The sequence below is a fragment of the Psychrobacter sp. UBA6766 genome, from assembly GCF_002453355.1.
Lineage (GTDB): Bacteria > Pseudomonadota > Gammaproteobacteria > Pseudomonadales > Moraxellaceae > Psychrobacter.
In genome coordinates, this window is record NZ_DKGQ01000025.1 from 91,810 (window position 1) to 135,879 (window position 44,070).

Annotated in this window: 34 protein-coding genes (1 of these 34 only partly in view); 19 read left to right on the forward strand and 15 right to left on the reverse strand. The window is 42.9% G+C overall.

Going from position 1 to position 44,070, the window contains the following annotated elements; all coding sequences use genetic code 11:
- The 5 genes from B4K26_RS05815 to B4K26_RS05835 form a co-directional block, all read left to right on the forward strand.
- A protein-coding gene (locus B4K26_RS05815) for a PilC/PilY family type IV pilus protein (protein WP_296244101.1) crosses the window boundary here: on the forward strand, positions 1-1,058 show its final stretch. Its footprint begins 2,929 nt before the window's first position; only the last 1,058 of its 3,987 coding nucleotides appear in the window; its start codon lies beyond the left edge, outside the window; it ends in the stop codon at positions 1,056-1,058.
- A complete protein-coding gene (locus B4K26_RS05820) occupies positions 1,051-1,656 on the forward strand; it encodes a type IV pilin protein (protein ID WP_296244102.1) in 606 nt (201 codons plus the stop codon). The genes B4K26_RS05815 and B4K26_RS05820 overlap by 8 nt, the downstream gene beginning before the upstream one ends.
- Positions 1,656-2,084, forward strand: coding sequence for a type IV pilin protein (locus tag B4K26_RS05825; protein WP_296244104.1), 429 nt, complete (start codon positions 1,656-1,658; stop codon positions 2,082-2,084). The genes B4K26_RS05820 and B4K26_RS05825 overlap by 1 nt, the downstream gene beginning before the upstream one ends.
- Before the next feature lie 297 nt (positions 2,085-2,381).
- Complete coding sequence (locus B4K26_RS12820; protein ID WP_313630985.1) at positions 2,382-2,774, forward strand: prepilin-type N-terminal cleavage/methylation domain-containing protein; 393 nt, start codon at positions 2,382-2,384, stop codon at positions 2,772-2,774.
- Positions 2,775-3,064: 290 nt separating this feature from the next.
- Positions 3,065-3,466 carry a pilin gene (locus B4K26_RS05835; protein ID WP_296244106.1) on the forward strand — a complete coding sequence of 134 codons (402 nt, stop codon included), beginning with the start codon at positions 3,065-3,067 and terminating at the stop codon, positions 3,464-3,466.
- 110 nt (positions 3,467-3,576) lie between these two features.
- On the opposite strand, the gene fdxA is transcribed toward B4K26_RS05835, so the two are convergent.
- Positions 3,577-3,900, reverse strand: coding sequence for a ferredoxin FdxA (fdxA, locus tag B4K26_RS05840; RefSeq protein ID WP_045452504.1), 324 nt, complete (start codon positions 3,898-3,900; stop codon positions 3,577-3,579).
- Positions 3,901-4,007: 107 nt separating this feature from the next.
- The gene (gene mutS, locus B4K26_RS05845) at positions 4,008-7,145 is read right to left on the reverse strand and encodes a DNA mismatch repair protein MutS (protein WP_296244108.1); all 3,138 of its coding nucleotides are present in this window, start codon (positions 7,143-7,145) and stop codon (positions 4,008-4,010) included.
- A 445-nt stretch (positions 7,146-7,590) separates the two neighbouring features.
- Between mutS and secA the strand changes: the two genes are divergently transcribed.
- Together secA and B4K26_RS05855 are read left to right on the forward strand one after the other, a co-directional pair.
- Entirely contained in the window at positions 7,591-10,368 is a 2,778-nt protein-coding gene (gene secA / locus B4K26_RS05850; protein WP_296244109.1) for a preprotein translocase subunit SecA, read from the forward strand.
- A 275-nt stretch (positions 10,369-10,643) separates the two neighbouring features.
- Positions 10,644-11,204 (forward strand): hypothetical protein, encoded by a 561-nt coding sequence (locus B4K26_RS05855; protein ID WP_296244110.1) that lies wholly within the window; start codon positions 10,644-10,646, stop codon positions 11,202-11,204.
- Positions 11,205-11,315: 111 nt separating this feature from the next.
- Here the strand turns inward: B4K26_RS05855 and B4K26_RS05860 are convergent, their stop codons facing one another.
- The 5 genes from B4K26_RS05860 to B4K26_RS05880 form a co-directional block, all read right to left on the reverse strand.
- A complete protein-coding gene (locus B4K26_RS05860) occupies positions 11,316-12,083 on the reverse strand; it encodes a YsnF/AvaK domain-containing protein (protein ID WP_296244112.1) in 768 nt (255 codons plus the stop codon).
- Between the two features lie 203 nt (positions 12,084-12,286).
- A complete protein-coding gene (locus B4K26_RS05865) occupies positions 12,287-13,135 on the reverse strand; it encodes a PRC and DUF2382 domain-containing protein (protein WP_296244114.1) in 849 nt (282 codons plus the stop codon).
- A gap of 500 nt (positions 13,136-13,635) precedes the next feature.
- Positions 13,636-14,817 carry a thiolase family protein gene (locus tag B4K26_RS05870; RefSeq protein ID WP_296244115.1) on the reverse strand — a complete coding sequence of 394 codons (1,182 nt, stop codon included), beginning with the start codon at positions 14,815-14,817 and terminating at the stop codon, positions 13,636-13,638.
- A 102-nt stretch (positions 14,818-14,919) separates the two neighbouring features.
- Positions 14,920-16,275 carry a homoserine dehydrogenase gene (locus B4K26_RS05875; RefSeq protein ID WP_296244116.1) on the reverse strand — a complete coding sequence of 452 codons (1,356 nt, stop codon included), beginning with the start codon at positions 16,273-16,275 and terminating at the stop codon, positions 14,920-14,922.
- 222 nt (positions 16,276-16,497) lie between these two features.
- A complete protein-coding gene (locus B4K26_RS05880) occupies positions 16,498-17,355 on the reverse strand; it encodes a DsbC family protein (RefSeq protein WP_296244117.1) in 858 nt (285 codons plus the stop codon).
- A 407-nt stretch (positions 17,356-17,762) separates the two neighbouring features.
- Between B4K26_RS05880 and B4K26_RS05885 the strand changes: the two genes are divergently transcribed.
- Positions 17,763-18,686, forward strand: a complete 924-nt coding sequence (locus B4K26_RS05885) for a DUF808 domain-containing protein (protein WP_296244118.1) — start codon at positions 17,763-17,765, stop codon at positions 18,684-18,686.
- A 125-nt stretch (positions 18,687-18,811) separates the two neighbouring features.
- Here the strand turns inward: B4K26_RS05885 and B4K26_RS05890 are convergent, their stop codons facing one another.
- The gene (locus tag B4K26_RS05890) at positions 18,812-23,080 is read right to left on the reverse strand and encodes an Rne/Rng family ribonuclease (protein ID WP_296244119.1); all 4,269 of its coding nucleotides are present in this window, start codon (positions 23,078-23,080) and stop codon (positions 18,812-18,814) included.
- A gap of 1,269 nt (positions 23,081-24,349) precedes the next feature.
- Between B4K26_RS05890 and B4K26_RS05895 the strand changes: the two genes are divergently transcribed.
- A complete protein-coding gene (locus B4K26_RS05895; protein ID WP_296244120.1) occupies positions 24,350-25,360 on the forward strand; it encodes an RluA family pseudouridine synthase in 1,011 nt (336 codons plus the stop codon).
- 167 nt (positions 25,361-25,527) lie between these two features.
- Positions 25,528-26,238, forward strand: a complete 711-nt coding sequence (locus tag B4K26_RS05900; RefSeq protein WP_296244122.1) for an HAD-IA family hydrolase — start codon at positions 25,528-25,530, stop codon at positions 26,236-26,238.
- A gap of 146 nt (positions 26,239-26,384) precedes the next feature.
- On the opposite strand, the gene yihA is transcribed toward B4K26_RS05900, so the two are convergent.
- On the reverse strand, positions 26,385-27,125 hold the full coding sequence (gene yihA / locus B4K26_RS05905) for a ribosome biogenesis GTP-binding protein YihA/YsxC (protein WP_296244124.1): 741 nt from the start codon (positions 27,123-27,125) through the stop codon (positions 26,385-26,387).
- 397 nt (positions 27,126-27,522) lie between these two features.
- Here yihA and B4K26_RS05910 point away from each other — a divergent pair, with 397 nt between their 5' ends.
- From B4K26_RS05910 to B4K26_RS05925, 4 genes are all read left to right on the forward strand, one after another.
- A complete protein-coding gene (locus tag B4K26_RS05910) occupies positions 27,523-27,858 on the forward strand; it encodes a c-type cytochrome (RefSeq protein ID WP_296244125.1) in 336 nt (111 codons plus the stop codon).
- A 377-nt stretch (positions 27,859-28,235) separates the two neighbouring features.
- Positions 28,236-28,904, forward strand: coding sequence for a c-type cytochrome (locus B4K26_RS05915; protein WP_296244128.1), 669 nt, complete (start codon positions 28,236-28,238; stop codon positions 28,902-28,904).
- A gap of 270 nt (positions 28,905-29,174) precedes the next feature.
- Entirely contained in the window at positions 29,175-30,317 is a 1,143-nt protein-coding gene (locus B4K26_RS05920; protein ID WP_296244130.1) for a hypothetical protein, read from the forward strand.
- On the forward strand, positions 30,305-30,709 hold the full coding sequence (locus B4K26_RS05925; protein ID WP_296244132.1) for an RnfH family protein: 405 nt from the start codon (positions 30,305-30,307) through the stop codon (positions 30,707-30,709). The genes B4K26_RS05920 and B4K26_RS05925 overlap by 13 nt, the downstream gene beginning before the upstream one ends.
- Positions 30,710-30,731: 22 nt before the next feature.
- On the opposite strand, the gene B4K26_RS05930 is transcribed toward B4K26_RS05925, so the two are convergent.
- Positions 30,732-31,151 (reverse strand): outer membrane protein assembly factor BamE, encoded by a 420-nt coding sequence (locus B4K26_RS05930; protein ID WP_296244197.1) that lies wholly within the window; start codon positions 31,149-31,151, stop codon positions 30,732-30,734.
- A gap of 325 nt (positions 31,152-31,476) precedes the next feature.
- Between B4K26_RS05930 and fur the strand changes: the two genes are divergently transcribed.
- Positions 31,477-31,911, forward strand: coding sequence for a ferric iron uptake transcriptional regulator (fur, locus tag B4K26_RS05935; RefSeq protein WP_296244133.1), 435 nt, complete (start codon positions 31,477-31,479; stop codon positions 31,909-31,911).
- A 123-nt stretch (positions 31,912-32,034) separates the two neighbouring features.
- Here fur and B4K26_RS05940 read toward each other — a convergent pair whose 3' ends face one another.
- Both B4K26_RS05940 and B4K26_RS05945 read right to left on the reverse strand, forming a co-directional pair.
- Positions 32,035-33,156: a PilT/PilU family type 4a pilus ATPase gene (locus B4K26_RS05940; RefSeq protein WP_296244134.1), complete on the reverse strand. Its 1,122-nt coding sequence runs from the start codon at positions 33,154-33,156 to the stop codon at positions 32,035-32,037.
- 183 nt (positions 33,157-33,339) lie between these two features.
- The gene (locus B4K26_RS05945; protein WP_296237910.1) at positions 33,340-34,395 is read right to left on the reverse strand and encodes a type IV pilus twitching motility protein PilT; all 1,056 of its coding nucleotides are present in this window, start codon (positions 34,393-34,395) and stop codon (positions 33,340-33,342) included.
- Between the two features lie 374 nt (positions 34,396-34,769).
- Here B4K26_RS05945 and B4K26_RS05950 point away from each other — a divergent pair, with 374 nt between their 5' ends.
- A complete protein-coding gene (locus tag B4K26_RS05950; protein ID WP_296244136.1) occupies positions 34,770-35,504 on the forward strand; it encodes a YggS family pyridoxal phosphate-dependent enzyme in 735 nt (244 codons plus the stop codon).
- A gap of 70 nt (positions 35,505-35,574) precedes the next feature.
- Here the strand turns inward: B4K26_RS05950 and B4K26_RS05955 are convergent, their stop codons facing one another.
- Positions 35,575-36,852 carry a hemolysin family protein gene (locus tag B4K26_RS05955; protein ID WP_296244137.1) on the reverse strand — a complete coding sequence of 426 codons (1,278 nt, stop codon included), beginning with the start codon at positions 36,850-36,852 and terminating at the stop codon, positions 35,575-35,577.
- Positions 36,853-37,166: 314 nt separating this feature from the next.
- Entirely contained in the window at positions 37,167-38,870 is a 1,704-nt protein-coding gene (locus B4K26_RS05960) for an NAD+ synthase (protein ID WP_296244139.1), read from the reverse strand.
- An 801-nt stretch (positions 38,871-39,671) separates the two neighbouring features.
- Between B4K26_RS05960 and B4K26_RS05965 the strand changes: the two genes are divergently transcribed.
- From B4K26_RS05965 to epmA, 3 genes are all read left to right on the forward strand, one after another.
- Positions 39,672-40,826, forward strand: coding sequence for an AI-2E family transporter (locus B4K26_RS05965; RefSeq protein WP_296244140.1), 1,155 nt, complete (start codon positions 39,672-39,674; stop codon positions 40,824-40,826).
- Positions 40,827-40,944: 118 nt separating this feature from the next.
- On the forward strand, positions 40,945-42,090 hold the full coding sequence (locus B4K26_RS05970) for a 4-phosphoerythronate dehydrogenase (protein ID WP_296244141.1): 1,146 nt from the start codon (positions 40,945-40,947) through the stop codon (positions 42,088-42,090).
- Positions 42,091-42,292: 202 nt separating this feature from the next.
- Positions 42,293-43,318 (forward strand): EF-P lysine aminoacylase EpmA, encoded by a 1,026-nt coding sequence (gene epmA, locus B4K26_RS05975; RefSeq protein WP_296244142.1) that lies wholly within the window; start codon positions 42,293-42,295, stop codon positions 43,316-43,318.
- Between the two features lie 147 nt (positions 43,319-43,465).
- Here epmA and B4K26_RS05980 read toward each other — a convergent pair whose 3' ends face one another.
- Entirely contained in the window at positions 43,466-44,014 is a 549-nt protein-coding gene (locus tag B4K26_RS05980; RefSeq protein WP_296244143.1) for an NAD(P)H-binding protein, read from the reverse strand.
- Positions 44,015-44,070: the final 56 nt, after the last annotated feature.

Here is a 44,070-nt window from a genome sequence, read left to right on the forward strand (position 1 = left end):
ATCTAGGGGGTCAAGTGTTTCGTGTAGATCTGAGAAATGGTCAAGCCGTCAGTAGTAGTACTGGTATCAATAACTTTACGCGCCGTATAATTAGAGTATTAAATACCAGTGGGGACAGCTTAAGCGATACAACTTCTAAAGCGCTTGCGGCAAAAGGATTGCAGTATCGCTTTTATGGTCAGCCTTCAGTCAGTTTTCATAAAGACTCAGGCGTTCTCTTTGCGGTAATGAACATCGCATCAGGCGATAGAAGCAATCCTTTATCTAAACTTCGGGATAATGCCGCAAAAGAGTCCAATCGGTTGTTTGGAATTATAGACCGTGATATAGCCAAACAAAGCTTATATGGTAAAGATGAAGCGGCAACCATAATTACTAAAGATCTCACCTTAACAGATTTAACTGAGCTGCCCTATAAATCGTCGATGGGATCCAAAGAAGTGGTAAGAGCGTCTATGCGTCCCAATGCTGCTACCCAGCAAGGCTGGAGCTATCCACTCAACTTATTTGATGGTTTTAGTAATATAAAAAACGTCAAGTCGATGGGCGATGGATTGGCCATTGGAGATGTATATTATATGACAGCCTATAGTCCTGAGATGAAATACGATGAAGTCAGTGGCTGTTCTGCTCAAGTGGTGGGAGGCTCTGAGCGTCAGATGTATTGCTTGCCTTACGGTATTTGCGAAACAAAAGCACCAGATAATGATACGGCGCTCAACGGTACAGGCGGATTTGTACGAGCAGGAAAGGGCATTCAAGAGTTGGCATTTGGCGCTTTTGATCCCAAAAACCCGACCACTCGCGTTTTATTGGGAACACAAACCTTTAGTGAGTTGGTAGATAAAGATAGTAGAATAGACTATGACACTGGCAGACCGCTGACCTCGACGGGCCCAGGATTAGATACCATATGCCCTGGGGGTAGCTGCTTTGGTGTCAGTGTTCCTAATAGAAAAGGCGGTAGTGGCTCAGGGGGCGGCGAGGTAAACAGCTTAAGCTATCGGTTGTTTAACACTCGCTGGTATGAGCAAACGGTGGATCCTTTAAATGATTAGGCAAAGTGAGCGACAGAGTTGTGTCCTTGGCTTTCCGTGTCCGCGTTCTGGTCACCCTAGCGTCAGGCAACAACAAGGCTTTACCTTGATTGAGCTCATGATCGTCGTTTTTATCATTGGTGTTTTAGCGGCAATCGCTATCCCAAGCTATCGCCATTATGTCATTATCAATGCGGAGCGTGAGGTACAAGCAAAGATGCTTAGCTTACAAGTTGAGCTTGAACAGTGGCGCGCTAAGGCTTTAACTTATAAAGGCTTTGTACCGAAAACAGTAGATAGCGGCGACGATACTGATTACGGTTATGCAGACGCGGATGACACTATTATTAATGTTCCTGCTGGTAGTGGTGACGATTATACCTATCGTATTACTTTGGTCGATGGAGATACGAGTGGCACGCCTAAGAGCTTAGTAACAGCGCCAGGTGTAGATAATGTCACAGGGAGGTCATGGAAAATGGTGGCAGTACCGAATACTGATCGGTATATTAAAAATGCTCATAAACTCATGCTGACTAGCACTGGGCGTAGATGTATGACAAAGGACGCTATAACAGTTAAGTCAGTAGACTGTGGTAATAATGCTCAGGTGTGGTAATGATGATAAATAATACGATAGATGTAAATGATGAACGGGGATTTACGCTTATAGAGCTGCTGATAGTTGTCGCTATTATTGGTATTATATCTGCGATCGCTTATCCAAGCTATCAAGATTATCTGGAAAAAGGTATTCGTGCAGACATGATGAGCGAGATGCAAAATATCGCGAGCCAAATTGAGGGCCGAAAGTTGGCGCAAGGCCGTTATAGCAATGATCTATTAACTGGCCTTGGCGGCGACTATCCAGCCGACAAGCCGCTATATGAGGTCACTTTTTCCCCAAATCCGCTAACATCCCAATGGGAAATCAGCGCTAAACCCAAATCAGGCTCACGAATGGCGAGTGACGGTACGCTCACGCTTAATCATCAGGGTCTTAAATGCCGAGATTCCGCATGCGGCACTGGCGATGAATGGAGATAAATCATTCTATCAAGTGACAAAAATTGTCAGTTAGAAGTTACGATTTGCTGTCAAATAAAATTAATGTGACAACTTCAGTAATTTGATAGTAGCAAAGCGAAAGGTTTAAAGTTTTTAACTTAAGAATAAAGCTAAAAAATCATAGATAATATTTCTAGATCAATGAATAATGCTATAAAGTAGCTATAATTATAAATTTGGCACGATATATGCAGCATTTAAAGTAAGAAGTAAATAAATTTATAACTGGCAGTGAGACAATAACTCTGCTGCCATATGATCCTAAAGGACAAGTCTATGAACGCTCAAAAAGGTTTTACCTTAATCGAACTAATGATCGTTGTTGCTATCATTGGTATTCTAGCAGCGATTGCCATCCCTGCTTATCAAAACTATACTCAAAAATCTTCAGCAGCTGCGTGTCAAGCTGAAGTAAAATCATATGCGGGTACAGTATTAGCCGCACTAACTGACCCAAGTAAAGATATAGATGTTGTAGCACCTAATGTAGGGGCTTGTGATAGCATAACAAATGCTGCTACAGAAGATAAGGTAGCTATGGACGGGACTTCTAAGCGTTTCATCACTGCCAAAACTAAAAATGCTAAGGCCGGTCAAGAATACGTTAACTGTGATCTCGAAGCTGGAGCTACTTGTACGTTTAAAGCTACTGGTGAAAATGCAGAGTAATATAATCGAGTATGGTCTACGGCTTTAGCTCAGCTTAAACTCTACAAAGTTACAATGCTGGGCAAAATGCCCGATCTACAAAAACTCTCGTTTAATATCCAAAAAAACCAAACGCCCTGTTTGGTTTTTTTGTGTTTAGAATAAGGTAAAACATCTTATCATTAAATTTCAAGCTATTATCAAAACGTAAAAGATGGGTTAAAACCCTATAACGCAGCACCCTATTAAATCAAAGCCACTTGGTACAATCTCTGCACCCTAGTTATTAAACCTGTAACTGATAAAATGCTATGAAATTTTGCTCGCTAACTGTCCGAAATTGTCACCTACATCGTAAATTATCTACTCAATCTGGCTTTACTTTAATAGAGACGATGATCGTTGTGGCTATCATAGGTATATTGGCAGCTATAACGATTCTCACGTATAATCAGTACATTGTCGAAGCCAAAAGTAACTCTTGTTTGGCTGAAGCAAAAAACTATGGTAATAATGTTTTTTATGAACTTAATGACCAGGATAATAGTAGTCTACCTATTGCTCCAGTCATAAGCGCCTGCGAAACTATTACTAACGCTACAGGGTGGACACCATCTACGCAGCAAAAAATTGTTGCTGTAGCAAAAGCGCCATCAAATGTTCGTATCGAATGTGATATTCCTAATGGCACACCTTGTGTAGTGTTGCCTTAATTCCATATCTCATTACTTAATAATTTGTAAAAAAAGCCACCTAACAGCAGCATATTGCTATTAGGTGGTCTTTTATTGTCTAAAGATATTGAGCAGTTCTAGAGAGCCAGCTACTTCTCCAAATACTGAATCTTACCTTCCACACCATCCCACTTTTCAGCCTCTGGCAATTGACCTTTCATCTCGGTGATGTTTGGCCATTTTTGCGCCAGCTCTTCATTTAGTTGAATAAACACTTCTTGGCCTTTTGGTACTTCATCTTCTGAAAATATCGCATTGGCGGGGCATTCAGGCTCGCATAGCGCGCAATCGATACACTCATCAGGGTCGATGGCGAGGAAGTTCGGGCCTTCATAAAAGCAGTCCACAGGGCAGACTTCCACACAGTCGGTGTATTTGCAAAGAATGCAGTTATCTGTAACGACAAAGGTCATAGTGGTCTACCTGTTATTGGTTTGGCAAAGTACAATTACGATTGTAAGTACATTAGCTGAAAAATAAGACGTATTTTAGCGCTTTTGCCACTATTTGACAAATCCCTTTAATGACTAATGATTTCCTTTAAATGATAAAGTAAATCGTGCGCTTGCTTTGGTGTTAGGTTGTCAGGATTAATCGCTGCAAGCTCTTCTTGTAAGCTAAATATTTGATTTTGCTGTGGAATGGTAGTAGTGCTTTGACTTGGGCGAACGCTGTCTTCCTTCATTTTCTTTGATTCACTAAGATACGCCTGTGCTCTTTTATCCTTTACTGACTTAGTTAATTCATTTTTATCATCAATGGTTTTTACACTTTCAGTTTTTAAATTATCTACTAAATACCGTTTAGCATCATTTAATACCTGCGTAGGAATCCCCGCCATTTTTGCCACATGCAATCCAAAGCTGGAGCTTGCCGCGCCGTCCTTGATTTGATGCAGTAGCAGCAGTTGACCATCGACTTCACTAGCGGCGACGTGGACGTTGCGGATAAAATTTTCATTGCTTCCGCTATTTTCTTTATAGTTTTGCGCCAATTTTGTCAGCTCAAAGTAGTGAGTGGCAAATAAGGTCAGGCAACCAATATCAATTAGCCTGTTGACGCAAGCATGGGCGATTGCTAGTCCATCCGTGGTTGCCGTTCCGCGACCGACTTCATCCATGAGTACCAGCGATTTATTAGTCGCTTGGTTAAGAATATTAGCCGTTTCAATCATCTCAACCATAAAAGTTGATTTACCGCCTGCCAAGTCATCAGCCGAGCCAATTCGGGTAAAAATTCGGTCTATGTCACCGATATGAGCGCTAGCTGCTGGGACAAAGCTGCCGCAATGGGCAAGTAGGACAATTAACGCGGTTTGACGCATATAGGTCGATTTACCGCCCATATTAGGGCCAGTAATCATAAGTAGGCGCTCAGGATAATCATCACTGCCGAGCGCACAGTCATTGGCGACAAAATGGTTCGTGGGTTGAATGCTGTTGCTCTGATTAATGCTATTAACAGTATTTTGAGTATTGGTAGGATTTAATGCCGCTTCAACGACGACATGGCGACCTTGCTTGATATCAATGCTGGTTTGGCTATCATTTTCCGAATATCGGCCATTTCTTGAAAAATTGCCATTTTTAGAATCATTGCTCATTATAGGGCGTTGCCAGTTATAAGACGTTGCTAGATGTGCCCAATTACTGAGCACATCTATTTGCGCGATAGCCGCGCTCAGTTGTTGCAGTTCAGCCAAGTGGCTACCTAATATGGTTAACAGCTCATGATACAGCTGTTTTTCACGAGTTAGAGCTAATGACTGCGCGCTTAGATATTCGGTCTCAACGTTTTTTAGTTCATCGGTGATAAAGCGCTCGCTACTTTTTAACGTTTGCCGACGGATAAAATGCGCAGGGGTATTTTTCGCTTGCATTTTAGGTAATTCAAAATAAAAACCGCTGACCTTATTAAAGCCGACTTTTAGACTTGGTAATTGGTTATCGATACGCGCGCGCTCTAGCATCTCATCTAACGTTACTTGGATATTGTCATGCAAGTGGGTGAGGCGGTCAAACTCTTCGTCATAGCCCGTGGCTAGCATGCCACCATCTCGGATATGAGCAGGTGGCTCTATGACAATAGCGCGCTCAATCAGCTCGGCGACAGATTGTACCGCAGGTAACTGCTCCGGCAATTGCTGCATCAGCATGGGCAACAGTCCTGCTTGCTCATGGCTGATACTGGCAGTGCTCAGTAAGTCGCTCAGCTGAACGCTACTTCTAATACCGTCAGCCAATTTACGCAGGTCACGCGGCTTGGCGCTCATTAAACCAATTCGGCTAGTGATACGCTCGATATCGCCAATCGAATTTAACGTTTCGCGTAGGCGGCTGACCAATAAATCATTTTCTAAGTTTTCATTAACCCGCTTATTTTCGTCAGCTTGATTTGTTTTCTGCAAAAGACTAGTGATTGCATCTAAACGCAAATTAATACGCGCATGCTGCCGCAGCGGGCGCTTCATTTGTTGCACAAGCAAGCGACGTCCCATCGGGGTTTGGCAGTGATTAAGCACAGATATCAGCGATGTACCATTACTGCTAACGGGGGTAAAGAGCTCAAGATTTTGCTGACTATTGGCATCAATGATTAGATAATCGTCACTATACTCGACTATGAGTTGATTGACTTGTGGGATATGACGTTGCTGGGTTTGCCGTGCATAATGAATAAGAGCTGCACAGCTAGATTGAGCTAACGGTACATCGCTAATCCCTAAGCCATCGAGACGTTGCACCTGAAACTGTTGACAAAGGGTTTCATTGGCATGCTGACGATGAAAGTCATTGGCAGCAACTTCTATAATAGGGCAGTCAAGATTTTGCCGTAGCCACAACGACCAGTTTTCACCAGCTTTTTCACTGAGTGCTTCGCTAATGATACATTCACTTGGCGCAAAGCGTGCCAGTACCGTCAGAATTTGGGATTGTAACCCTTCGATATCGTTATGGCTGTTATTATAGCTGGCGTTTAGTGTTTGCGTTGTTAACGTCCCAGCAGCCAAGTCCATTTGGCTAATCGCAGCTTGTAGCGGCTGATTGCTATTAGCTTTTGGCAGTGCAATATCAATAGCAACGACGGTTGGCGTATGATTGGGCGCAATTAAAGCGTCATCAGTGATGGTTCCAGCGGTCAAGGTTTTAACCACTTCACGGCGCATGATACTACCTGCCGCCGATTTACTTTTATCCTTCTTTTGCTTCTCGCCCATGGTCGGATTATTGGATGTAGCGTTTGTCGATTCGTCAATTTGCTCACAGACGACGACCGTTTGCCCAGCGGCAATTAGCCGCGCCATATAGCTATCAGCGGCATGAAACGGCACGCCTGCCATCGCAATGGTGTTACCCGCTTTATCCGTACCGCGGCGAGTTAGGGTGATATCGAGTATTTGCGCCGCGCGTTTGGCATCCTCAAAAAATAACTCATAAAAATCACCCATCCGGTACAGCAATAATGCTTGTGGATAGTTGGCTTTCATGGCCAGATATTGCACCATCATTGGCGTATGGTCGGCTAAATTATAAATAGCATCGCCGACTAGTAACTGATCGCCGTTTACTTGCTGTGATTTTACGTGCTTAGCGTTTAAAGGGCCAGATGTATCGAATGTTAAGGCGTTAGGGTTTTGCGCGGATGGTTTTACGGTCATGCAGAATCTCTTATGATGCTTAAATGGGTTTGCTTAGACACAATGGGTATTTTTTAGAATAAATTAGCGATGAGAGCTATCAGATAGTTGCGTTTATTAATGGCGCGAAAAAGCTGTTGAATTAAGGGTATAGGCGCTATTTTAACACGTTCAGCGACCTTTTTACGTCGGCAAATATCTACTCGCTACTCTTGTATCCATCGGCGTCATAACCATATATAATGACGGCACACTTAATTGGGCGATACTTCATTAAGCGACGCATCATTAGTCAGTGCCTTATTAGTCCGTACTTTGTTCAGAGGTGCTTTGTTAAGAGCAACTTTGTTCAAAGGTGATTTGTTGAGAGGTACTTGGTCGGTGATGACTGTTATGTTAAGGCGGCGGTATGTGAGCCTTGGCGAATGCGCACTAATTATCGAATATTTCCATAGGTCAAAAAATTATGTTATCAAAGATTATAGGCAGTGTCGTTGGCACCAAAAATGACCGCGAACTCAAGCGTATGCGCCGCGTGGTCAGCAAAATCAACGCACATGAGGCTGAAATACAAGCCCTGTCTGATGAGCAATTACAACAAAAAACCGCAGAATTTAAAGAAAGACACCAACAAGGTGAAAGCTTAGACGCCTTATTACCAGAAGCGTTTGCCGTCTGCCGCGAAGCCTCCTTACGCGTCAATGGCATGCGCCACTACGACGTGCAGCTCATCGGTGGTATCACCTTGCACGAAGGCAAAATCGCTGAGATGAAAACCGGTGAGGGTAAAACCTTGATGGGAACCTTAGCGATGTACCTCAATGCTATTAGCGGCAAAGGCGTGCATTTGGTGACGGTCAACGATTATTTGGCGGCGCGTGATGCGGAGTTAAACCGTCCATTATTTGGCTTTTTGGGCATGACGGTTGGCGTCATTTATTCGCAGCAGCCGCCGCAAGAAAAAATCGACGCTTATCAGGCGGATATCACATATGGTACCAATAACGAATACGGCTTTGATTATCTGCGCGATAACATGGTCTTTAGCCTTGCTGAGAAAAAACAGCGTCCGCTAAATTTTTGTATCATTGATGAAATTGACTCCATCTTAATCGATGAAGCGCGAACGCCGCTGATTATCTCGGGTCAAGCCGAAGATTCGTCACGAATGTACGCCCTGATCAATACCATTATTCCGCTATTAAAGCGTTCAAAAGACGAAGAAGCCAATAAGAATAATGAAGAAGAAGATTTTTGGATTGATGAAAAAAACCGTCAAATCGAGATTAGTGAAAAAGGCTATGAAAAAATTGAGCGCTTCTTAATCGAAGTTGGCGAGCTTGGCGAAAACGAAAGTTTATATAGCCCAAGCCGTTTGCCTCTGCTCGCTCACGTTCAAGCGGCGATTCGTGCTCATCATGTCTTTGTGAAAAACGTCCATTATATCGTTGATGACGGCGAAGTGATTATCGTTGATGAAAACACCGGTCGTACCATGCCCGGTCGCCGTTGGTCAGAAGGTTTGCATCAAGCGGTAGAAGCCAAAGAAAACGTCGAGATTCAAGCAGAAAACCAAACGCTTGCGACGACGACTTTCCAGAACTATTTCCGTCTGTATGACAAATTATCGGGTATGACGGGTACCGCTGATACCGAAGCGGCAGAATTTAAATCAACGTATGATTTAGATGTCATCGTGATTCCAACCCATGAGCCGATTGCCCGTATCGATATGGATGATCAAATTTTCTTAACCAAGTTAGGAAAGTATAAAGGTATTATCCGCGAGATTAAAGAGATTCAAGCCAAAGGCGCGCCCGTATTGGTGGGTACGGCAACGATTGAAGCCAGTGAAGAGTTGTCTTACTTGCTGGACCAAGAAGGTGTCAAACATAACGTCCTAAACGCTAAGCAGCATGAGCGCGAAGCAGAAATTATTGCCCAAGCAGGAAGTCCAAAGGCGGTAACGATTGCGACTAACATGGCAGGTCGTGGTACCGATATTATCCTTGGTGGTAATTGGCAGTCATTTATTGAAGATATTGATGCGGTCAGTCCGGAAGAGATGGCGCGTCTCAAAGCGGAATGGCAAGTCAAACATGACCAAGTCGTTGCCGCTGGTGGCCTGCATATCATTGGCTCTGAGCGTCATGAATCACGCCGTATTGATAACCAGCTGCGTGGTCGTGCCGGTCGTCAAGGTGACCCTGGAATGTCACGCTTTTTCTTATCGCTTGAAGACGACTTGATGCGTATCTTCGCCGGTGACCGCGTTGTGAATATGATGCGAGCCATGGGATTAAAAGAAGACGAAGCCATTGAGCATAAAATGGTCTCTAAATCGATTGAAAACGCTCAAGGCAAAGTAGAAAGCCGCGATTTTGATGCCCGTAAAAATCTGTTGAAATATGATGATGTTGCCAATGAGCAACGTAAAGTGATCTATGGTCAGCGTGATGATTTATTGGCAGAGATGGATTTAAAAGAGGCCATCGAAATCATGCATCATGAAGTCTATAACGCCATGATCAATCAGTTTATTCCGCCGGGCTCTATCGATGATCAGTGGAATATCGATGGCTTAGAAGACGAGCTTGAGGATGAGTTTAAAATCTCAATGCCGATTAACGATTGGCTTGATGAAGACCGCCGCCTAGATGAAGAAGGCTTACGTACCAAAATCATCCAAACAGCATTGGATCGTTATCATGCTCGCCGTGAACAAATGGGCGAAAAAGACGCTGCCCAGCTTGAACGTCACTTTATGCTACAAAGTTTGGATAAGCATTGGAAAGAGCATTTAACCCAAATGGATCAGCTGCGTAAAGGAATTCATCTGCGCGGTTATGCACAAAAGAATCCTGAGCAGGAATATAAGCGCGAATCTTTTGAGCTGTTCCAAATGATGCTCGGCGCGATTAAATCTGAAACCGTTCAAGATTTATCCCGTGTTCATATTCCGACCAAAGAAGAGTTAGAAGCGCTCGAAGCTCAGCAGCGGGAGAATGCGGCACAGATGCAAATGCAGTTTGAGCACAGTGATATCGATAATATGGATAGCGGCGTCGAGAGAGCAGCGGCGCAAAACCGCAGTGTTGCTGGCAGTGCGGCTTCAGCCGGTGCTATTGCCGGTAGTGGCAGTAAAAGTGAGCCTGACCCCTATGCTGATATGAATATCAGCCGTAACGCACCGTGTCCTTGTGGTTCAGGGCTTAAATACAAACAGTGTCATGGTAAAATCTAAATATTGATAATCAACCATTGTTAAGTTATGATAAAAAGTCCCTGTCTAGATTAGATAGGGACTTTTTTTATAAGTATAGACGGTTCGATAGAAGAAATTATTCCGGTAATACCTTACCTCTTGGCGTTTTTAAGATAACTTGACGATATTAAAAAATGATATAAAAATTAAGATTAATAAATAGCCTCGGCTTTATAGTGATTAATTACAAATTCAACATAGGCGTGAATTTATGGACACGCTATAGTGTTTAATATATTTCTTTGGAGAGTATAATGAATATAGAATTATTAAAACAGTTGCGTACCTCTGTTGTCCTTACAGGATTGCTCGCTGGCGCCATGACGATTAGCGCCTGTCAGCAAAAACAAGAGCCAGAGCAGAGCTTAGAAGACAATATAAGTGAAGAGCAGTCAGTGCCTATGTCCGCTGAGCCTGCCGAACCAAATGATGTCGTGGTAGATACTCCGGTGAGTGATGTAGAAGAGGATACCGTGGCGTCTGTCACTACTGGCGTCAACCAAATGAGCTATTCGTGTACGCCTGCGCTTGCCGTTGAAGCGACTTATAAAGACGCTGACAAGCAAGTTGTCCTTGAAACCCCTCAAGGTACAGTGACTTTGGCAAAAACCAATGGTGATGCTATTAATCCTGAAGTCTTCAACCTAAATACTTCATTTGACGGTGGCGAAGGCTTTATCCAATGGCGCGTGGCTCATGAAGATCGCGAAACAGGTGTGATGCGTACAGCGGGTGCCGATTCAGAAAACGTCAGCACTTATGAATGCAAAACATCACAGGCTTCTGAAAACAAAACTGCAGAAACAGCAGCCTAACAACAAACACCTCGCATAAAAAAAGCAACGTTGACGTTGCTTTTTTTTGGTTTGGTTATTGAGTTTTTAGCAAAAACGCCTGATACTTTAGAGATGGATTTTTTACAAACGCTATTTTTTATAAACAGTATTATTGTCTTGTTGGTGTGCCAAATAACCTTCTTCATTAACGTCTAACTCTTCATGTTGTAACGCTACTTGAATACTATCGGTATGGGTATGCGTGGTTTTATTAATCTCTATTTCCTGGATAACATGGGTATCTTTAGTAATCGTCGCTACTTGACGCGATAAAACTATCTCAATCGGCGCGTCACCAATCTCAACCTGCTTGCCATTGATGGTCACCACAGCTTTGCTATCTAACGCTGGTTCAACGTGACGCAGTATGTCCTTATCATCATAATTTCCTGATAGTAAATCCTGACTTTCTGCATCCCGATAATCGGTGCGAACGGTAATATATTCTTCTACCAATTCAATAGGGACTTCAATAGTTTTGGAACGTGTGTGCTTGGTCACTGTGACTTTACCAACATCCAAGCGTTCTTTATTTATCACCGGACGCTCTTCTAATAATTCTAAATAGCCACCGTTACCTGTGTTTGCTACGTTACTAGCTAGATTATCTTTGGCATGATTCGTTAAACTTTCCTGTTGGCGGTTTGATACCGCTTGCTGATGATTGGAAATAGAGTGAGATAAGTCAGGCGCAGATAAGTCAGGCGCAGGTAGTTTATTCTCATCACTATGATTGGCAATTTTATCCAAGTGAGAAGATGACGTTGCCGCTAAATGAGACTCTTGATTGATTGGTTGCTGATTAATGGGTTCTTGCTTTACTTGCTGTTGTTCGTTTTTATTGTCATCGGCCGTCATGATTGTATTCCTTAAGAGTAAGTGTAAAAAGAATAGACATAAAAAAGTAGGTATAAAAAAAGACCAGAGACGAGCTCTGATCTTATTTACTGAGCTCATGACTCAGCTGCTAATGACTGTCATACAGTGCCTATTTCGATACTTATTATTGAATTTTAAATACAATTCTCAAAAATCATGCAACTGTATGAAAGCATTGCGTGTTACATACCACGAGCGCGGCGGACGTCTTCGGCAGTGATATCGTCACGATCATAGCGATTGCCTTCACGGTCAACCACATTACCTTGGTCATCGATATCTAGCTCTTCACGTTGAATGGTTTCAACGATGGTTTCGGTACGATGCTCTGAGGTTTTACCGACATTAACTTCTTCCGCTACATACGTTTCTTTATTTACACGGGCACGTTCAGCTTCTAGCTCAACTTCGACCGTTTGGTCACCATCCGCATCGCCGATGCGGCGGTCGGTTGGACGATCTACATTGGTACGCTGGATGTTAGCGTGCTCCTCTTCAAGATCAACATCGACATTGCGCTCTTCAGTCACCACATGCTTACCAACTTTAACTAGCCCGGCAACAATTCGATCTTTATTAACCGTCAAACGCTCTTCCAGTAGCTCTAGCGTATTTGGTGCATTATAAGAATGATCGGCAATTTCCATACGCTCTGCCTCTGGTACAGTGTCAGCCGCGAATGATTGACGATCTTTTTCATATTGCTCTTTATAGCTATACTGATAATCGTGGTCGTATACTTCCATCGCTTCCACTTGTGCTTGTGTCAAGCTATCAAAGAAAACGTCGTCACCGACGATACGAGCGAGACCTGCTGGAACCAACACTTCTTTTGAGCTGAACCAACCGCCTGCGTCAACGATTAAATAACGGATACGACCAGTGGTATCTTCTACTAGCGCGCCTTCAATTTTACCGATTTTTTCTTCATTGACGCCATAAGCAGTTTTACCAGTTGGATCATAATAGTCATCACCAATTAGGTCACGGTGAGTTGCTTGGATATCTCTTAAACGAATTAGTTGGCTCATTATTGTCTTCCTTTTTATGAGTAAATTTATTTGATTGGATTAATAATTATTTTTTATAAAATGGCAATGCGATAAAGTTTGCATTGCCAAAAACTGTTGTATGCTTCTTTAAACTGAACGCTTATAAATTAACAAGATTAGATGAAGAAGATATTTCTGTTGTTATTAATATAATCAATAACTAGCTATCGTTAATAAATAGCCTCTCCATCAACTTGTTATTATCGTAGCAGCAGGTTTTTCGATACGATATATGAGCAAGGTAGCAAAGTGTGCGCTTGAGGTAATTGCGTGTAATAGGCTGTAAATGACGCCGTTACTATATAAAATTAAGTTAAGGCTTTCTTACAGTGATGCACCGCTTTGCGGTATTTGTCATTTTCAGGTATAAAAAAACCGCACAGCCATTAGCAGTGCGGTTTTGAAACTTTAAGAAAATCAGTCGAAATTTTAAATCAGAACTTCGATTTTAAAATCTTAAGCGTTGAATTGGCTTAAACTTAAGCCAGCTCAATGGCAACGGCAACAGCTTCACCGCCACCGATACATAAGGTTGCAACACCTTTTTTACCGCCAGTACGCTTAAGCGAGTTGATAAGGGTGATTAAGATACGTGCGCCAGAGCAGCCAACTGGATGTCCAAGAGCACAAGCGCCGCCTTCGACGTTGACTTTAGCGTGGTCGATTTTAAGCTCATCCATTGCCGCCATGGTCACCATCGCAAACGCTTCATTGATTTCCCATAGATCAACATCGGCCACTGACCAGCCAGCCTTGTCTAGTACTTTTTCAATCGCGCCAATCGGAGCAATGGTAAACTCGCTTGGATGACGAGAGTTAGAAGCGGTAGCAATAATACGTGCTTGATAATCCAAACCTTCGGCTTTGGCTTGAGATTCTTTCATCATCACAACCGCAGCAGCGCCGTCTGAGATTGAGCTGGCGTTTGCCGCTGTAATCGTGCCTTCTTTTGCAAACGCAGGACGCAGCGTAGGAATACGATCTGCATTAGCAAGGGCAGGCTGCTCATCAGTATCGACCGTTTGCTCGCCTTTACGCGATTTGAAAGTGACTGGCTCGATTTCATCTTTAAAATGGTCATCTTTAATCGCTGTCAAGGCGCGATTTAATGATTCAATCGCAAATTCGTCCATTTGCTCACGGGAATAGCCTTTTTCATCAGCCATTTCTTGGGCAAATTGGCCCATTAATTTGCCAGTTTCGGCATCTTCTAAACCGTCTAAGAACATGTGATCTTTGACTTCTTTATGGCCCATACGGTAACCGCCGCGCGACCCTGGCATGAGGTAAGGGGCATTGGTCATTGATTCCATACCACCAGCAACTGCGACATTAAAGCTGCCTGCTTTAATACCATCGTGCGCTTGCATAACCGCTTTTAGACCAGAACCACAAAGTTTATTAATGGTGACGGCACCAGTAGCGTCGTTGAGACCTGCTTTACGCATGGCTTGACGGGCAGGGCCTTGACCAAGACCAGCGGTCAAGATACAGCCCATGATTACTTCATCAATGTTATCAACGCTTACGCCCGAACGCTCAACGGCAGCCTTGATAGCGGTTGCACCCAATTCGGTTGCGCTGACGTCTTTTAGGGCGCCTTGAAAACCGCCCATCGGAGTACGGGCGCCATTTAAAATTACAATTGCATCATTTGACATCGTTATTTTTCCTTTTTCGGTATTTGAAACGAAAGTTTTTTAGTCATTAAAATAAAAATTTTAAGCCAAGTCCATAGGCTTATAAACTAATTGCTAGATAAATTATGCCAGCTCATCTAAGCGAATACGGACTACTTTATCAGTAATCGTCTCTAGCTTCTCAATTTTTTCGATCGCCAGATTCATCTGACTTTCAACCACGGGTAGGGTCAAAATAATCACTGGTACTTGACCAAGCTTATGGGCAGGTTTTTGTAAAATCGCATCGATATTGATACCAGCGTCACTCAAAATACGGGTGATATCGGCTAAAACACCAGGATTGTCATGAGCGTGTACACGCAGGTAATAGCCAGTAATCATTTGCTCAGCGCGCAAGATAGGCGTGTTTGATAATTGCTCAGGGATAAAGGCTAGATGCGGCACATGGTGACCGTTCGTGCTTTCATTGTTGCTATCTTTACTACCAAGAACGCGAACCAAATCCATCACATCAGCCATGACGGCAGAAGCCGTTGCTCCAGCACCAGCGCCATCACCGCAATACAGCGTTTGCCCAAGTGGGTGCGAGTTGACCAGTACCGCATTTTTTACGCCGTTAACGTTAGCAAGTAAGGCATTTTGTGGAATTAACGTTGGATGAACACGCAGCTCGATACCAGCCGCGTCATTATTACCTTGGCCATCGCCTTGGATGTCACGGCGAACGGCAAAACCTAGATGCTTAATACGGTAACCAAGCTCTTCTGCGTAGTTGACGTCCTGTAAAGTGATGCCCGTGATACCTTCGCAGTAAACTTTATCAAACTGTAGTGGAATACCAAAGGCGATAGAGGCGAGAAGGGCGAGCTTATGCGCGGCATCAATACCTTCAACGTCAAACGTTGGATCAGCTTCGGCGTAACCCAGCGCTTGCGCCTCACTTAAAACATCAGCAAATGGGCGACCTTTATCACGCATTTCGGTCATGATAAAGTTGCCCGTGCCATTAATGATACCGGCAAGCCACTCAATCTTATTAGCTGCAAGCGCTTCACGCATGACTTTAATAATCGGGATACCACCAGCCACCGCCGCCTCATAAGCAACGTGTACGTTATTGGCTTCCGCAAAGGCGAAAATCTCATTACCGTGTTCCGCGAGCAATGCTTTATTAGCCGTAACCACATGTTTGCCGTGTTTGATGGCATGCATAATCACATCTTTAGCCAGTGTCGTACCACCAATCACTTCGATGACAATATCGACGTTGTCACTGGCGGCAGTCGCCATCAAGTCACTGTTTTGCATGATATTAGGGTCAATATCGTCACGCTGACGGCGGGTACCGACTTCGGTAATCACAATGTCGCGTCCGCTACGGCGTTTTAATTCATCTAAATTATCACTGATTAGGTTGATCACGCCCGTTCCGACGGTGCCTAGACCAAGTATCGCTAGTTTGATGGATTTGCTCACAGTATCCTCAAGAGATTATAGAGTTGGATAAAAATGCTTCTATGGCAGCGCTTATATAAAAACACTTCTACAAAAGTACTTAAAAAGCGGCTTATAAAAAGAAGAAGGGTATAAAAATATACGGCTAATTTTACCTAGCGCTTCATCGTATCATACCGACAAGCGCTTGTGGCGTCTACCCAATCTCAATGTCGCTAAAGTCAGCAATATCAAGATAGACGACTAGCTGGCATCTATCGCTGTTTGTGCCAACTGGGCAGCTGGTAAATAACCGCCGATTTGTTGTCCAGATTCGGTAAAGATAGCTGGGGTGCCGCGAACACCAAGCGACATTCCAAGCTCGATTTGCTCTTTCACCGGGCTATTACAGCTAGGCGCTTGGACGTTGGCGCCCATTTTTGCTTGATCCATCGCAGCTTTGCGATCTTCGCTACACCAGATGGCTTCCATCTTTGGAATGCTGCCTTCGCTGCGCGGCCATGCCAAATAGCGCACTTCAATGCCGCGTGCATTGATATCGCCCATTTCTTCATGGAGCTTGGTGCAATAAGGGCAGTCGGCATCGGTAAACGCATAAACAACCGACTTGGTCGCGCCTTTTGCTGGATAAATAACCATGTCTTTTTTATCAACCGCTTTTAGAGCGTCTTGCGCGGTTTTGGCGACCAAGGCGCCACTGATATCAACGGGCGCATCTTGCCCAACGGCGATGATTTGCCCTTGGATAATGTGTTTGCCAGATTTATCGGTAAAAAACGATGGTAAGCCCGATGCCGTTACCCAGTAAATATCGTCCATATCTGTTGGTACGGCTGAAATGATTTCTTCTTCAATCCCTGAGGCTTTTAGATTTGCTTGTAAGGCTTTGACCACTGTTGCGTCGTTATCGGCGACTTGCGCAGTGCTGACTTTGGCTTCGGCGTTATTGACGATGCTTGTATTGCTGGTCGCATCAGCCGCATTATTTGAGCAGCCTGCTGCAACCACAATCAGCAATGCGCCCATCATCATCCGCGATAAAGGCTTGCGTGAAAACATAGCGTGAGAAGCGGTGGCTTTAGAGAAAGAAGGTAAAAACATAGGGTGTTTCCTTTAGGCGGTGATGCCTAAGCAAGATATAGATATAAAAACAGGGACATAAATAGTGTATGAACGCTTAGCCCATATACGCTAGATTTTGTTGTCAGCGCGATATATTTCAAGGATGAGGTGCAATTTATTGATAATAAAAGATAAGTAGCAATACTTGTTATATTAACATATTTTTAGAAATAACCACTAAAGGCTATTTGTTGACATTGCCAACTTTATTAACGGTAAATATTATCGGCAAATGTATTATTTACAGATAGCCATTAAAAAGTCGATATAAAATACATTTGCACTATTTCATCTAGGTTTATGTCTAGGTAGGCTACGGTCATAAACATTAACTTAATCATTAAAACAATTTTTTTATTTTCTTTTTAACTTTCTAAGGAGACTGTATGGCAGGTGCCAGCTTGTTAGCCCTACTCGATGATATCAGTGTGATACTCGATGACGTTTCAGTCATGACTAAAATCGCTGCCAAAAAAACAGCGGGAGTGTTGGGTGATGATTTGGCATTGAACGCTGAACAAGTCACTGGTGTCAAAGCAAATCGTGAGCTACCAGTGGTTTGGGCGGTTGCTAAAGGCTCGTTGCTAAATAAGCTGATTTTGGTGCCAGCAGCGATTCTTATCAGTGCCATTTATCCGCCTCTCATCACATTTTTGCTTATGTGCGGCGGCTTGTTTTTGGTTTATGAAGGCGCTGAAAAAGTCATTCACCGATTTTGGCCGCATGCTCTGCCGAATGACGAAGAGCAAAATGCCCGCCGCCAAGCTAACTCTGATGAAAGCGTCGATTTAGTGGCTTTCGAAAAAGAGAAAATCAAAGGCGCGGTGCGAACCGATTTTATTTTATCCGCAGAGATTATTGTGATCGCGCTTGGAGCAACGGCCACAGCCACTTTGTTACAACGCAGTTTGGTACTGTCGATTTTAGCCATCGGTATTACGATCGGTATTTATGGTTTGGTCGCTGGAATTGTAAAAATCGACGACTTGGGTCTTCATATGATGAAGAAAGAGGGCGAATTTACTCAAAAAGTTGGTAAGGTTCTATTTACGGCCGCCCCTAAGTTGATGAAGTTTTTATCGATCGCGGGAACCTTGGCGATGTTCTTAGTTGGCGGTGGTATCTTAGTACACGGCATTAATTTTTTACACCATGAAGTTGAGGATATTGCTCATTTGACTGGTGTGTTTGATAGCTTTACTACGGCGTTATTAAATGGCGTTATCGGCTTTATTATTGGTGCCGCTATCGTTGCTTTATTTACAGTTATTAATAAAATACGTCATAAAGACGAGCCCTCTGCGCATTAAGTGGTTCGTCAGTTGCTTTGACTGCATTCATTAAAAAAGCATGGTAAAGAAATCGTAAAAAAGCCCCAACGTTGCTGACAACTTTGGGGCTTTGATATTTTATGAAAACTTATTTGTAACCGTTATTAGCTTTCGCTATCGGAGTCATCAGCACCTGAGCCATCAGATTCTGGTTTTTCAGTTTGCGTTGGCTTTTTATTCTCCGCTTTAGGCTTACGCGTACGCGCCTTTGGTACTTTTGGCGTGGTTAAGTTAAACATACCTTTTTGTGGCAGTAATTGCTCAGCCACGTTTTCGATCATGTTTTTATAACTGGCGATGGTTGTTTTTGACTTCGCCGCCTGAATTTCCTCTTTTGTCGCTTGCTCTGATAGCTGTTCAGTTGACGCTGATGCTTGCTTGGTTTCGCTTTGCTCGACATCAGAATCAGCCTCTTTAGCCTCAGCATCTGCTGCTGCAACGTTTTCCGTTTCTACAGCATTAACCTCAGATTGCACAGCATTATCCGCTTCCAGTGCTTGCTCTACTTTTAGCAGCTGCTCACTATCTGCGCTGATATCAGCCGTTTGACCTTGATTAGCCAGCGCAGTCGCTTCCACATTATGCGCATCAACTTCGCTATCTGCTTGTTTAGAGTCATTTTTCTGCTCTTCGTTAGCCGTCGTTTCGATTGACTCTTTGTAGTCAGGATGCTGACCGCGTGGGTCGTTGCTTGCCCGCTTGCTAATAGGCCGTGGCTCAACGGCTGTCTTACCTTGTGCGGCGGCAAACTGACTGACCGCTTGCGTCATCGCCTCAAAGCGTGCGAGATAATCCACTGCTAAAGGCTCATAACCGTAGTTGCTAAAGTCGAAATCACGGTTAGCGCTTTCGTTGGTTGCAATCTTATGCTCACCACTGTCATCGAGATTGTCGCTTTTCGCATTAGTCTGCTCTAAATGCAAAATGATAGCAGCGTTAAAGCAGTTAATCACCCCTTCAGCGGCTAAGCGTGCTTGCGCCTCTGGTAAGGTTGCACGAATAAACTCACCAACCGTCCCGCGAATGGTTGGAGCGATTGTAGCAATCTGCTTTTCTTGCTCATTTTTCTGAGGCGATTGAGCCTGCTGACGACGTACCACGCGTGGATCATTGCTGGCTTGGCCAAATTTTTCAGCGGTCACGTAGCGTTTAGCAAACAAGGCTTCATGGTCAAGCTCAAACGCCGATGGATTGCTACTGTTGGTATCATCCGTACTAGAATCAACATTAGAAGCAATTTTCTGAGCTTTCTCTGTAGCTGCGCCATTGTCAGCGTTAACGTCCAATTGCTTTTGGCTATCAGTCTTGACAGCAGTACGACTGTTAGACGTTGATTGCTCATCTACCGCTGGTTTTGTAGCGTCGACGTTATGCCCGTCTGCAGATTTGGCATCGGATTTTTGTGCTTTATCCTCAGTAGCGCTTAGCTGTGCTGCATCTGTTTTCACTTCTGCCAGTCCTGAGTCATTTTTAGCTGTTTTAGCAGTATCGGCTTGCTTATTACGCTTTTGACTGCTATCAATCTCGCTGCTATTCTTAGCTGCTTGGTTGTCAGTATGGTGCTCGCCAGTTTTAGGCTTATCAGCATTTTTCGAACTGCTGTCTTGTTGACTCGAGTGCTCTGTATCAGCTCGATTGCGCGCTTTTTCTGAAGTTTGCTTTTCAGAAGCTTGGCGTGCTGGTGCAGATTTACTGTCATCTAAAGATAAATGTACAACTTCTGGCGACTTGAGTTCCGTGGCTGCTTCATTGACTTGTAATACGACTTCGTCAGGATCTTGATGACGGCGCGCACTGGTTTGGTTTTTGTCATTGCCATTGACATTGTCAGCGTTCTTAACACCTTGCTGGGCAATTTGTTGTTCGCTTTGTGGCTGTTTTTGCTGGGTATTATCAGCGCTTAACGTTTCACCGCGCTCAAGTTTACCGCGGGAGTGGCGCTGACTGTTTGATTTACGCTTGGTACGCGATTGCTCATCTGTAGCATTAGCGTTCTTATTATCAGAGTCACTGCGCTCACCAGTGCGATTTTCATCCCTATTACGACCCTCGTCTTGACGATTATTGCGATTACGGTCGTTAGAACCCTTATTGTCCTGATGGCGTTTATCTTGGCCATCAGCTGGTTTGTCATCAGTGCTGGTTGAGCTGCTATCTACAATGTTGCTAGTAGCGTTATTATTGTTTCCATCTGATTGCTCTTTTCTTTGACGCGTTTTAGAAGGTCTTGATTTACGCGGTTTACGTCTTCTTCTGTCTTCAGCGTCTCGATTATCATCGGCATTGCTATCAACTGCTTGCTGACGATTACCATTAGCATTTGACTGTTGGTTATTGGCGGCCTGATTGCTCTCTGGTTGCGGCGCTACTGGGGCTTGATTGTTAGCATTTAACGCACTGTTATCGACTTGCCCAAACGAACCAAGGCTTTTCGCGCCCGTGTTTACCAGTGTTTCAATAGCTTCGGCAGCATCACGACTACTGACGTTAGGCGTCGTTGATGCTTGTGGCGCTTGCGCGAATAAATTGGACAACCAAGCAACTGCTTGCGGTTGCGCGGCGGCGGCATTGTTGCTTTGCGTTGCTTCAGTCGGCGTACTTTGTGGCTGAGTTTGTCGTTGGGATGCGCGTGCTGATGAAGCATTGCTACCGTTAGCATTGGCATTGCTACGATGGTCATTACTATGACTGGTCGAGCTTTGTTGGTGTTGCTGTGCATGCTGTTGGCTATTGGCACGAGTAGTCGATTGGCTACTGTTATTGCTGTTATTATCGGCTACTTGACGTGGCTGACGCGTTGGCTGCTGCTCAGGGCGCACTGAATCAGCGGTTTGCCAATCAACATTGTAGCCAAGATCGCTATGTTCTTGCTGCTGCGTGTCGGTGATACGCTCATAGCTTGATGGGGCAAAACCATCGCGATTAAAGTGCAGTTTAAAATTAGGCGATTCTAAATGGGCATGCGGTAGGATGGTGATTCGTGTACCACTGTCTTGCTCAAGATAAACCAAGCTATCGCGCTTTTCGTTTAATAAAAACGCTGCGATATCAGTTGGCACTTCGGCTTGTACTTCGCCTTGACGTTCTTTAAGAGCGATTTGCTCAATCTGACGCATAATTGACAGTGACAGCGAGCGCAAATCACGAATCATGCCATTGCCATGACAACGTGGGCAAATATAGCCCGTTGATTCTTCTAATGATGGACGCAGACGTTGACGGCTCATTTCCATCAAACCAAATTTTGATATATCGCCAAATTGAACGCGAGCACGGTCATATTTGGTCGCATCAACCAGACGTTTTTCCACTTCTTTTTGGTGTTTATTGTCATTCATATCGATGAAGTCAATGACAATCAAGCCACCCATGTCGCGCAGACGTAGCTGGCGAGCAATCTCGTCGGCGGCTTCTAGGTTGGTATGGTATGCGGTTTCGGCGACATCTGAGCCTTTGGTCGATTTGGCTGAGTTGATATCAATAGAAACCAATGCTTCAGTTTGGTCAATAACGATTGAGCCACCTGATGGCAAGCGAACTTCACGTTGATAGGCCGTTTCGATTTGTTTTTCGATATTAAAACGTGAAAACATCGGCTCATAATCGGTATATTTGCGCAATTTTTCTGCTTGTTTTGGCATCACCGCATCGATAAAACCCGCTGCTTCAATGTAAGCATTTTCGTTATCAATCCAAATCTCGCTGATGTCGTCGCGCAGGTAATCACGAACAGCACGTGTGACCACGCCCGCTTCTTGGTGTACCAATCGCGGTGAAGGATATTTTTGATTTTGTTCTTGAATGGCTTGCCAGATATTAAGCAAGTGATTTAAATCGTGTTGCAAATCTTCTTGAGTCTTACCAATACCAGCAGTACGAATGATGACGCTCATGCCTTTTGGCAAATCAAGATTACCCAGCATACGCTTCATATCTTCGCGCAATTTACCCGAGATTTGACGCGAAATTCCGCCGCCACGCGGGTTGTTTGGCATTAATACTAGATAACGACCTGCTAAGGATACATACGTTGATAATGCCGCGCCTTTATTACCGCGCTCTTCTTTTTCAACTTGGACGATTAACTCATCGCCTTCTTTAATGAGTTTTTTGATGTTTTCATCGCGTGGATTACCACTCAGATATTCAGCAGAAATTTCGCGAATTGGCAAAAAGCCTTGACGCTGTGAGCCATATTCGACAAATACCGCTTCAAGCGACGGCTCGACGCGGGTGACGTGACCTTTATAAATGTTGGATTTTTTTTGTTCGCGGGTACGGTTTTCTAAATCGAAATCGTAAAGATGATTACCTTTACAAAGGGCAACGCGAATTTCTTCGTTTTGAGTAGCGTTGATTAAAATGCGTTTCATATTTGAATCCTATGAGTACGCATAACAACGACGGGGCAGGCTTTAAGGCAAGATAGCAAGTGCGGTTAAGGATAAATTAACCTGAGCAGATATTAGTGAGCGGTAGAACGTAAAGCAAGAATAACGGCAAGCACATGAGCTTTTCGCAACTGCTTTTTGACCTAAGATATATTAGCGATTTATCCTGCTAATGTTGGTAACGTTCGTATAGACAAGGTAGGGTGTAAAGCTACTATCTATATCAGTATTATGAGTAGGCTTGGTCTAACGATTAAGGCACGCGCGGGTTTGTGGTCTTATATGACAGCCATTTTATCCAAGGTCAATCCGCACACTTTGTAAGGGCGGCGATGGATAAGGACTGAGATTTAAGAGGTCACAATTACCAAAAAAGCAGCGTGTTGTCACAATTAATCAATCAAGGTCTAGCAATCATATCGCTGTTAATAAAGAACTGTTTTATTTATAAGTGGTGTTGCATAAAACAGTGCCGTGCAGCGGTTATCCATTTAGGTAAAGCAATTGGTCATTCTTTATTTATCGTTCTTTTGGGTATCACGTCAATAATATCTGGGGTGTTTTAAAGCTAGGTGGCGCTGTTCTAATCATCAGCGGGGCGTACTTGGCAAACAGAATAAATGACCGGCTTATCGGCGCGGTGTCTCTTGTCTATCCTACTTAGCGTGCTCTGTTTGACCACCAATACTCAGGCAGCTTTCGATAATCAGTTAATGATGCTCGATTCTGGCTTTAAACGACCCATACTTGCTCAACTGTGCGCTAAAGGACTGGCTGATAACTAATCATGCGTGATAAGTAATTATCAAAATAAGTCGTGGTTAGGCGATAGTGAGTAAATGTTAAGTTGTTAGCGCTCAATAAAATTGTTTTTAGCCAATTTATCAAAGCGATGTTGTCTAATATCACAGTGTTTTGTATTGATAAAAAACTATATTACTAAAAAACGTTGTACTAAAAATTTTGGGTACTGATACATCCTATATATAGATAATTATCAGCGTTGTTCTTACAATTTATGGGGCATTATAGGGTATATCAAGGGATATAACACCCTTAAAATCAGATGAAACGCACAAGTTTGGCAACTTTTATCGCAGCCATTGCCTTACTACCCAGTAGTAAGAATGACGCAATATTGTCTGCAACAACAAGGAATTATTGTCGCAGCCTCTGCTTAATTGGCGCTCAACATGCTAAACTATAGCAAATCTTTGTGTAAATACCTAACTAAAAATGACAAACTCAAAAATGACAACCGATCAACCTATCCATGAAGCTCCTGCTATCTTTAATAGCAAAACGCGCCCGCAAAGTGCTGATGACGAAATCAGTAACTTTGAAAAGGTGAATTACCTTGAAGTTACGCGCCATCAGCATGACCAGCGTTTGGACAACTTTTTACTCAATCGCTTAAAAGGGTTGCCTAAGTCTCATATCTATAAAATGATTCGCTCAGACGAAGTGCGCGTCAATAATAAACGCTGTAAAGCGCATGATAGATTGCAGCGCGAAGACGTCGTGCGTATTGCGCCTGTCCAGCTAGCAACCCGTGATAAACCGATTATCAGCTCTGAGTTTGCCAATAACTTATTGGCGCGTGTGGTCTACGAAGATGAAGGCTTGATTGTGCTCAATAAACCATCAGGTATTGCCGTTCATGGCGGTAGTGGGGTAGATTTTGGTGTTATTGAAGCCATGCGCGAAGTGACGGGCAAAAAATATCTCGAGCTGATCCACCGTATCGATAAAGATACCTCCGGTTTGCTGATGATTTCTAAAAAGCGATCAGCGTTGAAAGTGCTACAGCAACATCTTGTCGATAAAACCATTCAAAAGCATTATCTATGTATCGCTAAAGGTCAGCCTGCACTGAACGAACAACGTATCGATGCGCCATTACTAAGATATACGCTCGCTAGCGGTGAGCGCCGCGTGAAAGTAGATGTGCAAGATCCTCAAGCCAAAGAAAGTCAGACAGATGTTATCGTTCACGGTCGTTTTACGCTGAATGAACAGCCAGTGAGCTTGATTGAAGCAAAACCGTTGACGGGTCGTACCCATCAAATCCGCGTGCATTTAGCGCATATTGGTCATGCTATCTTAGGTGATGATAAATACAATGTGCATGACAAATCGGGCGTGCATCGTTTGTGTTTACATGCGTGGCGTTTAGATATTCCTGGTTATGAGACTATTACCGCACCATTACCAGATGAGATGGCAGACTGGTTACCTGCTGACATTCAGCTTCCTAAATAAGCTTAAAATGCTGCTATCTCGATTTGAACTCAGCATCAAGTCCAAATTTGAGTTTTAAATGAATATGAAGTATCAACGTCACGATTGCTTATTTGATGATGTCCTAGCCAAATAAATAACCGTGACGTTTTCATATTTGCCATTTATTATTTGTTAAAGGTTAGTCCATGACAGCATCTATCGCTAGTAAATCAGCACTAGCTCATACTTCTGAGTTATCAGCTGACCATCATTTAGCCAATAAAACCCTGATTATTTTTGATTGGGACGGTACCTTAATGGATTCGATTGGTCTAATTGTTGAGTCGATGCATATAGCGGGCGAGACGCATGGCTTTACAACCACTGATCAAGCGGTCAGAGACATTATTGGGCTGAGCTTGATGCATGGCATTGAGATTTTATATCCGCAAGCAACTGAGGCGCAGAAACTGGCCATCCAGCAAAGTTATGCAGACTACTATATTCCGAACAGCCATCGAACACCGTTTTTTACGCCTATTGAAAATATGCTCCTGACATTAAAGCAGCAAGACAAAAAGCTTGCAGTCGCTACAGGTAAAAAAAGAAGAGGGTTAGATCGAGTGTTAGATGGCTCTGACAGTCATCATTATTTTGCAGTCACGCGCTGTGCCGACGAATCAGGCTCAAAACCTGATCCGCAAATGCTGAGCGATATCTTAGACTACACTAAGCAGTCGATCTCGCAGGCGGTATTCATTGGTGACAGTATCTATGATATTCAAATGGCCAACCGTTTGGGCATGACCAGCGTTGCCGTCAATTATGGTACAGCATCAAGTAGTGAGCTTGCCGCCGAGCAACCAACATATCAAGTGGACACGCCGCAAGAGTTAGTGGCATTATTATGCGCATAAATTATGTGCTTAACTAAAACCTCATTTAAGCTGAGTACATGGAATTCTCAAAAAATAACCAACCATAAAAAAGGGTTTATCGTTATCAACGATAAACCCTTTTGAAATTTCTACTGAATAAACTGGGTAGTCTATTTAGCACTTTTTTACTTATCAGCGCTTTGGTCGCTATTTTCTATTACGTTTCCTTGGTTTTCAGTAACAGCTGTCTCAGTATTTTTGTCATCATTCAGCTGATATTCATACCATTTACCCATGACCCCTGCTAGCTCATCAAGGCCTTCTTTTCTTAGCGCTGAAAATAGCTGAATCGTACAGTTTAAGCCCAATTGCTTGAGTCTTTTGCGGGTATTAAGCAGGGCGTTTTTAGACGCGCCATATTTAAGCTTGTCCGCTTTGGTCAATAAGATATGTACCGGCAACTCACCATCTTTTGCCCAATGCAGCATTTGCTCATCAAAGAATTTAAGCGGATGACGGATATCTGTCATCAGCACCAAACCAGCAAGGCTTGAGCGCGACACCAAGTATTCTTCAAGCTCAACTTGCCATTCTTTTTTCATCTCAAGTGGGACGGCCGCATAACCATAACCTGGTAAATCAACCAAACGCGTATCTGTATCGCCGATACTAAAAAAGTTGATCATTTGCGTTCGACCAGGCGTTTTAGACGAGCGCGCCAGTTGACGCTGATTGGTCAGCGCATTGATAGCGGACGATTTCCCAGCATTTGAACGACCAGCAAAAGCGACTTCTAATCCAACATCAGGCGGACAAAGACGAAAAGTCGGCGCCGACGTCATAAATTCAGTCTGCTGGATACGCTGACGGGCTTTGGTATTAAAATTCGCATGTTCGGCGGCGACATCTTTAAACGGGGTACTCATAAATGACTCATTAATCTTAAAAAATAGATACAGTAGTGAAAAGTTTCTGAATTGTGCAGGGCTTTAAGCCACACCTAAAATCGGTGAGCTGCAAAAATAGGGCTTCAATAATATAAGTGTTTTAGGATAACGCCTATTCTATACTATTACGCCGCTTAGTTATGGAAATAACGATTATTACCCTCATATTGTTCTTAACACACCATCAGATTAAAGTAGGTTTTACAGCTAAAGTTTGCCTAATTAGACCACGTTAACAAAGCTAAACTATATTTATATATATTAATATGACATATATTGTTACAATCTTTAGTAAGATAGAGTAAATGATAGTTGAACGATAGACGCTTAATAAATTCATGGATTAAGCGCATGAAGAAAAGAGATGAGGTGTCCTATGTTTTCAATCACCAACATTTTTGCCAAAAGCGCTCGCTTTTTAGCCACTAGTAGCGCCGCGCTAATAATCAGTATGGCTATGCTCAGTAATGCTGGCGCTGCTGACATTGCAACCTCTTATAATAACTCATGTGCCGCCTGTCACGATAGTGGCGCGCTAAATGCGATTAAAAAAGGCGACAGCGCCAAATGGCAACAGCTTATCAAGCAAAAAGGCATGCCAGCGCTGGTTAAGTCCGTCAAAAATGGTATGATTCAGATGCCAGCAGGCGGATTATGCGAAAATTGTAGTGACGATGATTACCGTAAGCTTATCGAATATATGAGCAAGTAACAGACAAGCATTCGAAGTAAAACTGTCATTCAGCATGAAAAGCTAAAATAATCATTTAAGTAAATAATATGAGGCGCAAGGTTGATAGACCTTTTGCGCTTTTTGTTTTTTATACTTCTTGTTTTTTATTGAGTGAGCAAAGGTGATAGCAGTAGAAAAAACAGTCAATGCTGCGATTAAGTAGGCAAATAGTAAAAAGTCTTGCTATAATAATCCAAAATAAACCCTGATATTAGTAAGTACTTTCGGGCTGCTTGTGATAAAGACCAGATAATATATGGCTTAGTCGTTTAGATAATGGCCTTGTGCCTGTTGTGTCTTTTGATAATGCAATCACTCTAAATAATGCTTACGTCGAGTTAGTAGGATTTGTATCAATGAAAAAGTTAATCGCTGCCGCCAGCTTATGTGTTGCAAGTTTCAGCGTACAAGCTGCTATTATTGTTCCTGAACATGACGTCAATGCAGGTAAGCAAATTGCAGAAACCGTTTGTGCGGCTTGTCATGGTGTTGATGGTGTTAGTCCTGTGCCAGCCCAGCCGAATCTTGGTGGTCAAAACGTAAAGTACTTATATAAACAATTGGTAAATTTTAAATCAGGCTATCGTAAAAACGGTATCATGCAATCACAAGTCGCCAATTTATCTCAGCAAGATTTAGCCAACGTCGCAGGCTATTATGCAAGCCAAAAACCTTGGGGCGTGGCATTTGGTAATCCTGCAACCACACAAGAGGCAACTAAGCTCTTTTTAGGTGGTGATAAATCACGCGGCGTTATCGGCTGTTCAGGCTGTCATGGTCCAGATGCTGCAGGTAACGTTTGGGCTGCATTTCCCCGTTTAGGTGGACAGCATGCGGAATATATTGCCACGCAGCTAAAATTGTTCCGTGCAGCAGGACGCGCTGATGATGTCGATAGCGATGAGCAAAAACGTGTCAACGATGCGGCAAAAGAAGGCGAGAAGGGTATGATGCAAACGGTTGCTTCAAAACTATCGGATCGCGATATTCGTATCTTGGCAGATTATGTGAGTGCAGTTCACTAATTCGCTCCCTATTTAACGGCTATATGCTTAATGTGCGTGGCTAGATCAAATGCTAAGTTGCCCAATGTTATGCAGCCGTTATAATGTAGCTATTAAACCCCGATTTCGGGGTTTTTTTATAACTCTCAGTCCTTATATAGCTGACATGGGCTTTGATAATACTTATAAGAATTAAGTCGCCTTTATACAAAATACCATAGGAAATATGGGTATTTATCAGTGCTTTATATCATTAAATATTATTCACTTTGAATCGCTTGGATTTGGATTATGATGATTCGCTATGCTTCTTACTTTATCGCAGCGCTGCTACCGTTATTGTTATTTCGCTGGTTTGCTCCAGCGTCCATAGGCGAGATTGATTTTTGGTTGCTTTGGCTGTTGGCGATGGTATTAGTCTCACTACCCGTGGTCTATGCTGAGATTGCTTTGGCTTATCGTAGTGCTGAGGCGCCTTTGGCTGGTATGCAAAAGCTGACACGCGAAGCCGATGCCAGCTCCTTATGGCGCGGCTTTGGTTGGTTAGCGGCATTGGTTTCTATCATTATTGCAGCGCTTGTCATATCGGGTGCGAGCACGGGGATTTTAGCGGCTTTAACAGAACTAAATAGCGCGCCTGATGTACCAAGCTTTGCCATTGCGGCAGGATTAATGGTTATTGCGATTTTATTAAGCTTATTAGGTGTGGCGCCATTGCCAATTGGTTTGGGGTTGATGCTGATCGGTTTGTTATTGGGCGTGATGAACGGTCTACCAAATACTGCTTTTGCCATGACCAATATTAGCTTAATTGAGTGGGCACGCGCAGTGGCCTTAGCGTTAGTCAGTGTAGGAGCAGGAACAGGATTATACTGGTTCGGTCAAAATCTAGTGAGCAATCAAGCCGTCACTGCGGTAGGAGTTGATAATCACAACGCACAAAAATCTTCTCGCCATCACGCGACGCAAGAATATCGGGCGACTAAACTTGTACTACCGATTTGGATATTACAGCTCGTGGTTGGCGTAGTTGCTTTATTTATGAGCGGTATTGGACTACCACCGATTGGTCAGTTACTGTACTGGGTTGGCGTGCTGTTTGTGGTTAGCTATTTACTACACTATAGTACGCAGCAATTGGCGCATAAATTTGGATTGCTGGTCAGTCTAATATTAACTCTTGTGATAGCACTATTATTAGTTGTTGCTATTCCCACCCATTGGCTGGTCGGTATCTTAGTTGTCATTAGTAGTATCGCCGTATTATTACTGTCAATTTTCGCCGGTTGGCAGATGAAAATTAGCCATTTGCGTAAGTCTTTAAACTTTGGTAACGAAGCTTTCTATAACTTATGGCGGGTAGCGATACGATTAATTGTGCCTCTAGCCTTACTTTTAGCATTAATCGGCTGGGTGATGCAGTGGTTAAGTTAATAGCTGCGGCTGACAACGATCAGGCTAGCAATATTGATATTAGAGACAATAACGCTTTAAAGCAATCTGAACATAGTGGTTTGATAACGGTATATCTGGCGTATGCAGAAGAAGCGAAGCTCCAGCATTATCTAACTATCCAAGTCAGTCAGGGCGCAACTTTGTATGAAGCACTGGCGCAGGCGGGTTGGTTGTCGCAATTTGATGAGCTAGCAACATGGTGTGAGCAGGTTGCTGATATGACGACGCCAACAGCTAAGCGTTGGCATGTCGGGGTATACGCGCAAAAGCAGCCGCTCAATTATCAATTGCAGCCTTTTGATCGGATAGAAGTATATCGCAGCTTAAGCGCTGATCCTATGTCTCAGCGCAAAAGTAAGTCTCGCGGTTGATTGACAGAAGTTGCTATCAGACTTACGAAGCAGGGAGGCTATCGATACCTTCGATGCGAGTTACCAAACCATTATCATCGAAATAGACGATTAAATGCTGGCTGGCATTTTTGACATCGGCAATACCTTGGCGGCGACCTTCTGTTCCTGCTTTATAGTCATAAATATAATCCCAGCGTTTTGGCGCTAGTGTGTCTCTAATCGCTGGGCTACCAAGAATATAAAGTACCTGATTTTGATTCATACCCACTTGCAGTTTTTGCGCTTGCGTTTGAGTAATGGCGGTTCCTTGTGGCAAATCAATCTTATACACACTCAGTAATGAGCAGCCAGACATAGCCACAGTGGCACCAAGTATAGTACTCATGGCAATCTTGCGTAATACGTTTGCAGAGCTTAACGAACGAAAATTAAAGGTCTTTATCATGGTAAAATGACTCATAAAGAATGGGTTAGGCGCTGCTAAAAACCGATAATAGGGGTCTTGCAGGCAATCTTGCACAAATGATACGTCATTTACTTGCAATTGCCTACCACTTACGACATTATTTACCAAGCGCTATTTTGCCGCATTTATTATTTATATTTTAAATTCATACACTTGGCATCAGATTTTTATAAAAAAATGTCTTAAGAGCACGATTAATAATCGCTGATTTTTTATGATTCTAATTTTTTATCAGCAATTAATACCAATCATTGATGTTTATTTAACTCCTGTTTTTTTGAATTCATTTGCTAAGACTTTCATAGTCAGAAGGGATATTATGGCTTCTTTTACCAATCAAGATTTACGTAAAGCGGGTTTAAAAGTAACGTTACCACGAATCAAAATTTTAGAGCTGCTTGAGAGTGCGGAGCTGCATCACATGAGTGCAGAAGAGGTGTATAAAGCGCTGATTGACCAAGGTGAGGATGTGGGGCTGGCAACCGTTTATCGCGTATTAACGCAGTTTGAGCAAGCGGGTATTGTTGAGCGTCATAATTTTGAAAACAATCTCTCAGTGTTTGAGATTACCCAAGAAGAGCATCACGACCATCTGGTTTGTGATGTTTGTGGCAAAATTGTCGAGTTTCATAATAAGACAATCGAAGAAGAACAAACGAAAGTAGCCGAAGAGCATGGTTTTAGGCTATCGGGTCATTCTCTGGTGCTGTACGGTATTTGTGATAATCAAGCTTGTAGAGACAACGCAAAATAAGCGTTTTAGCAACCAGTCAACTGATATTGTTAATGCAAAAACGATTAATTTAACAGCTATAAAAAAGCCCTCACATTCGATGAGGACTTTTTGACGGATAAATATTAATGCAGTGATGATATCCTAAGTAATATCTAACGATAAACTATCGGCGCCTTCATCTAAATTAGCCGTACCATTTTTGCTGCTTAGTTTGATTTTTAAGCGTAAATCGTTAGGGGAGTCGGCGTGAAGAATGGCTTCTTTATAAGTAATTTCACCATTTTCGTATAAATCAAATAACGCTTGGTCAAAGGTTTGCATGCCGCTATCACGTGAGCGCGTCATCACATCTTTGATTTCATGAACCTCGCCTTTACGAATATAGTCGCTGATCAGCTGTGAGTTTAATAAAATCTCAATAGCAGCTCGACGACCTTTACCATCAGGCGTTGGAATCAATTGCTGAGCGATAATGGCTTGTAAGTTTAAGGATAAATCCATAAATAACTGATTATGGCGACTGGTTTCAAAGAAGTGAATGATACGGTCAATCGCTTGGTTGGCGTTGTTGGCGTGCAGTGTTGCGAAGACCAAATGTCCCGTTTCTGCATATTGAATCGCGTAGCTCATGACTTCGCGGTTACGAATCTCACCAATCAAGATAACATCGGGTGCTTGACGCAAGGTGTTTTTTAGACCTGCTTCAAAAGAGTGGGTATCGATGCCAACTTCACGCTGAGTAATAATACAACCGCGATGCTTATGCACAAACTCAATCGGATCTTCGATAGTAATGATATGACCATGCGAGTTTTGGTTGCGGTGTCCAATCATTGCAGCAAGCGTGGTCGATTTACCTGTACCTGTAGCACCAACGAGTAAAATAATACCGCGCTTTTTCATGGCCAGCTCTTTTAGAGCTGGCGGCAGGCGCAGCTCTTCAACGGTTGGAATTTTATTTTCGATTTTCCGTAAAATCATTCCTGCCATATCACGTTGGATAAAGGCACTGACCCGAAAACGAGCTTGCTGCGCCTGATCCGCAATGGCAAATTGACACTCATTGGTCTCTTCAAACTCTTTTTGCTGGCTTGGTGTCATTACCCCTTTAACCAATCTCATGGTTTGCTCAGCGGTTAACGGCGTTTTACCTACGGGCAAAATTTTGCCATTTATTTTCATGGACGGCGCGACGTCAGCAGTAATAAAAAGGTCAGAGCCATTTTTATTAATCATCAACTGTAAAAGTTTATCAATGTCCATAACGTACCTACATTTGGAGTATATAGATTAAATTTGCTGCCATAAACTTTTAAAGCGTGCCAATAACGCTCATTAAGAATAAATAAAACCAAGCAAAAATCTATGAGTGTCTATTTGTGATTTTAACAAAAATACGTGTGTTAACCTTTGGTACTGTGTAAAGCTTTAGTACTGAAAGCAATACTAAATAAACGCTTCAGGCTGCTTGGCATAAGGGCGAGCGACGTCTTTACTAATCGTACCTTTTGAGACGAGGTTTTTGAGTGTTTGATCAAGGGTAATCATACCTTCGCCAGCACCCGTTTGGATAGCGGAGTACATCTGAGCAATCTTATTCTCACGTATTAAGTTACGAATTGCAGGCGTGCCGAGCATAATTTCATGGGCAGCAATACGTCCACCGGTTTGGCGACGTAGCAAAGTTTGTGAAATAACCGCTTGTAGCGATTCTGAAAGCATCGCTCGAATCATGTCTTTTTCAGCAGCAGGGAAGACGTCAATGACGCGGTCAATGGTTTTTGCTGCGGAGCTAGTGTGCAAGGTGCCAAAGACCAAATGCCCTGTTTCTGCGGCGGTCAATGCCAAGCGAATAGTCTCAAGGTCACGTAACTCACCAACGAGGATAACGTCTGGATCCTCACGTAGTGCCGAGCGCAATGCTGGCTCAAAGCCTAGCGTATCGCGGTGGACTTCACGTTGGTTAATCAAACTCTTTTTAGACTCATGAACAAATTCAATCGGATCTTCAATGGTCAAAATATGCTCTTTGCGGGTTTCATTGATATAATCAATCATCGCCGCAAGCGTGGTAGATTTCCCTGAGCCCGTTGGTCCCGTGACGAGCACCACACCGCGTTTAAAGTCGGATACCCGTTTAAACACCTCACCCATGCCTAGGTCTTCCATGGTGAGCACTTTAGATGGAATGGTACGAAAAACAGCGCCAGCGCCGCGGTTTTGGTTAAAAGCATTGACACGAAAGCGCGCTAAATTTGGAATCTCAAAAGAAAAATCGGTCTCAAAAAACTCTTCAAAGTCGGCGCGTTGCTTATCATTCATGATGTCATAGATAAGCTGATGCACGACCTGATGCGTCATCTCAGGCATATTGATACGTGTCATCTCACCATCGACACGAATCATTGCTGGCATACCGGCTGAAATATGTAAATCCGATGCTTTATGTTTAACGGTAAAGCGCAGCAAGTCCTCGATGTTTAAAGTATGCTTTTCTGCCATGATTGGATATTCCTATCAATAAGTAAAGATGAGCCAAAAAGCGCTAGGATGTATCATCATCCATGAGTCTATGCCGCTATTTAGATGAGGCTCCTTAAAATTCGTTGGTCTTTGCGGTTACTATTACGATATTTTTTAGTAGTATTCGTTAGACCATGTAACAATATCATAACAAGACTATAGTTATTTAACCATCTACTAATAGTTATTTAACCATCTACTATATGAAGAAAATGCAAAAATAGTCCAGCTTTCCTTTATTTTAGTAATATAAAGTCATTGCTACTCCTTATTAAGGTATTGATGATTTAAATTGAAATTTTCTTATCTCAAGAACTATTAAAATAATTGCATAATTTACCCGTGAGTCCTTTATGAACGATATCTCTAACCAACAAAATAACGAAAACCATTTCGATGCTGCAAGATTAATTAAAAACTGGCAGCATGTAAGCGAACAGGTAGCGCAGGCGTGTAACGTTGCTACAAAAAAAGAGGACGATGTTGCCCTGCTAGCGGTGTCCAAAACCAAACCTGCCGAGATGATTGCAACGTTAGCGCGTCAAGGGCAGCGTGATTTTGGTGAAAATTACTTACAAGAGGCTATTGAGAAAATACAAGTTTTACGACAACAGCCACAATGCAAACAAATTGTTTGGCATTATATTGGCAGTATTCAGCGTAATAAGACCCGTGATATTGCTGAGCATTTTGATTGGGTGCAAACGCTTGAGCGTGAAATTATTGCCAAACGTTTAAATGAACAACGTCCCGCTGGAATGTCACCCCTTAATGTGCTAATACAAGTAAATATTGATAATGAAGACAGTAAGTCAGGATGTCTGCCAACTGAGATTCCAGATTTGATAACCGCTATTAAACATTATGAGCACTTACAGTTGCGCGGACTGATGATTATTCCAGCGAAAACTAACACCGATGCTTTCGCTCGCACCAAGCAATTATTTGAAGAGATTAAGCGTGAACATCCAGAGTTGCAGCAGTGGGATACACTGAGCATGGGCATGAGTGGTGATATGAATAAAGCAATTGTCAATGGCTCTACGATGGTACGCGTTGGCACAGCCATATTTGGCGCGCGTACCTGATTTTGAGCTTGGAATTAATTGAGTGTTAAACTCTTTAAATTCACAGCTTTTTTAGCGTGAAATGCCACTTTTATAAAACGGTTTCTTCAAGTTTGGTGACGAGTAGCTGGGTAATTTTAAGGTTGTCAGTCGCAATAATCTCAAAACGATAATTGGCGTACTCGATGGTATCCGTCTTTTTAGGAATTTTACGCAGCATATACATCATAAAGCCGCTAATGGTTTCATAGTTTTGGCTACGCGGTAAATTGACAATATCTAGCGCCCGAACGACGTCTTCGATGGGTGTCATACCATCGATGAGCCAAGAATTATCGGTACGTTGGACGATAGGTTGCTCTTCAACTGTCACCAGCTCCCCCATGACAATGCTCATCACATCGCGTAGGGTAATAACGCCAACCACCAAGCCATATTCATTGACGATGACGGCAAAGTCAGCGCCGGTCGATTTAAACATCTCTAACACTTCGAACAAAGACAAGGTATCCGGTACAAATAACGCCGGTTTTAATAGCGCTTTGTCGGTTAGGGTGACTTCTTGCTGATTAAGCACCAAGGCTAAAAAGCTGCGCGACTCGACATAGCCGATAATTTGCTCTAAATCGTCTTCCTCGCAGACCAAAAACTTATTGTGCGGCTGGGCAATCATTACCTCAACCACTTCTTTGGTGCTGGTCTTGCTATCAAAATAGATGATATGCTCACGCGGATTCATGACCGAAGTGACCGTACGCTCTTGCATCTCAAAGATATTTTCGATCAGATGATGTTCTTGTTTTTTAATTACCCCAGCTTCAGCGCCCGCGTCCATCACCGCATAAATGTCTTCTGGGGTCATATCATCTTGGCGCGTGGTTGAGATACCAAAAAACTCAAAAATGAGGTTTGCTGCGCCATCAAAGACCCAAATGACTGGCTTAAAAATAAAGGTTAGCGCCATCATGGGGCGTACCAGTCGTACCGCAAAGATTTCTGCATTCGACATTGCTAAACGCCTTGGCATCAAATCGGCAAGTAGGGAAAATAAGCTGGTAATCACGACGAATGAGATGACGGATGACACCGCTTCGTTATTGACTAATAGCTGCAAATAAGGGCTAATCGCTGACTCGCCAACCGCACCTGCTGAGATAGCGACCGCATTAAGCACGACTTGTACCACAGTAATAAATCCACCGGGGTTTTCTTGCATATGCAGGACATCGAGGGCGCGGACTTCGCCTTCTTTTGCCATAATTTGAAGCTTAATCTTGCGCCCAGCAGCGATAGCAATTTCTGCTCCAGAGACAAAAGCACTCAAGGTAAGTAATAAAAGAAGAAAAACACTAGCGGTTAGCAAACTCATGACGGACTCGGAAACTACAGATAGGATAGTTAAATAAAAAATTAAAGTAATTGAAATAAGCTGAAGTAAGAAATTATGTATAAAGGCTTAGAGGCGGCAGTAGATGACAGGAAATTTTTTATCAACAAAAACTAAAAAAGCTGGGTAAGTACCCAGCTCATTATAAGATATTCTGATTATATTATATCAAATTATATAAAAACTTAAAGTTATCCAACCTTTTAGCGTCTATTCAAATTAATAGCCAATTCAAAACACAGATAAGGCCAAAATGTTGCAATAAGACCTTTAAATGAGCCCTTTAATAGTAGCGCTTAGCCCTTTATTGACCATTTATTGACTAGAGGAAAACGGCGCTCACGACCAAAGGCTTTATGGCTAATTTTCGTACCAATCGCAGATTGAGCGCGTTTGAATTCGCTATTATCAACCATTTTAATCACTCTAGCGACCAAATCGGCATCAAATCCTTTATCGACAATATCCTGATAGCCCATATCTTCGTCGATATATGACATTAAAATACCATCTAGCACATCATAATCAGGCAAGCTGTCTTGGTCCTCTTGACCAGGACTTAGCTCAGCCGATGGTGGACGTACGATCACGCGCTCAGGGATAACTGGCGTGTCCTCTAGACGGTTTCGATAACTGGCAAGTTTATAAACCTGCGTTTTGTAAACGTCTTTTAGCACATCAAAGCCGCCTGCCATGTCACCGTATAAGGTTGAATAGCCAACCGCTAACTCTGATTTATTACCCGTTGTGATGACCAAATGACCAAATTTATTGGACAATGCCATCAGTATGACACCGCGTGCGCGCGCTTGGATATTCTCTTCGGTAGTATCGACAGGCGATTTGCTAAATAGAGGCGCCAGAGTATGACGAATGCCCTCAACCGCATCAAAAATCGGGCAAACTGTATAAGAAACATTTAAACGGCGTGCTTGCGCCTGCGCGTCTTCTAAGCTGATTTGTGAGGTATACTCATAAGGCATCATGACCGCATAGACTTTATCGGCGCCTAAGGCATCGACGGCGATACACAAGGTTAAGGCTGAATCAATACCGCCTGATAAGCCAACGATAATGCCAGAGAAACCTGAAAGATTGACATAATCACGCAAACCAACGACGAGCGCTTGGTACATCTCTGACTCGCGGCTTAATGATAGAGGCGCTTTTGCTTGCGAATCAAATTTTGCCGTTTTCACATCGAATGTAGCCAGCATGAGCTGATTCATAAATCGAGACGCTTCGTGGGCAACGCTGCCATCGGCTTGAATGGCCATAGAGCCACCGTCAAACACCAAATCATCCTGACCGCCAACAGCATTTAGATAAACGATAGGCAGATTGTTTTCGCGACTGCGTTTGGCGAGCAGGGTTTTACGATTGTCTTGTTTTTCAATCTCAAACGGTGAGGCGTTTAAGCAAACAACGAGGTCAGCGCCTTGTTGTTTAAGCTCGGCTATAGGACCTTTTTCCCACAAATCTTCGCAAATAAGCAGTCCAATAGTGATGCCTTTATAGTCAAATAAAACCTGATTGCGGCCCTTATCAAAATAACGGCGCTCATCAAAGACACCATAGTTTGGCAAGACTTGCTTATGATAAAAGCCTTTTTGATGGCCATTATGCAAAATAGCTGCCGAGTTAAAGGTGCCATGATGATCGACATGTGGATAGCCAACAATCATTACGATATCATCGATGTCACTTAAGCTTGACAACGCGCTCTTTACACGGCCAGATAAACTTGGGCGCAGCAATAAATCTTGCGGTGGGTAACCTAATAGCGCTAATTCTGGAAAAATGATGACATCGGCACCTTGCTCACGTGCTTGTAAAGCTAACGTGCGCATTTTTTCGGTATTACCATTGATATCGCCGACTAAAAAATGGGATTGAGCTAACGCAAAGGTCACGCTATCTTGCGATTTAGAAGCCGTATTGGCGTCGTTTGATGAAGTCAGATTGGGGTTATTAGTATCTTTTGCAGTGTCTTTTGACATTGTTATTGTTCCTATCAATAGGTTGTTTAAATTTGTTGAATCTATTTTGGTTTCAAATAAAACCAAATTAAAAAAATTTATGAAATTAACGCAAAATATCAGTGTTTGCTTATGCCCTCAAATGACGACTCTTAAATAGGAAGTCTATACTGAGCGCAACGCTTGGATAGGCATTCATGCAATGCTTATCGGCAATACCAAAATATGCAGCGCTGCTCTGAAAGTGAATGCTTAAGACTGACTAGAGTAGGGTAACAAATGAGGATTGCGAGAAATAATGTTAAAAATGCTGGCGCAGTTTACGACCAAAATAAATAAGTTCAACCACACTTCATCGCATTTAAACGTTCAAATTAATTCCTTTAGTATAACATCAATTGTCTGAACGAATAGAACTGAGCAGTGATTTAGCTCGCGAGAGATCACAGCAGAAGTCAGTAAAGAGGCGATAAATGACTATCCTTCTAAAGTAATAATTCTACTCGATAATTTTTAACAGTAGGTATCAATATTCGTGCCCACGGCGTACAGATAAATGTAAGTAAAGATTACAACATAGCCTTATTTATTTGGCTTATTTTGAGGCATAATAACCCGTTATTATGGTTTGATTTAACCTTAAAGGTAAGTACATAACAAAGAGTTACGGTTTTATCTAAAATTCATTACCCGAAGATTATTGCCCAAAACACTCGTTAATGGATACAGGGCGGACACAGTCTGTTATTGTTCTCCACCTATTTATAAACTTTACAGCAGAGCCGAATAGGCTGTCTGCTGCCCGCTCTTGGTTTATACGCTATGATCGAAAACTGGACAAAAGAATTTATTATTCAGCGCTTGCTGGCCATTACTTTGTTGGTGGTGCTGATCATATTGTGTTTTCAAGTGGTACAGTTTTTTATTGTACCGGCGCTGTGGGCGGCGATTTTGGCGTACGTTACCTTCCCTATTTATAATTTTTTTCACCAAAGGGTTCGCTTTAGCTCAAATTTTAGCGCAGCTATTATGACGGTGAGCATCACACTTATAATAGGTCTGCCGATTGTTGTCGGTGTCTTTATCTTGCAGCAAGAAGCCTTAAGCTTAATCAGTAATTTAATCTATCGTATCAAAGTTGGTTATTTAGATGTGCCAGACTCTATCAAGGACTTGCCTGTGATCGGTCAGCAAGTCAAAGATATGCTATGGAGAATCAATAAGAATCCTGAGGGAACGCTAGAGGCTTTTCGTCTTTGGGTACAGTCGCATCTATATTATGGCAAAGTCGCTTTCGATGTCGTATTTAGTGGTCTTGCCAAGCTTGGGATGGCGCTAATGACGCTGTTTTTCTTTTATCGCGATGGCACAAGTTTGGTACGTCAAATCCGTCAAGCGTTACGCAATATCATTGGCAATCGTATTGATGGTTATATTGATTCTGTCGGTACGACCACGCGCGCAGTGGTGTACGGTATTGGCTTGACCGCATTGGCTCAGGCACTGATTGCAGGTATCGGTTATTATTTTGCTGGTGCTCCGAGTCCTATTTTGCTTACCATTGTGACTTTTATTATTGCCTTGATTCCATTCGGCACGCCATTTGTTTGGGGCGGGGTATCGATTTGGTTATTGAGCCAAGGTCATACCGTAGAAGGTATTGGATTGGCACTATGGGGTATATTGGTTATTAGCTGGGTTGATAACCTTATTCGTCCTATCGTTATTAGTGGCGCGACCAAAATTCCTTTTATTATTATTTTTATCGGCGTGCTAGGTGGCTTGACCGCATTTGGCTTCGTTGGGCTATTCATCGGTCCTGTGGTATTGGCAATTGGTCTTGCGGTGTGGCGCGAGTGGATATCGCAGCATAAGAATGAGTTATTCGCTCAGCAAGAAGGTATGTTTGCTGACGCTCAACTTCCACCTAAAATCGCTGAGCAAAACAAAGACGAAAATATCGTTTCTGCTGACTAGAGCATGTCCTTAATTTAAACGATAATTTAAGCAATAATAAACTGAACTTATTAAAAAATATACGTTGCTAATCGTGCAATCATTGATAATAAACCTTTATAAATAGGAATATCTAAAGATGCCTAATGCTAACGCTACGAATAATGAAAATACGCGTCCTCTCACCATCATTGCTGATAGCAATATTACTAGTCTTGATGAGTTTTTTAATGCGTCCACGCTTGGGCAAGATGCTCAGCGTTCAGTAAATGTTATTGCCGTTGCTGGGCGTGATATCAATGCCCAGTTGCTTGCAGAACACCAGCCTGATGTGCTATTGATACGCTCAGTGACGCCAGTCGGCGAGGCACTGTTGGCAAATAATAACAGCGTTGAGTTCGTTGGTTCGGCGACTATCGGTACCGATCATGTCGATCAGGAGTATTTAGAGGCACGCAATATTACCTTTGCCAATGCCGCAGGCTGCAGCAAGCATTCGGTCGCACAATATGTATTGACCGCTATTCTAACCTTACGGCCGCAATGTTGGCAGCCATCAACGCCGCCATTAACATTGGGCATTATCGGACTGGGTAATATTGGCAGTACCCTTGCGCAATATGCTTATGATTTGGGTTGGCAAGTATTGGGTTACGACCCGCTACTGCCAGCGTCAAACGTCAATAACACCAGCTTCGAGCAAGTGCTTAGCCAAAGTAATGTGATCAGCTTACACGTACCGTTGACCGATAAAAAAGATGATACTAATGCTAGCGTCAGCGATTATCCAACGCGGCATTTAATCGATAAAAAGGCATTAGAGGCGATGCCGTCAGATACTCTAATAATAAATAGCGCGCGCGGACCCGTTATTAATGCGCAAGATTTAGAGGCAGATATTGCGTGTACGGGTCGCCAAGCGGTTCTCGATGTGTTTGAGTATGAGCCAAAAATTGCGGAAGGCTTATTATCCAAACTTGCTATCGCCACTCCTCATATTGCAGGCTATACCTTGGAGGGTAAGCTACGCGGTACGCAAATGATTTATGATGCGCTCTGCGAAGATTTAGCGGTGACACCTGTTCAAACTATGCATCAATTACTACCGCTAAATATGTTTTTATGGTCTGAGCTAAAGGCGCACCCAGATAGATTGGTGAAGTTTTATGACATTATGGCAGATGATGCTTCGCTACGAAGCGAGTTAGTTGATGGTGAAGTAAGTGGCGCTGACTTTGATAAACTGCGCCGAGAATATCATTTACGCCGCGAGTGGCAGTTTTAGAAGATAGAGTTAGTTCTAAATAAAACCAACATGGTAGTAGCCACGGGCGACTGGTATAAATTTTCCTTGTTTGCTGCTATCACAGAGGCTACGAAAAATTCCTCCTAGTCGCCATGATCGGTCTTAAAGTAAACCTAATATGGTCAGCTTTAAAATTCAAAATATCGCTTCGAAATCCATTTCTAAATGACAGTAAATAATAATGACCCAAGCAAACAACCTTTCTTCTAAACCCAGCTATGCGCCGACGATGACAGTAGCGATGGCACAAAAGCGCGCGCAATTTATCAGTGCTATCCGGCAGTTTTTTGCCGCGCGTCAGGTGCTCGAGGTACAGACGCCATTGCTCTCACAAGCGGGTAATACCGACACCTTTTTGCAGTCAGTTGCCGCGCATCTTACTTATCAAGATAAACCTTGTACCTATTATTTGCACACGTCGCCAGAGTTTGCTATGAAGCGCTTACTTGCCAGCTGGCAAGTGCCTATTTATCAGATTTGTCCGGTATTTCGTGATAATGAAATAGGCGTGCGCCATAATATTGAATTTACCATGCTTGAATGGTATCAGCTGAATTATAGCTTAGATGATATGGCGGCTGAGTTGGGTGAGCTATTGGAAGTGCTTTATGGTTATCCGATTGTGCTAAGCCATTACCGCTATGTCGATGCCTTTATGGATTTTGTTGGCATCCATCCGCTGACAGCGAGTCTTGCTGCGTTACAAGCGGTGGCAGAAGATAAGGGTTTGATAGGGTTTAATTTTAATAGTGCAGAAAACAGTGCAATCAATAGGGAGGAGGACATTCGGCAAAGCTGGCTGGACTTGTTGTTTAGTCATGCGGTCGAGCCAAACTTGGGTCACGATTTGCCAACATTGATTATAGAATATCCGCCTGCGACCGCGGCTTTGGCAAAAACGGCTGTCGATAAAGACGGTAATACGGTTGCCAAGCGCTTTGAACTTTATATTAACGGTATTGAGATTGCCAATGCTTATGATGAGCTGGCAGATGGGCAGGCGTTAAAAGTGCGCTTTGAACGTGACAATCAATTGCGTAAACGGCATCAATTGCCGCCAATGCCAATCGATGAGCACTTATTAGCGGCCTCTGATGATTTAATGCCTTGCAGCGGAATCGCCGTTGGTGTTGATAGGTTGCTGATGGTTATCACGGGCGCTAGCAGCTTAGAAGAAGTCATTCCATTTCCAAGCGGTTTGGCTTAGATTAGTTGCTTGCTACTAGGTTTAACGTAGCTACGAATTGGTCTAAAATTTCATAAGAAAAAAGCGAGTAAACCAGACGGCTTACTCGCTTTTTCGCTTTCTTTAAGTACCATAGAGGGACATTTTATTGATTATAGCTTTTGTGTATTACAATTTTTCGATGGCTTCTTTAATGGCATTTTCACCCGCATTGTCATCGTTGATGGTGATTTTGCCAGTACCTGCGCGCTCTTTTAAGGCGCCTGCTTGAACGATGGTGTAATCAAGGTTGCTATTATTGACCAACCATTGATCGGCGTAATGCTTACAGATATAGTATTCTTTTAAATCCGCAATACCGGGGCTGTTCCATTTGCTTGTATCTAATGAAAATACTGTGCTTAGCATAATATAGCGTTTAATGCCTTTATCTTTTACAGCTTGCATAGTTTTAATCGCGCCATGCAAATCGACTTCTAAGATGTCTTTGCCGCCAGAGCCAGCAACAAAATAAACCGTATCGATATCTTGCTCGATTTGTTGTTGAATAGCGTCTTTATCAGCTGTAATGTCTAAATCTAACTGACTATAATTGTTCTCGCTAAATAATTTTTCATCTTGACGGGTTGTTCCGATCACTTGATGGTCATTAGCTAATAATTGCTTAACCAAATCAGAACCCACTCGACCACTAGCACCAATGACTAAAATTTTCATTATTATTCCTGTCGTTATATACGTTATGATTTTTTAAGACTTTCTATTTAAAAACT

What these genes read in the sequence shown, in the direction of transcription:
- B4K26_RS05980 (WP_296244143.1), bottom strand. Translation starts at nt 44,014, where the DNA reads ATGAAAATTTTAGTCATTGGTGCTAGTGGTCGAGTGGGTTCTGATTTG.
- yihA (WP_296244124.1), bottom strand. Translation starts at nt 27,125, where the DNA reads ATGAGTACCCCGTTTAAAGATGTCGCCGCCGAACATGCGAATTTTAAT.
- B4K26_RS05950 (WP_296244136.1), top strand. Translation starts at nt 34,770, where the DNA reads ATGAACGATATCTCTAACCAACAAAATAACGAAAACCATTTCGATGCT.
- B4K26_RS05880 (WP_296244117.1), bottom strand. Translation starts at nt 17,355, where the DNA reads ATGTTTTTACCTTCTTTCTCTAAAGCCACCGCTTCTCACGCTATGTTT.
- B4K26_RS05900 (WP_296244122.1), top strand. Translation starts at nt 25,528, where the DNA reads ATGACAGCATCTATCGCTAGTAAATCAGCACTAGCTCATACTTCTGAG.
- B4K26_RS12820 (WP_313630985.1), top strand. Translation starts at nt 2,382, where the DNA reads ATGAACGCTCAAAAAGGTTTTACCTTAATCGAACTAATGATCGTTGTT.
- B4K26_RS05915 (WP_296244128.1), top strand. Translation starts at nt 28,236, where the DNA reads ATGAAAAAGTTAATCGCTGCCGCCAGCTTATGTGTTGCAAGTTTCAGC.
- B4K26_RS05890 (WP_296244119.1), bottom strand. Translation starts at nt 23,080, where the DNA reads ATGAAACGCATTTTAATCAACGCTACTCAAAACGAAGAAATTCGCGTT.
- B4K26_RS05940 (WP_296244134.1), bottom strand. Translation starts at nt 33,156, where the DNA reads ATGGACATTGATAAACTTTTACAGTTGATGATTAATAAAAATGGCTCT.
- B4K26_RS05930 (WP_296244197.1), bottom strand. Translation starts at nt 31,151, where the DNA reads ATGAGTCATTTTACCATGATAAAGACCTTTAATTTTCGTTCGTTAAGC.
- B4K26_RS05910 (WP_296244125.1), top strand. Translation starts at nt 27,523, where the DNA reads ATGTTTTCAATCACCAACATTTTTGCCAAAAGCGCTCGCTTTTTAGCC.
- B4K26_RS05895 (WP_296244120.1), top strand. Translation starts at nt 24,350, where the DNA reads ATGACAACCGATCAACCTATCCATGAAGCTCCTGCTATCTTTAATAGC.
- B4K26_RS05870 (WP_296244115.1), bottom strand. Translation starts at nt 14,817, where the DNA reads ATGTCAAATGATGCAATTGTAATTTTAAATGGCGCCCGTACTCCGATG.
- B4K26_RS05960 (WP_296244139.1), bottom strand. Translation starts at nt 38,870, where the DNA reads ATGTCAAAAGACACTGCAAAAGATACTAATAACCCCAATCTGACTTCA.
- B4K26_RS05825 (WP_296244104.1), top strand. Translation starts at nt 1,656, where the DNA reads ATGATGATAAATAATACGATAGATGTAAATGATGAACGGGGATTTACG.
- B4K26_RS05835 (WP_296244106.1), top strand. Translation starts at nt 3,065, where the DNA reads ATGAAATTTTGCTCGCTAACTGTCCGAAATTGTCACCTACATCGTAAA.
- B4K26_RS05970 (WP_296244141.1), top strand. Translation starts at nt 40,945, where the DNA reads ATGCCTAATGCTAACGCTACGAATAATGAAAATACGCGTCCTCTCACC.
- mutS (WP_296244108.1), bottom strand. Translation starts at nt 7,145, where the DNA reads ATGACCGTAAAACCATCCGCGCAAAACCCTAACGCCTTAACATTCGAT.
- B4K26_RS05860 (WP_296244112.1), bottom strand. Translation starts at nt 12,083, where the DNA reads ATGACGGCCGATGACAATAAAAACGAACAACAGCAAGTAAAGCAAGAA.
- B4K26_RS05965 (WP_296244140.1), top strand. Translation starts at nt 39,672, where the DNA reads ATGATCGAAAACTGGACAAAAGAATTTATTATTCAGCGCTTGCTGGCC.
- B4K26_RS05885 (WP_296244118.1), top strand. Translation starts at nt 17,763, where the DNA reads ATGGCAGGTGCCAGCTTGTTAGCCCTACTCGATGATATCAGTGTGATA.
- B4K26_RS05920 (WP_296244130.1), top strand. Translation starts at nt 29,175, where the DNA reads ATGATGATTCGCTATGCTTCTTACTTTATCGCAGCGCTGCTACCGTTA.
- B4K26_RS05955 (WP_296244137.1), bottom strand. Translation starts at nt 36,852, where the DNA reads ATGAGTTTGCTAACCGCTAGTGTTTTTCTTCTTTTATTACTTACCTTG.
- B4K26_RS05945 (WP_296237910.1), bottom strand. Translation starts at nt 34,395, where the DNA reads ATGGCAGAAAAGCATACTTTAAACATCGAGGACTTGCTGCGCTTTACC.
- fdxA (WP_045452504.1), bottom strand. Translation starts at nt 3,900, where the DNA reads ATGACCTTTGTCGTTACAGATAACTGCATTCTTTGCAAATACACCGAC.
- secA (WP_296244109.1), top strand. Translation starts at nt 7,591, where the DNA reads ATGTTATCAAAGATTATAGGCAGTGTCGTTGGCACCAAAAATGACCGC.
- epmA (WP_296244142.1), top strand. Translation starts at nt 42,293, where the DNA reads ATGACCCAAGCAAACAACCTTTCTTCTAAACCCAGCTATGCGCCGACG.
- B4K26_RS05865 (WP_296244114.1), bottom strand. Translation starts at nt 13,135, where the DNA reads ATGAGCCAACTAATTCGTTTAAGAGATATCCAAGCAACTCACCGTGAC.
- B4K26_RS05855 (WP_296244110.1), top strand. Translation starts at nt 10,644, where the DNA reads ATGAATATAGAATTATTAAAACAGTTGCGTACCTCTGTTGTCCTTACA.
- fur (WP_296244133.1), top strand. Translation starts at nt 31,477, where the DNA reads ATGGCTTCTTTTACCAATCAAGATTTACGTAAAGCGGGTTTAAAAGTA.
- B4K26_RS05820 (WP_296244102.1), top strand. Translation starts at nt 1,051, where the DNA reads ATGATTAGGCAAAGTGAGCGACAGAGTTGTGTCCTTGGCTTTCCGTGT.